The 57,671-nt window shown below is 47.2% G+C and carries 60 protein-coding genes (2 of these 60 running past the window's edge); all 60 read right to left on the bottom strand.

All coding sequences use genetic code 11. The features are described 5' to 3' along the window. Nucleotides 1-449, bottom strand: partial view of a 4-hydroxy-tetrahydrodipicolinate synthase gene (gene dapA / locus FB479_RS03410; protein WP_106653502.1) — the 5' portion only. It extends 418 nt beyond the left edge of the window; 449 of the gene's 867 nt are visible here — the first part of the coding sequence; its start codon is at nucleotides 447-449; its stop codon lies off the left edge, out of view. Nucleotides 450-504: 55 nt separating this feature from the next. After that, nucleotides 505-1,731 (bottom strand): aspartate kinase, encoded by a 1,227-nt coding sequence (gene dapG, locus FB479_RS03405; RefSeq protein ID WP_106653501.1) that lies wholly within the window; start codon nucleotides 1,729-1,731, stop codon nucleotides 505-507. An 11-nt stretch (nucleotides 1,732-1,742) separates the two neighbouring features. Then, entirely contained in the window at nucleotides 1,743-2,783 is a 1,041-nt protein-coding gene (locus FB479_RS03400) for an aspartate-semialdehyde dehydrogenase (RefSeq protein ID WP_142062409.1), read from the bottom strand. 57 nt (nucleotides 2,784-2,840) lie between these two features. Further along, nucleotides 2,841-3,437, bottom strand: a complete 597-nt coding sequence (locus FB479_RS03395; RefSeq protein ID WP_007719213.1) for a dipicolinate synthase subunit B — start codon at nucleotides 3,435-3,437, stop codon at nucleotides 2,841-2,843. Beyond that, nucleotides 3,434-4,336: a dipicolinate synthase subunit DpsA gene (gene dpsA, locus FB479_RS03390; protein ID WP_106653499.1), complete on the bottom strand. Its 903-nt coding sequence runs from the start codon at nucleotides 4,334-4,336 to the stop codon at nucleotides 3,434-3,436. Before dpsA ends, FB479_RS03395 begins: the two co-directional genes overlap by 4 nt. Before the next feature lie 137 nt (nucleotides 4,337-4,473). Continuing rightward, on the bottom strand, nucleotides 4,474-4,734 hold the full coding sequence (locus tag FB479_RS03385) for a YlmC/YmxH family sporulation protein (RefSeq protein WP_106653498.1): 261 nt from the start codon (nucleotides 4,732-4,734) through the stop codon (nucleotides 4,474-4,476). Between the two features lie 72 nt (nucleotides 4,735-4,806). Beyond that, nucleotides 4,807-6,060, bottom strand: coding sequence for a M16 family metallopeptidase (locus tag FB479_RS03380; RefSeq protein WP_142062406.1), 1,254 nt, complete (start codon nucleotides 6,058-6,060; stop codon nucleotides 4,807-4,809). Nucleotides 6,061-6,172: 112 nt separating this feature from the next. Continuing rightward, nucleotides 6,173-7,150: a polysaccharide deacetylase family protein gene (locus tag FB479_RS03375; RefSeq protein ID WP_142062403.1), complete on the bottom strand. Its 978-nt coding sequence runs from the start codon at nucleotides 7,148-7,150 to the stop codon at nucleotides 6,173-6,175. 146 nt (nucleotides 7,151-7,296) lie between these two features. Next, complete coding sequence (gene pnp / locus FB479_RS03370) at nucleotides 7,297-9,444, bottom strand: polyribonucleotide nucleotidyltransferase (RefSeq protein WP_142062398.1); 2,148 nt, start codon at nucleotides 9,442-9,444, stop codon at nucleotides 7,297-7,299. A 266-nt stretch (nucleotides 9,445-9,710) separates the two neighbouring features. Then, the gene (rpsO, locus tag FB479_RS03365) at nucleotides 9,711-9,980 is read right to left on the bottom strand and encodes a 30S ribosomal protein S15 (RefSeq protein WP_015891708.1); all 270 of its coding nucleotides are present in this window, start codon (nucleotides 9,978-9,980) and stop codon (nucleotides 9,711-9,713) included. A 133-nt stretch (nucleotides 9,981-10,113) separates the two neighbouring features. Next, nucleotides 10,114-11,055, bottom strand: a complete 942-nt coding sequence (locus tag FB479_RS03360) for a bifunctional riboflavin kinase/FAD synthetase (protein ID WP_142062395.1) — start codon at nucleotides 11,053-11,055, stop codon at nucleotides 10,114-10,116. Between the two features lie 3 nt (nucleotides 11,056-11,058). Continuing rightward, complete coding sequence (gene truB / locus FB479_RS03355; protein ID WP_106653493.1) at nucleotides 11,059-11,985, bottom strand: tRNA pseudouridine(55) synthase TruB; 927 nt, start codon at nucleotides 11,983-11,985, stop codon at nucleotides 11,059-11,061. Then, nucleotides 11,978-12,973, bottom strand: a complete 996-nt coding sequence (locus tag FB479_RS03350) for a DHH family phosphoesterase (RefSeq protein WP_142062392.1) — start codon at nucleotides 12,971-12,973, stop codon at nucleotides 11,978-11,980. The genes truB and FB479_RS03350 overlap by 8 nt, the downstream gene beginning before the upstream one ends. Beyond that, complete coding sequence (rbfA, locus tag FB479_RS03345; RefSeq protein ID WP_007719226.1) at nucleotides 12,963-13,328, bottom strand: 30S ribosome-binding factor RbfA; 366 nt, start codon at nucleotides 13,326-13,328, stop codon at nucleotides 12,963-12,965. The genes FB479_RS03350 and rbfA overlap by 11 nt, the downstream gene beginning before the upstream one ends. Before the next feature lie 26 nt (nucleotides 13,329-13,354). After that, nucleotides 13,355-13,636, bottom strand: a complete 282-nt coding sequence (locus FB479_RS03340; protein WP_106653491.1) for a DUF503 domain-containing protein — start codon at nucleotides 13,634-13,636, stop codon at nucleotides 13,355-13,357. Then, entirely contained in the window at nucleotides 13,636-16,215 is a 2,580-nt protein-coding gene (infB, locus tag FB479_RS03335) for a translation initiation factor IF-2 (RefSeq protein ID WP_142062389.1), read from the bottom strand. Before infB ends, FB479_RS03340 begins: the two co-directional genes overlap by 1 nt. 21 nt (nucleotides 16,216-16,236) lie before the next feature. Beyond that, a complete protein-coding gene (locus FB479_RS03330) occupies nucleotides 16,237-16,536 on the bottom strand; it encodes a YlxQ family RNA-binding protein (RefSeq protein ID WP_142062386.1) in 300 nt (99 codons plus the stop codon). After that, complete coding sequence (gene rnpM / locus FB479_RS03325; protein WP_017249292.1) at nucleotides 16,533-16,823, bottom strand: RNase P modulator RnpM; 291 nt, start codon at nucleotides 16,821-16,823, stop codon at nucleotides 16,533-16,535. Before rnpM ends, FB479_RS03330 begins: the two co-directional genes overlap by 4 nt. A 2-nt stretch (nucleotides 16,824-16,825) precedes the next feature. Then, on the bottom strand, nucleotides 16,826-17,917 hold the full coding sequence (nusA, locus tag FB479_RS03320) for a transcription termination factor NusA (protein ID WP_106653488.1): 1,092 nt from the start codon (nucleotides 17,915-17,917) through the stop codon (nucleotides 16,826-16,828). A 53-nt stretch (nucleotides 17,918-17,970) separates the two neighbouring features. Beyond that, nucleotides 17,971-18,429 carry a ribosome maturation factor RimP gene (gene rimP / locus FB479_RS03315; protein WP_106653487.1) on the bottom strand — a complete coding sequence of 153 codons (459 nt, stop codon included), beginning with the start codon at nucleotides 18,427-18,429 and terminating at the stop codon, nucleotides 17,971-17,973. Nucleotides 18,430-18,596: 167 nt separating this feature from the next. Beyond that, nucleotides 18,597-22,901, bottom strand: a complete 4,305-nt coding sequence (locus tag FB479_RS03310) for a PolC-type DNA polymerase III (protein WP_142062383.1) — start codon at nucleotides 22,899-22,901, stop codon at nucleotides 18,597-18,599. A 116-nt stretch (nucleotides 22,902-23,017) separates the two neighbouring features. Beyond that, nucleotides 23,018-24,763: a proline--tRNA ligase gene (locus FB479_RS03305; protein WP_142062945.1), complete on the bottom strand. Its 1,746-nt coding sequence runs from the start codon at nucleotides 24,761-24,763 to the stop codon at nucleotides 23,018-23,020. Between the two features lie 42 nt (nucleotides 24,764-24,805). After that, nucleotides 24,806-25,888 (bottom strand): flavodoxin-dependent (E)-4-hydroxy-3-methylbut-2-enyl-diphosphate synthase, encoded by a 1,083-nt coding sequence (ispG, locus tag FB479_RS03300; RefSeq protein WP_007719240.1) that lies wholly within the window; start codon nucleotides 25,886-25,888, stop codon nucleotides 24,806-24,808. A 55-nt stretch (nucleotides 25,889-25,943) separates the two neighbouring features. Further along, the gene (rseP, locus tag FB479_RS03295) at nucleotides 25,944-27,209 is read right to left on the bottom strand and encodes an RIP metalloprotease RseP (RefSeq protein ID WP_142062380.1); all 1,266 of its coding nucleotides are present in this window, start codon (nucleotides 27,207-27,209) and stop codon (nucleotides 25,944-25,946) included. Between the two features lie 43 nt (nucleotides 27,210-27,252). Next, nucleotides 27,253-28,401, bottom strand: coding sequence for a 1-deoxy-D-xylulose-5-phosphate reductoisomerase (locus FB479_RS03290; RefSeq protein WP_142062377.1), 1,149 nt, complete (start codon nucleotides 28,399-28,401; stop codon nucleotides 27,253-27,255). 40 nt (nucleotides 28,402-28,441) lie between these two features. After that, nucleotides 28,442-29,227, bottom strand: a complete 786-nt coding sequence (locus FB479_RS03285; RefSeq protein ID WP_106653483.1) for a phosphatidate cytidylyltransferase — start codon at nucleotides 29,225-29,227, stop codon at nucleotides 28,442-28,444. A gap of 17 nt (nucleotides 29,228-29,244) precedes the next feature. Further along, nucleotides 29,245-30,015 carry an undecaprenyl pyrophosphate synthase gene (locus FB479_RS03280; protein WP_048033430.1) on the bottom strand — a complete coding sequence of 257 codons (771 nt, stop codon included), beginning with the start codon at nucleotides 30,013-30,015 and terminating at the stop codon, nucleotides 29,245-29,247. Between the two features lie 66 nt (nucleotides 30,016-30,081). Beyond that, nucleotides 30,082-30,639, bottom strand: coding sequence for a ribosome recycling factor (frr, locus tag FB479_RS03275; protein WP_015891724.1), 558 nt, complete (start codon nucleotides 30,637-30,639; stop codon nucleotides 30,082-30,084). Nucleotides 30,640-30,641: 2 nt separating this feature from the next. Next, nucleotides 30,642-31,364 carry a UMP kinase gene (gene pyrH, locus FB479_RS03270; RefSeq protein WP_007719254.1) on the bottom strand — a complete coding sequence of 241 codons (723 nt, stop codon included), beginning with the start codon at nucleotides 31,362-31,364 and terminating at the stop codon, nucleotides 30,642-30,644. Between the two features lie 159 nt (nucleotides 31,365-31,523). Next, on the bottom strand, nucleotides 31,524-32,411 hold the full coding sequence (gene tsf / locus FB479_RS03265) for a translation elongation factor Ts (protein ID WP_106653481.1): 888 nt from the start codon (nucleotides 32,409-32,411) through the stop codon (nucleotides 31,524-31,526). Between the two features lie 137 nt (nucleotides 32,412-32,548). Beyond that, nucleotides 32,549-33,259 (bottom strand): 30S ribosomal protein S2, encoded by a 711-nt coding sequence (rpsB, locus tag FB479_RS03260; RefSeq protein WP_015891726.1) that lies wholly within the window; start codon nucleotides 33,257-33,259, stop codon nucleotides 32,549-32,551. A gap of 246 nt (nucleotides 33,260-33,505) precedes the next feature. After that, nucleotides 33,506-34,198, bottom strand: a complete 693-nt coding sequence (locus FB479_RS03255; RefSeq protein WP_142062374.1) for a DNA polymerase III subunit gamma/tau — start codon at nucleotides 34,196-34,198, stop codon at nucleotides 33,506-33,508. Further along, the gene (locus FB479_RS03250; protein ID WP_106653478.1) at nucleotides 34,173-34,697 is read right to left on the bottom strand and encodes a DUF6115 domain-containing protein; all 525 of its coding nucleotides are present in this window, start codon (nucleotides 34,695-34,697) and stop codon (nucleotides 34,173-34,175) included. Before FB479_RS03250 ends, FB479_RS03255 begins: the two co-directional genes overlap by 26 nt. A 23-nt stretch (nucleotides 34,698-34,720) precedes the next feature. Continuing rightward, on the bottom strand, nucleotides 34,721-35,059 hold the full coding sequence (locus FB479_RS03245) for a hypothetical protein (RefSeq protein WP_106653477.1): 339 nt from the start codon (nucleotides 35,057-35,059) through the stop codon (nucleotides 34,721-34,723). A 47-nt stretch (nucleotides 35,060-35,106) separates the two neighbouring features. Beyond that, a complete protein-coding gene (locus FB479_RS03240) occupies nucleotides 35,107-36,525 on the bottom strand; it encodes a flagellar assembly protein A (protein WP_106653476.1) in 1,419 nt (472 codons plus the stop codon). A 31-nt stretch (nucleotides 36,526-36,556) separates the two neighbouring features. Next, entirely contained in the window at nucleotides 36,557-37,345 is a 789-nt protein-coding gene (locus FB479_RS03235; protein WP_106653475.1) for a FliA/WhiG family RNA polymerase sigma factor, read from the bottom strand. 16 nt (nucleotides 37,346-37,361) lie between these two features. Continuing rightward, nucleotides 37,362-37,745 carry a hypothetical protein gene (locus tag FB479_RS03230; protein ID WP_142062371.1) on the bottom strand — a complete coding sequence of 128 codons (384 nt, stop codon included), beginning with the start codon at nucleotides 37,743-37,745 and terminating at the stop codon, nucleotides 37,362-37,364. Between the two features lie 3 nt (nucleotides 37,746-37,748). Next, entirely contained in the window at nucleotides 37,749-38,234 is a 486-nt protein-coding gene (locus FB479_RS03225) for a chemotaxis protein CheD (protein ID WP_106653474.1), read from the bottom strand. Then, the gene (locus FB479_RS03220) at nucleotides 38,221-38,847 is read right to left on the bottom strand and encodes a chemotaxis protein CheC (RefSeq protein WP_048033437.1); all 627 of its coding nucleotides are present in this window, start codon (nucleotides 38,845-38,847) and stop codon (nucleotides 38,221-38,223) included. The genes FB479_RS03225 and FB479_RS03220 overlap by 14 nt, the downstream gene beginning before the upstream one ends. Before the next feature lie 5 nt (nucleotides 38,848-38,852). Continuing rightward, on the bottom strand, nucleotides 38,853-39,329 hold the full coding sequence (locus FB479_RS03215; RefSeq protein ID WP_007719278.1) for a chemotaxis protein CheW: 477 nt from the start codon (nucleotides 39,327-39,329) through the stop codon (nucleotides 38,853-38,855). Between the two features lie 16 nt (nucleotides 39,330-39,345). Then, nucleotides 39,346-41,370: a chemotaxis protein CheA gene (locus tag FB479_RS03210; RefSeq protein WP_106653473.1), complete on the bottom strand. Its 2,025-nt coding sequence runs from the start codon at nucleotides 41,368-41,370 to the stop codon at nucleotides 39,346-39,348. 21 nt (nucleotides 41,371-41,391) lie between these two features. Then, nucleotides 41,392-42,507 carry a protein-glutamate methylesterase/protein-glutamine glutaminase gene (locus FB479_RS03205; protein WP_106653472.1) on the bottom strand — a complete coding sequence of 372 codons (1,116 nt, stop codon included), beginning with the start codon at nucleotides 42,505-42,507 and terminating at the stop codon, nucleotides 41,392-41,394. A 31-nt stretch (nucleotides 42,508-42,538) separates the two neighbouring features. Beyond that, entirely contained in the window at nucleotides 42,539-43,402 is an 864-nt protein-coding gene (locus tag FB479_RS03200) for a MinD/ParA family protein (RefSeq protein ID WP_106653471.1), read from the bottom strand. A 4-nt stretch (nucleotides 43,403-43,406) separates the two neighbouring features. Further along, nucleotides 43,407-44,753: a flagellar biosynthesis GTPase FlhF gene (gene flhF / locus FB479_RS03195; protein WP_142062368.1), complete on the bottom strand. Its 1,347-nt coding sequence runs from the start codon at nucleotides 44,751-44,753 to the stop codon at nucleotides 43,407-43,409. After that, nucleotides 44,750-46,792 carry a flagellar biosynthesis protein FlhA gene (gene flhA / locus FB479_RS03190; RefSeq protein ID WP_056488397.1) on the bottom strand — a complete coding sequence of 681 codons (2,043 nt, stop codon included), beginning with the start codon at nucleotides 46,790-46,792 and terminating at the stop codon, nucleotides 44,750-44,752. Before flhA ends, flhF begins: the two co-directional genes overlap by 4 nt. A gap of 18 nt (nucleotides 46,793-46,810) precedes the next feature. After that, nucleotides 46,811-47,908, bottom strand: a complete 1,098-nt coding sequence (gene flhB / locus FB479_RS03185; protein ID WP_106653468.1) for a flagellar biosynthesis protein FlhB — start codon at nucleotides 47,906-47,908, stop codon at nucleotides 46,811-46,813. Next, a complete protein-coding gene (fliR, locus tag FB479_RS03180) occupies nucleotides 47,905-48,687 on the bottom strand; it encodes a flagellar biosynthetic protein FliR (protein ID WP_106653467.1) in 783 nt (260 codons plus the stop codon). The genes flhB and fliR overlap by 4 nt, the downstream gene beginning before the upstream one ends. 3 nt (nucleotides 48,688-48,690) lie before the next feature. Further along, nucleotides 48,691-48,960 (bottom strand): flagellar biosynthesis protein FliQ, encoded by a 270-nt coding sequence (gene fliQ / locus FB479_RS03175; protein WP_106653466.1) that lies wholly within the window; start codon nucleotides 48,958-48,960, stop codon nucleotides 48,691-48,693. 30 nt (nucleotides 48,961-48,990) lie between these two features. After that, nucleotides 48,991-49,752: a flagellar type III secretion system pore protein FliP gene (gene fliP, locus FB479_RS03170; protein WP_106653465.1), complete on the bottom strand. Its 762-nt coding sequence runs from the start codon at nucleotides 49,750-49,752 to the stop codon at nucleotides 48,991-48,993. Next, nucleotides 49,749-50,429: a flagellar biosynthetic protein FliO gene (locus FB479_RS03165; protein WP_142062365.1), complete on the bottom strand. Its 681-nt coding sequence runs from the start codon at nucleotides 50,427-50,429 to the stop codon at nucleotides 49,749-49,751. The genes fliP and FB479_RS03165 overlap by 4 nt, the downstream gene beginning before the upstream one ends. After that, nucleotides 50,429-50,791, bottom strand: coding sequence for a response regulator (locus FB479_RS03160; protein ID WP_007719294.1), 363 nt, complete (start codon nucleotides 50,789-50,791; stop codon nucleotides 50,429-50,431). Before FB479_RS03160 ends, FB479_RS03165 begins: the two co-directional genes overlap by 1 nt. Before the next feature lie 36 nt (nucleotides 50,792-50,827). Then, the gene (gene fliY, locus FB479_RS03155) at nucleotides 50,828-52,189 is read right to left on the bottom strand and encodes a flagellar motor switch phosphatase FliY (protein WP_142062361.1); all 1,362 of its coding nucleotides are present in this window, start codon (nucleotides 52,187-52,189) and stop codon (nucleotides 50,828-50,830) included. Then, nucleotides 52,182-53,177: a flagellar motor switch protein FliM gene (gene fliM, locus FB479_RS03150; protein WP_017249321.1), complete on the bottom strand. Its 996-nt coding sequence runs from the start codon at nucleotides 53,175-53,177 to the stop codon at nucleotides 52,182-52,184. The genes fliY and fliM overlap by 8 nt, the downstream gene beginning before the upstream one ends. A 39-nt stretch (nucleotides 53,178-53,216) precedes the next feature. Beyond that, nucleotides 53,217-53,672, bottom strand: coding sequence for a flagellar basal body-associated FliL family protein (locus FB479_RS03145; RefSeq protein WP_007719300.1), 456 nt, complete (start codon nucleotides 53,670-53,672; stop codon nucleotides 53,217-53,219). A gap of 15 nt (nucleotides 53,673-53,687) precedes the next feature. Beyond that, nucleotides 53,688-53,909 (bottom strand): flagellar FlbD family protein, encoded by a 222-nt coding sequence (locus tag FB479_RS03140; RefSeq protein WP_142062358.1) that lies wholly within the window; start codon nucleotides 53,907-53,909, stop codon nucleotides 53,688-53,690. 70 nt (nucleotides 53,910-53,979) lie between these two features. After that, nucleotides 53,980-54,798, bottom strand: a complete 819-nt coding sequence (gene flgG, locus FB479_RS03135; protein ID WP_106653460.1) for a flagellar basal body rod protein FlgG — start codon at nucleotides 54,796-54,798, stop codon at nucleotides 53,980-53,982. Nucleotides 54,799-54,899: 101 nt separating this feature from the next. Continuing rightward, nucleotides 54,900-55,295: a TIGR02530 family flagellar biosynthesis protein gene (locus FB479_RS03130; protein WP_106653459.1), complete on the bottom strand. Its 396-nt coding sequence runs from the start codon at nucleotides 55,293-55,295 to the stop codon at nucleotides 54,900-54,902. A 24-nt stretch (nucleotides 55,296-55,319) separates the two neighbouring features. Next, complete coding sequence (locus FB479_RS03125; protein WP_142062355.1) at nucleotides 55,320-56,543, bottom strand: flagellar hook-length control protein FliK; 1,224 nt, start codon at nucleotides 56,541-56,543, stop codon at nucleotides 55,320-55,322. A 61-nt stretch (nucleotides 56,544-56,604) separates the two neighbouring features. After that, a complete protein-coding gene (locus FB479_RS03120; protein ID WP_106653457.1) occupies nucleotides 56,605-57,507 on the bottom strand; it encodes a MotE family protein in 903 nt (300 codons plus the stop codon). Nucleotides 57,508-57,518: 11 nt separating this feature from the next. Further along, nucleotides 57,519-57,671, bottom strand: the 3' end of a protein-coding gene (gene fliJ, locus FB479_RS03115; protein ID WP_142062352.1) for a flagellar export protein FliJ. The gene runs 294 nt beyond the window's last position; only the last 153 of its 447 coding nucleotides appear in the window; the start codon falls outside the window, past its right edge; the stop codon is at nucleotides 57,519-57,521.

Raw genomic sequence — 57,671 nt, 5'->3', positions numbered from 1 at the left:
GTCGTTTCGGCAGTCATATTGACTACGGATCTTCCTGGCACATTATACAGCATCACGGGCAGCTCGGTCGATTCCGACAATGCCTTGAAGTGTGCGTAAAGTCCTTCCTGTGATGGCTTGCTGTAATAAGGAGCAACGACCATGACAGCGTCTACGCCAATGGATTGTACAGCTTGGGTGAACTCGATGCTTGATGCTGTATCATTACTGCCTGTTCCCGCAATGATGTGGCATCTTCCTTTTGCATAGGAAACCACGTGACGGAAAAGATCGAGCTTCTCCGTACGGGATAAAGTCGGTGATTCACCCGTGGTACCACTCAGTACAATTCCAGTTGTGCCATTAGCAATCAAATGGTCAATCAGTCGCTCTGTTTTATCGTAATCGACCTGTAGCTGCTCATTAAAAGGCGTTACCATAGCGGTAACCAGTCGACCAAAACGTGCCACTACCTCTCCAACTCCTCTTATCGTGATCAGTAGGTATTTAAGTCAGGATATGCTCTTACATATGTTGAACATGCAGGTTGAACTGCTGATGAAGCGCACGAACAGCCTTCACCATATCCATTTCATGCACGAGTACCCAGATGGTTGTATGAGAGTCTGCCGATTGAAGAATTTGAATGTCTTCTTGGGTAAGTGCCTCCACGATTCTCGCCATCACGCCGGGTACGCCCGTCATTCCTGCACCAATCACGGACACTTTTGCGCAATGCGGCAAAAGCTGCGGCTCGTATCCCATTTCCGTTAACAGACGAGCAGCTTTTTCTCCCATTTCATCATGGACCGTGTAAGCAACACCCATTGGGTTCACATTGATGAAATCTACGCTGATGTTATTGGTTGCCATCGTTTTGAAGACTTGCAGCTGTGTATCGTAAGACCCTTCTTTGTTCGCGACCTTGATCTGAGTAATGTTTGGTACATGAGCAATTCCCATAACGACTCTGTCGTGTACAGTGTAGCCCATTTTCCCGATCTCCAGCATAGTCGTAACAAGTGTACCGGGGTCGTCCGAAAACGTAGAGCGAACACGAATCGGCACGTTTGCGTGCATCGCGATCTCCACCGCTCTAGGATGAATAACTTTTGCACCCAGGTGAGCCATGTTGCAAATCTCCGTGTAGGTCACCATGCCGAGCCGCTGCGCTTCTTCGACGATACGCGGGTCCGCCGTCATGATGCCTTCCACGTCGGTGAAAATATCCACCGTTTCAGCCTTCAAGGCGACACCGAGAGCGGTTGCAGTCGTATCGCTTCCGCCCCGTCCCAGTGTCGTAATTTCCCACTCGGCTGTGCGTCCCTGAAACCCTGGAACGATCACAACTTGACTTTCCTGCAAGTCCTGCAAAATGCGACCTGGATCGATCGACATAATTTGTGCATTCGTAAAGTCGTCGCTGGTCACTATATTTGCCTGACCGCCTGTCAAAATCGTAGCTTTAATTCCTCGTGCATTCAGCATGCTGCACATGACTGTTGCAGAAATGATTTCTCCGGTATGCATCAGCATATCCATTTCTCGACTTGGCAGTTGGTTCCCATTCGCACGAACCAACTGCAAAAGTGTATCGGTTGCGTATGGATCACCTTTGCGCCCCATCGCCGATACGACAACGACGAGGGCATAGCCCTCATCAATTGCTTTTTCCATATGGTAGATTGCCCGCATCCGGCAATCCTCCGTCGTCAAGGAAGAACCACCGAACTTCTGGACGAGAATCTTCACTAACCTCTCCCCTATACTCTTGCTTTTATGAGTTCTTCAGCGATTTGTACTGTATTCCATGCTGCACCCTTGAGAAGATTGTCAGAAACGATCCACATATGCAGTCCACGAGGATGATGGAGATCACGACGCACCCGGCCCACGAATACTTCCAGTTTGCCTGTTGCATCAGTAGCGAGTGGATACTGCTGTTCCTCCGGCGCATCTACTAACACGATACCAGGAGCGTTTTTCAGCAGGGCCTTTACTTCTGCCAGATCGTAATCCTGTTTCAGCTCTACATATACCGACTCGCTATGGCCGTAGACCACTGGAATACGTACGCAAGTAGCTGAAACAAGTACAGTGTCATCACCGAAGATTTTTTTGGTCTCATTGACCATTTTCATTTCTTCATAAGTAAAACCATTGTCGGTGAACACATCAATCTGCGGAATCGCGTTGTACGCAATCTGATGATGTACAGGCAATTTGCCTACGGGAAGTACGTTACACTGCGGTTCTTTACCTTCCAAAATGTCTCGACTCTGGTCGAGCAATTCATTGATCGCAGATTGACCTGCACCTGATACTGCCTGGTAAGTAGAAACGATAATTCTGTCTATACCAAAACGATCATACAGGGGTTTTAGAGCGGCAACCATCTGAATCGTAGAGCAATTCGGATTCGCAATGATTCCATTATGGGCGAGCGCAGCATCCATGTTTACTTCTGGCACAACGAGAGGAACATCTGGGTCCATCCGGAATGCGCTGGTATTGTCAATGACAACTGCACCATGACGCACTGCGTGATGAGCCAGTTCCTTACTGACCGATCCGCCAGCACTAAACAAGGCAAAATCAACCCCTGCAAAACTGTCTGGAGTCGCCTCTTCCAGCACAATTTCTTGTCCCTTGAACGTGACCGTTTTTCCTGCAGAACGTCCAGAAGCAAGCAGCTTAAGCTGTTTGATTGGGAAGTTGCGCTTTTCTAATAGTTGAATCATTTGCTGTCCGACTGCACCAGTCGCACCGACTACAGCAACATTGAAAGTCAGTTGGTTTGCCATCTCTTACTCTCCTCCTAATCGCGAAAAAGCAGGTTTATTGTTTTTTCTGTAGTCTTATTAGTAGTTAAATCTTTCGATGAGCAAGGGTTGCAATTGTCGTCCTTCCAAAGCTGCTTCGCATGTTTCCAAGAGGAGATCCATACGAGCTACAAGCGAGTTCGGTTTTTTATCCGGGGCATCCTGCCCGAACGGCACGAAATACATATTTTTCGCGGCCAATAGCTTGGCAATATTGGCTGCATTTAATCCCAGACCATCATTGGTGGAAATGGCAATCACAATGGGTCGCAGATTACGCATCGTCGCTTTAGCCGCCATCAGTACAGCACTATCCGTAATGGCATTCGCCAACCGACTCGTCGTACTGCCTGTGCAAGGCGCAATCAGCATGACATCCAACAACTTGGAAGGTCCCAACGGCTCAGCCTGAGGAATCGTCGAAATAAGCTCTTCCCCCGTCAGTTCCTTGATTTGTTGCTGCCAGCTTTGAGAAGTACCGAAGCGTGTATCTGTGGTCATAATCGTATTCGATACGATCGGTACTACCCGTGCCCCAGCATCCACAAATCGCTTAATTTGCGGCATCGTTTCCTCAAAGGTGCAATGCGATCCAGACAAACCAAATCCAATGGTCTTTCCCTGAAGCTTACTCATGTTGCATCCCCTCCTGGCGCTTTCCTTTGATCCGCAATAAGACGAGACAATGTTTGGGCTAAAATTTGTCCAGCGGTTTTCGGTGCAACGATTCCAGGCAATCCGGGAGCAAGAAGAGCTTTGATACCTCGTCTTTCAGCGTAACGAAAATCCGTTCCCCCTGGCTTGGAGGCAAGATCAAGAATAAACGCGGATTGAGGCATTTGAGCAATCACTTCTGCTGTGAGTAACAATTGCGGGATGGTATTAAAAATGAAATCAGCATTCGTAACCTGTTTCCTTACTTCGCTTATATGGAAGGGAGTCAATCCCATCTCATAAATGCGTGCCAAGTGTTCCTGACGCCTGGCCCCCACTCTTACGCGGGCTCCCAACGCATGCAATGCTCGAGCCATGGACAAACCTGTTCGGCCCAATCCCAAAACAATTGACTGTGATCCATGAATCGTAATATCCGTATGTTGAATCGCCATCATTAACGCTCCCTCTACAGTAGGGATAGAGTTATAGATAGCTACGTCATCACGATCCAAGAGCTCCACGAGAGGAAGCTGTGTGGAAGCCAACAGCTTTTTCAGATAAGGCTTTGCCATTCCCGTGTAAACCACGCAATGACTCGGCAGACTTGCCACATGTTCATCTAGCAACTGCAGTTGTTTGGAGCAGAAAATACTTTCCACGTATCCTTGGTCATCGGTCCCTACGATGGGTAGGATGAGGGCGTCCACGTCTTTCAACACATCGCATGTTAATGGTTTCTTCGTTGCCCCTGTAAAATTACTTTCCAGGTTGTCGAAGCCAACTAACGTGACGCTAGCATCCAGTTGTATGCACCGCTTGATGACTTCCAACTGGCGAGCGTCTCCGCCGATGAAGGCAACATGTATGCCCGTTAGCATGCTGCGTTCCCCTTTCCACACATTTTACTGCATTAAATGATCGGAACGCAAAGGTTTTCCTTTTGGAAAAGTTGACGGAAATCCATGCGGTCTACCCCCATCCTATTCCGCTCCTGCTACTTCGGTGACAGTAGCGCCTACTTTTGGGAAGCCTGTGCCTCAGGCGTTTGAAGCTGGATGATGACCATATCTGGCCCAATTTTTACGATGGAGCTCCATGGGATCACGAGGTCCTCTCGCTTCTTGCCGAATCCAAAGAAACTACCTCCTGGCAAGATGATGGATTGAATTGTACCGTTTTCGGGATGGATGACTAAATCGGAATCACTGATAACTCCCATTTTCTCCCCGTTGTCCAGTCCGATAATCTCCTTCCCACCCAACTCGCTTAAGCGCATGGAGAAGCCCCCTTTGTCCTTTCATTTACTGTTGATATACGCAAAAAAATCCGGGCTATGCCGGATTTTTGCTTACAGTAAAATATCGTTCTTCACGTTTTCAGGGAAGCCGTCGAGTGGACTCACCATTGCCATAGACATCTTGGAACGGAACAGCTGCTGCGCCACAGCCAAAACAGATTCATGGGAAACACGGTCAATTTTGGCAATGATCTCGTCTAGACTAAGGTGTCGGCCCAGCAAGAGTTCATTTTTGCCAAGTCGACTCATTCGGCTATTCGTACTTTCCAAGCTGAGCATCAGGCTGCCTTTCAGCTGCTCTTTTCCTTTGTTCAGCTCTTTGTCAGTAATTCCATGATCAGCGACATCGCGCAGGACGTGCGAGACGATATCAAATACCTGTCCCACTTGCTCTGGTGCCGTTCCTGTATAAACTTGGAATGTACCCGCTTCTTTATAGGACGAATGATAGGAATAAACAGAGTATGCCAAGCCGCGCTCTTCTCGAATTTCTTGGAACAGGCGCGAGCTCATGCTGCCACCCAACACGTTGTTTAGCAAAATCAACGAGTATACTTCGGGATGCCCTACCTTAAACCCAGGTAAAGACAGGCACAAATGCGCTTGCTCTGTTGCCTTATGATGCGCGATAACATTCCCAGCAAAGTCAGGAGTAGACAAGGTCGGCATACTGCCTGGACGCGAGAAAGTCTGAAAGCGCTTTTGAATGTCTTCAATCAAACTGTCTTCAAAATTACCCGCTACCGTAATCACCGTATTCGTTGGCAGGTAGTGCTGATCAATATAAGCGAGCAAATCGTCACGCTTCAAGCTGCGCAGAACATCTTCTGTACCCAAAATCGAATAGCCTAGAGGGTGTGTGCTGTACGAAGCGCGTGCAATCAAATCATGCACCAAATCATCTGGCGTGTCTTCATACATGCTAATCTCTTCAATGACGACGTTCTTTTCCTTTTCCAACTCAGCTGCATCAAAAACTGAGTTGAAATACATATCGGAAAGAACATCGAGAGCGATTGGAGCATGTTGGTCGAGCACCCTTGCGTAATAGCAGGTATACTCCTTCGAAGTAAAGGCGTTCACGTTCCCGCCAATCTCATCAAAGGTTTCCGCAATTTCCTTTGCAGAACGAGTTGTTGTGCCTTTGAAAAACATATGCTCGAGAAAATGGGAAATCCCGTTGTTTTTCTCGTTTTCATATTTCGAACCAGTCCCTACCCAGATGCCTAAGGCAACAGAGCGAACGGACGGAATCCGTTCCGTCACGATTCGAAGACCGTTATCACACGTATGACGTTGTATCACGTAAATCCTCCTCGGTTGTTCATCTGTCTCTACCCGAAACCTCGGGGAATTTCTTGTAAACACGTCTAACTATAGCAAACTTCCTTTGTCTCCACAATAAATGAACATGTATTTACGGTGACGGGAGTCTACGGCTCGATATGACCTCCGAGACTGTCGTCGGCTGTAGCCCCTTCTTTTTCGCGATTGTCAGCAGTTGATCCAAACTGGCCTCGGAAGTAGAAGTAGGATGCATGAGTACGAGGACACCATTCCCCATTTTACGGCTTATTTTATTGATCACAGAAGCAGGCGATGGTTTCTGCCAGTCTACCGTATCTGCCGTCCATAGAATCGTCTTCATTTGATAAGAAGACTGCGCGATTTGTACAACGCGCTGGTTAAAAGCACCAGATGGCGGTGCAAACAGGGAAGGCTTTACTTCCAGCGTTTTAAAAATAACATCTTGTGTACGACTTATCTCTTGATGAATCCTCTGTGTTCCCAGTATGTTCATATCGGGGTGGGAATACGCATGATTACCAATCTCATGGCCACGTGCCATGATCTTTTTAGCTTCATCTGGGTAGCGTTTTACCCAAGAGCCATCCAGAAAGAAAGTCGTCTTTACCTTATGTTTATCGAGTGTATTGAGCATCGAATCGAGATACTCATTTCCCCAAGCCACATTGATCATGAAAGAAATCGCTGGTTTATTCGGATTTCCTCGATAGATGGGATGGGCTCCCAATTGCTCAAGCGAAACCGTTGGAGGTACTTCCTTGTATACCAGCAAATCTGGACTGTTCACACCTGCAGCCAGCATTTTATTAATTGATTCTTCTACATCCACTACACGGCCATTATAGCCGGGAATCGCCTTCCACGTCTGATCGACGACGGCATCTATCGGCTGTTCCTCTCTTCCCTCTTTCCACTTTTCAATCTGCGCCCGTAAACGCGCTTTTTCGTTATCATTACTATTTCCATTCACTACTTGGACATTTTTTATCGTACTCATGTAATGATGAATAGGCTGATAATTCAAGAGAACGATCAGCGCTGCTCCATATACAACTATGAACAAAAGTCTCCTGGTCCTATTCTTCATTAGGGCGTCGCCCTCCTCCATCGATCGTACGAGTCTCTCTTGTCCAATGTATGAGAGGAAGGAACGACTTAGACATCATCTGGCACACAAAAGAAAAAAGCTTCCGTACACGAATTTCTTCGAGTGACGAAGCCTTTTGTTTTTCTTTATTCTGCTTTTGTTGGTGTTTCATCAGCTTGTGCCGCAGCAGCTTGCTCTTTCAAAACTGCTTTGCGAGAGAGATTCACACGACCTTGGTCGTCAATCTCGGTCACTTTCACTTGTACTTTATCACCAACTGCGACAACATCTTCTGTTTTGGCTACACGCTCTTCAGCCAGTTGAGAGATGTGGCACAAGCCCTCTTTACCTGCGAACAACTCGATGAACGCACCGTACTTCTCTACGCGTTTTACTGTTCCCAGGTACACCTGACCAACAGCTACTTCACGAACCAAATCTTCAATGATTTGTTTCGCGCGCAGATTCGCTTCGTGGTTGATGGAAGCGATGAAGACTCGTCCATCTTGTTCGATGTCGATTTTTACGCCGGTTTCTTCGATAATCTTATTGATGACACGACCTTGTGGACCGATTACATCGCGAATTTTCTCCGGATTGATCGTCATGGTCATGATTTTCGGTGCATAAGGAGACAGTTCTTTACGCGGTTCGGAAATTGTGCTCATCATATGGTTCAGGATGTGCAAACGACCTACACGCGCTTGTTCCAGGGCCAGCTCTAAAATCTCACGGTTGATACCGGAAATTTTAATGTCCATTTGGATAGCTGTTACACCAGCCTCAGTACCCGCTACTTTGAAATCCATGTCACCCAAATGATCTTCCATACCTTGAATATCAGTCAGGATCGAGAAAGATTTCTCATCTTTGCTCATGATCAAGCCCATCGCAATACCTGCTACCGGTGCTTTGATTGGAACACCTGCATCCATCAAAGCAAGTACGCTCGCGCAAATCGACGCTTGCGACGTGGAACCGTTGGACTCAATTACTTCGGATACGAGACGAATCGTGTATGGGAACTCTGTCTCAGATGGAATGATCGGCTCGATTGCACGCTCACCCAACGCACCATGTCCGATTTCACGACGCCCTGGAGGACGCAACGGACGTGCTTCACCCACGCTATACGGCGGGAAGTTGTAGTGGTGCATGAAACGTTTCGATTCTTCCAGACCAAGTCCATCGAGAATTTGAACATCTCCCAGCGCACCCAATGTGCAAACGCTTAGTGCTTGTGTTTGACCACGGGTAAACATAGCGGAGCCATGTGTACGGGAAAGAATGTTTGTCTCACTGGACAGTGGACGGATTTCGTTCAGAGCTCGTCCATCAGGGCGAACTTTCTCGTCAGTAATCAGACGGCGAACCTCATCCTTGACAATATTGCCAAGTACTTCGCTAATCATCTTTTCCTGCTCTGGATATGCCTCAGGGTCCTTGGCTGCAAAATGCTCTTTGGTTTCTGCCTTGATATCGTCAATAGCATCGTAGCGCGCTTGTTTTTCTTCGATGCGAACAGCTTCTTTCAGGCGAGCTTCCGCATATGCACGCACAGCTTGATCGATTTCAGGATCAACCTCATGCAAGATGACTTCCATCTTTTGCTTGCCGATTTCAGACACGATCTTGTTCTGGAATTCTACCAGTTGCTTAATCACGTCATGGCCAGCCATGATCGCTTCGAGCATTACTGCTTCCGGTACTTGGTTCGCAGCTGCTTCCACCATGTTAATCGCTTTGTGCGTACCTGCGACAGTCAGGTGAATATCGCTTTTCTCCGCTTGAGCGACAGTAGGGTTAATGACGAACTGACCGTCAATTCGTCCTACGATTACTCCTGCAATCGGACCTTCAAAAGGAATCTCCGAAACGCATAGCGCTGCGGAAGTACCGATCATCGCAGCAATTTCAGGTGAGCAGTCTTGATCCACAGACAGAACAGTATTTACGATTTGTACATCGTTACGGAATCCTTCTGCAAAAAGAGGGCGGACAGGACGGTCAATCAAGCGGCTAGCCAAAATAGCCTTTTCGCTCGGACGTCCTTCTCTTTTAATAAAGCCGCCAGGAATTTTCCCAACCGCATAGAGACGCTCCTCATAGTTGACAGTCAGCGGAAAGAAGTCAAGTGGTTTTGGCTCCTTCGAGACTGTAACTGCAGACAGGATTGCTGTATCGCCGTAACGAACCAAGACCGAACCATGCGCCTGTTTAGCCATTTTGCCAAATTCCAGGGTCAGTTTTCGGCCTGCCAGTTCGAAGTCATATGTACGGTATTGTTGCTCCATGATGCTAGCAGTCCTCCTTCACAACAATGTGCATTTCACACTTTGTTTTCTACCTGTATGTATTATTTCCTGCCATGATAAAAATTAAATGGGTACCTTTGGCAGTCGTTCTAGATAATAAAAAAAGCTTCTTTTGTGAAGCTAATGCAAGCAAGCAAATTGTTTCCAGCTTTTTATTCGTTTCGGATGGGCTTAGCGTATTGCTACGCTAAACCCTCCTACACGATAGAAAAAGCGGGAAGAACCCGCTTTTTACAAAACGCTGATTAGCGGCGCAGACCCAGGCGGTCTACAACCGAACGATAGCGTTGAACATCTGCTTCACGCAGGTATGTCAACAGGTTACGACGTTGACCAACCATTTTCAAGAGACCACGACGGCTGTGGTGATCTTTCTTGTGCGTACGCAAGTGTCCGTTCAGATTGTTAATGTTTTCGGTCAAGATAGCGATTTGCACTTCCGGTGAACCGGTGTCGTTCTCATGAGTACGGAACTCTTGAATCAGTTGAGTTTTACGTTCTTGAGTCAATGCCATCATGACTCACCTCCTCATTTTTTATACCGTTCGCCGAGTCTGCCGTCGGTGAGAATCGGACAGCCAAGCTACGGTTATCTGTACAACGTTTTGAATTATAGCATACCATTTTGTGAAAAGCAAAGAGAATCCTTTACGAGATTCCCTCTGCGAATTTTTGCTTCGCCGTTTGTACATCTCGTCCAATTTGCGCGATGAGTGCATCGACTCCAGCAAATTTCTGTTCTTCCCGAATGTAGAACAGGAACTCTACTTCTACTTCTTTGTCATAAATTTCACCAGAGAACTCAAAAATGTGCACTTCTAGTGACTTTTCTTTTTTCTCCAGTTCAAATGTAGGTTTGATCCCTACGTTCATGACACCATAGTAGCTTTGTTCATCCACGGTAAAGCGAACACCGTAAACACCATTCTTTCCGATCAAATACGGCTGATTCACTTGGACGTTCGCTGTAGGAAAACCAATGGTTCGACCGCGTTTGTCGCCATGCACGACTGTTCCGCGCACTTTGTAGGGGCGGCCTAACAAATGGCGAACCTGCTCAACATCCCCATGATGAAGATATTCACGGATGATTGTACTGCTCACTTTTTCACCCAAGCGATTTACCGGACCCACGATGTCGAGCCCATAGCGACCTTTGCTCATTTCTTGCAAGGTATGGGCAGTACCCATCCCGCGATAACCAAAGGTGTAGTCGAAGCCAACGACAATATGGCGGCATTCCAAAGGGAGAAGGCATTCCGAGATGAAATCTTCTGGATAAATAGCCGCAAAGCTAATATCGAACTTCATCACATATGTAGTGTCTACGCCCAGCTTTTCGAATTGCTCGAGCTTGTCTGCAAGTGGTGTCAAATAGCGGGTATAACCGCTTTGCCCCAATACTTCTCGAGGATGCGGATCAAAGGTCACTACCGTACTTTGCCATCCGTTTGCTTTCGCTGTATCAATCGCCTTTTGGATTACACGGCGATGCCCAATATGTACACCATCAAAGTACCCCAGTGCAATCGCACAAGGATTCGCTTGCAGGTCAGACGGAAACGGGTATGTCAGGTAGATCGTTTTCACGGATTACACCTCGGCTGGAAAGACTTTTTCTGGTTTGGCGAAAAGTCCTTTGTCTCCACGGCATACACGATGGATGCCAAGTAATTCTTCCCCCGCAAACAAGCAAATCAAACTTCCTTCCTCCGCAGTGACGCCCGGAAGCGCAGTCGCAAGTCCATTACGAACTGCTTTGATCCGTTCTGGCTTGACCTGAAACGATGGTAAGAACGAGATTGCCTGAGGGATGGAGACCAAGTGGCGGGAAATGTCCTCCCCGTTTGCTGCCTGTTCCTCAATTTGCTCGAGGGGAATTGCCTCTTGCTCCTGGAACGGGCCACTTTTTATTCGCCGCAACAGCTTCATATGGGCAGGATAACCCAGAGCGCGTCCGAGGTCAACACATAAGGTACGCATGTATGTGCCTTTGGAGCACGTGCACGTAAATGCAACATCGACAGTGTCCCCATCCACGCTAATCTTATGAAGTGTCAGCTCATACAACGTTACTTTCCGTGCCTGCCGCTCGATCACGGTGCCTTCACGAGCCAGGTCGTACAGCCGCTTGCCGTTTACCTTTACCGCAGAGAACATCGGAGGTACCTGCTCCATTTCACCCAAAAAGGATTCGAACAGCGCTTGAATACGCTCCATTGTAATCGATGCTGCATCTACTCTGGCTTGCTCCACCACTTCTCCGGAAGCATCTTCCGTCGTGGTAGTTGAGCCGAGGCGCATGACTACTTCATAGCGCTTAGGCAACTCTTGCAAATATTCAACTAGCCTCGTTGCGTGTCCCACACAAATGGGGAGTACACCAGTCACATCTGGATCCAGTGTACCCGTATGCCCCACTTTTTTCGTTCCATACAATCGACGAATACGTGCTACACAATCATGGGAAGTCATACCAGCTGGCTTATCGATAACCAGCACGCCGTTCACGTTACTCATCGAATTTCACTCCTACTGCATCGTCCAGCACAGTCCATACTTTTTGCTGTACTTCTGAAAGTGGTCCTTTAATCGTGCATCCCGCTGCTTTTGCGTGTCCACCGCCACCGAGCTGCTTAGCAATGACAGCTACGTCAACCCGATCGCGAGCGCGCATGCTCACCTTGACCACTCCCAGTTCCGCTTCCACAAAAGAAACGCCGACCTCGACTCCTTCAATGTTGCGGCAGTAATTCACCAATCCACCAGCATCTTCTCGCTCAGCACTGACTTCGGCAAAATCTGCGGCTGAAACAGTGATGGAGGCAACCTGATTTTGATGGGACAGTTGCAAGGTTTGGAGAGCACGTCGCAAAACTTTCACATGGGCAAAAGTGATTTCCTCCAAGCAGCGCTCTGCTACGTCTCCTGGCTTCACGCCGTATCCGAGTAATCGAGCAGCGATTTCCATAACGCGCGGCGATGTATTGGAATAGCGGAAACCGCCTGTATCCGTCAGAAGACCGGTGTAGATGCACAGCGCAAGCTCTTCATTGAAAGAAACCCCTGCTGCTTCTGCAACATCAAACAAAATCTCTGCTGTTGCGGCTGCATCCGGACGAACCACATTTACCGTTCCAAAATGATCGTTGGTTGGATGGTGATCGATATTCAGCAAAGCAGCGCCAGACGCAAATAAAGACCGTACATCGCCCATCCGCGACTCATCCGCGCAGTCTACAGCGATTACGGCCCCGAACGTGTCGTTCAGTGGTTGTTTGCGCAGGTTATAAAGACGGTCAAACCGCGGCAAGAAGTTAAACTTGATCGGTGTTTCCCCTTCATTTACAACCACATACTCTTTTCCCAACTGCTCTAGCATGAGCACGACTCCCAAAGCAGATCCTGTAGCATCTCCATCAGGACTTACATGAGAGAGAACCAGGAAGCGGTCGTGCTCCTGCATAAACCGCGCCGCTTCCTGTACTGCCATTTGATTAGGATTCATCCTGTTTCTCTCCTTCTGTGGAGATTTCCCGCAGGATTGATTCAATTTTGCTGCCGTAGTCAATGGACTCGTCCAGCTTGAATACAAAATCAGGAATGTGACGTAGCTTTACGCGTTTCCCGATCTCCGTACGCAAATAACCTTTTGCTTTTGTCAAACCTGCAAGAGAAGCTTTACGCTCTTCCTCACTGCCAAAAATGCTGACAAAAACCTTTGCCAATTGCAAGTCACTGCTTACCTCTACATCTGTTACCGTTACGAAACCGACACGAGGATCTTTGAGTCCACGCTGCAATACAAGGCTCAATTCTTTTTTGATTTCTTCGCCTACGCGGCTGATTCGTGTTTTATTCATCGATTTTCACCTCCGCTGACTGCTCGTTACTCGTAGTATTCCGTATCCACGCGAATCAACTCTACCTCTGGATGGTTTTCCACGAATCGAATGACAGCCTGCATTTCTTGTTGTAAAAAAGAGATCTCATTAGCAACGGCAGCGATACCCAACACGGTACGCTGCCATTGCTCGAGATAAGCCACCTCTGCCGCGGAGACATGAAATCGGCTCCGCAGCTTGCCGATCAGACTTTTGACGATGGCCCGTTTTTCTTTCAGGTTTTGGCTAGCGGGCAGAAACAGTTCAATCTGCACACCTGCAATCATTATTGTTTCACTTCAACCATGACGAATGCTTCGATTACGTCGCCGATTTTGAGGTCATTGAAGCGTTCCAAAGTCAGACCGCACTCATAGCCAGCTGCAACGTCTTTCGCATCATCTTTGAAGCGCTTGAGAGTATCGAGCTTACCTTCATAAATTACAATGCCTTCACGGATCAAACGAGCACCAGCATCGCGGCTCAATTTACCTTCAGTCACATAGCAACCTGCAATGTTTCCGACTTTGGATACTTTGAACACTTCACGAATCTCAGCTTGACCGATAATATTTTCTTTGAAGACTGGATCAAGCATACCTTTGAGAGCAGACTCGATCTCTTCGATTACAGTGTAGATAACACGGTGCAGGCGAATGTCGATTTTCTCTTGTTCAGCCATGCTGCGTGCATTCGGTTCAGGACGTACGTTGAAACCAATGACGATAGCATTCGAAGCATTTGCCAAAGTAACATCGGATTCTGTAATCGCACCAACACCTGTGTGAATGATCTTCACACGAGTTCCGTTGACATCGATTTTCTCCAAAGAACCACGCAGCGCTTCCACAGAACCGTGTACGTCTGCTTTTACAATCAGGTTCAGTTCTTTGATGTCGCCTTCTTGGATGTGTTGGAACAGATCATCCAAAGAAACGCGGGAACTCTCACGACGCTCGGATTCACGTTGCTTGGAAGCACGTGCTTCCCCGATCGCGCGGGCTTTCTTCTCGTCTTCAAAGACACGGAACTGGTCGCCTGCTTGTGGAACATCATTCAGACCCGTGATTTCTACTGGCGTAGATGGACCAGCTTCTTTCAGACGGCGTCCTTTGTCATTCACCATCGCACGTACACGTCCAAAAGCGGAACCGACAACGATAGGATCACCTACACGGAGAGTACCTTGTTGAACCAGGATGGTTGCAACTGGACCACGTCCCTTGTCTAGCTCAGCTTCGACAACGGTACCGCGGGCAAGTTTGTCTGGGTTGGCTTTCAGTTCTTGTACTTCGGATACGAGCAAGATGTACTCGAGCAGTTCTTCGATACCTGTACGCTGTTTAGCGGACAATGGGGAGAAGATCGTATCGCCGCCCCACTCTTCGGCAACCAGCTCATACTCGGTCAACTCTTGCTTGATACGGTCAATATTTGCTTCCGGTTTGTCAACCTTGTTGACCGCAACGATGATAGGCACATTTGCCGCTTTCGCATGGCTGATCGCCTCAATGGTTTGCGGCATGACACCGTCATCTGCTGCAACAACCAGAATGGTGATATCTGTGATTTGCGCACCGCGTGCACGCATCGTTGTGAACGCCGCGTGACCTGGTGTATCGAGGAAAGTAATTTTCTTTCCTTTGATCTCAACTTGGTAGGCACCGATATGCTGTGTAATTCCGCCTGCTTCTCCCGCTACTACGTTTGTAGAGCGAATCGCGTCCAGCAAAGTTGTTTTCCCGTGGTCAACGTGACCCATGATGGTAACAACTGGCGGGCGCTCCAGCAGGCTTTCTGGTGCATCTACTTCTTCCAGCGTTTCGAAGTTAGTCTCATCGATGATGATTTTTTCTTCGACTTCAATACCGTAATCCGTGCAAATGAGTTCAATGGCATCGCGATCGAGGTATTGGTTAATCGTTGCCATGATCCCCAAGTTAAACAACTTTTTGATTACTTCTGCAGGTTCTTTGCGGAGCTTAACAGCCAATTCGTTTACAGTCAAAGACTCTGTAAATGTGATCTTTGTTGGTGGGTCAAAAACAGGACGCGGTGCCTTTTGACCACCACGCGAATTATTGCCACGGCGGTTGTTGTTGCGGTTATTACCACCACCACGGAACGGCTGACTTTTTTTATTATCTTCAAAAGTCTTTTGTGTTTGTGGTCCCTTTTTGATTTTCTCACGTTTTTCCGTACCCACGTTTGAAGGAAGTTTCACTTTGTCTTCAAACTCTTCACCAGTACGTCCCTCTGTTTGATTAGCAGCAGGTTGAGTGGTAGACGCAACTTTCTGAGCTGGACGCTGTTGGTTTTGCGGTCGTTGCTGATTGTTCTGTGGTCTTTGTTGGCCTTGACCTTGTGGTCGTTGCTGGTTACCTTGTGGCTTGCGGTCATTCGACTTTGCGGGTTGACTTCTCATATTGTTTGGTTTTCTCTCCTGATTCTTCCCCTGATTTTTTCCATGCTGAGGACTATTTTGATCGGAATTGCTACCTCCACTGTTGATAGCTGGACGATTGGTGTTTGAGGTGCTTCCTCCACGATCGTGATTTGGTCTGTCATTTCTAACAGTTTGAGCTTGCCCCGCTTGCTGCTGGGGTTTGATCTGTTGTCCTCTGGAGTCGTTGGGGCGTCGTTGATCGTCCGTTTGTTTGGGTCTTGCATCACTAGGTGTATTCCGCGTTTCCGGTTTGGCACCAGATCGCAATTTGGCCATGTGATCCTCGATCCTTTTGATCGTCCCTTCTTCCATGATACTCATATGATTTGCTACTTCTATATTCAATCGTTTTAGCAAATTGAGGATTTCCTTGCTGCTCATGTTGTGCTGTTTGGCATACTCATACACACGTGTCTTCAAATATACTTCACCCTTTCTAAGTTAGGTGAGCAGACGCTGAATGCTTTCGGCCAATTTCCCATCGGTTACCGCCACGGTAACGCGCCCATCTTTTCCGATTGCGTGTCCCAATGAATGTCGGTCGCCAGTGGTTACACATGAGACACCGTAATAGGAACATTTATCCTTTACTTTCTTGGCGGTATTGTCTGATGCATCTGATGCGAGCAATACCAGGCGGGCCTGCCCATTACGAATAGCGGTAATGACCAGTTCCTCTCCGGTAATGATCTTTCTCGCACGCATCGCCAATCCGAGTAGTTGTGCTGCTTTTGGGGTCATTTTCCCATCATCTCCAGCCATTTCTCACGGAAAGCATCATACTTTTCTTGGGAGATGGACATATTGAGGGCACGTTCCAGCACTTTTTTCCATTTTCCCGATGCGAACGCATCCGGCTTCAGACAGCTTTCCTGCCGACACACATAGGTACCGCGTCCCGCCGCCCTTCCAGTAAGATCAATGACGATCTCTTCTTCTGGCGTCCGGACGACGCGGACTAATTCCTTTTTCGGAAACATTCCTTGGCAAACAATGCACTTACGCAACGGGATCTTTTTTTGCTTCATGATTATTCGTTGTCCGTCCCTTCATCGCTCTCTACTTCTTTCGGATAAGCGATGCCTTCTTGGTCGGCTTGGGACTCGCTCTTGATATCGATTTTCCAGCCAGTCAGCTTGGCTGCCAGACGTGCGTTTTGACCACGCTTACCAATCGCCAGAGACAATTGATAATCGGGAACGATTACACGTGTAACCTTTTCCGTGACGTTGACCTCAACATGCAGAACCTTCGCAGGGCTGAGTGCGTTGGCTACGTACTCGGCAGGATCTTCAGACCAACGGACAATGTCGATCTTCTCGCCTTTCAGCTCTGTAACGATCGTTTGGACACGCATGCCCTTTGGACCCACACATGCTCCAACTGGATCTACATCGGCGTTGATCGAATGAACAGCGATCTTCGAACGATCACCTGCTTCACGCGCTACAGACTTGATTTCAACCACACCGTCATATATTTCTGGCACTTCTAATTCAAAGAGGCGCTTCAAGAGCCCCGGGTGAGTACGGGAAACGACGATTTGCGGTCCTTTAGTGGTTTTCTCTACTTTGATGATGTATGCCTTCACACGATCTTGTGATTTAAAATCTTCGGATGGCATTTTTTCGGTGATCGGCATAACAGCTTCCGCCTTACCCAGATCAATGTAATAATTGCGAGCGTCCATACGTTGAACGACGCCAGTTACGATATCGTCTTCACGCTCAATAAACTCGCTGTAGATCAAACCGCGCTCCGCTTCGCGAATGCGCTGCGTAACCACTTGCTTCGCTGTCTGAGCGGCAATACGACCGAAATCACGAGGCGTTACCTCGATTTCTACGATGTCCTCCAGACGGAAGTTAGGATCGATTTCTTGTGCTGCTTCTTGAGAGATCTCGAGGCGCGGATCTAAAACCTCTTCGACTACGCTCTTCCGCGCAAACACACGCACCATACCTGAATGACGATTTACATCCACCCGCACATTTTGGGCCGAGTTGAAGTTACGTTTGTATCCAGAGATAAGAGCCGCTTCGATGGCCTCGATCAGTACGTCTTTGGTGATGCCTTTCTCTCTCTCAATGGCTTCTAAAGCCTCGATAAAATCGCCGTTCATGACTTTCGTTGCCTCCTCCTTTACTTACCACGGGCTAACACTGGCCGCGACAACTAAAAAATAATTGCCATTCTAGCCGTGTCAATTTGCTCTTGGGAAATTACATACGTTTTCTTTGCTTCTTTTACTGTCAGCTTGCCATCCTCATAGGATATCAGTTCGCCTTCGAACGTGGTTGCACCTTCTATTGGCTCTTTTGTTGTGATATGCACATTTCTGCCGACAGCTTTCGTGAAATCCTTATCCTTGCGCAATGGGCGCTCAGCACCCGGCGAAGATACTTCTAAAAAGTATGCCGTAGGGATGGGATCTACTTCGTCTAGTTTTTCGCTCAGCTTCTCGCTGACAAGGCGGCAGTCATCAATGTCGATGTTGCCAGTTTCATTGTCGATAAACACGCGCAGAAACCAGTTGCTGCCTTCCTTTTTGTACTCGATGTCAACCAGCTCCAGGCCCACTTCTTCAACAATGGGCGTGACGAGTTCAGTGACGATGCTCGTTACCTTGCTCAAGCAAGTACCTCCTTCTCATTTGAACCATGAGGTGTAGCCAGAAAGAAAGAGTGGGTTTCCCCACTCTCGATCAGCCATGCGTATAAAACCAGTATTTCCAAAAAAATTATAGCATAACAGCCCTCCGCTGACAACCTTTGGATGACTGTGAGCCTTGACCGCACGCCTTAGAACAAGGATAGCTGGTTGGATTCTGGCAATCCTTTCAAAGCACCTTGCTCATCCAAGAACTCCAAAATGGTCTTGGATATACGGGATCGGGATAGGAGGTCCTCCTTGGACAAAAACTCCCCTTGCTCTCTCGCTTGCACGATACTGATCGCTGCATTCGTCCCTAAACCAGGCAGGGCGTTGAATGGAGCGATGAGAGAATCCCCTTCGATCAAGAAGCGAGTAGCGTCCGATTTGTACAAATCAACGTTGGCAAAACGGAAGCCACGTTCTACCATCTCCAGCGCCATCTCCAAGACAGTCAGCAATGCTTTTTCTTTTGGCTGTGCATCGTGTCCCTTGCCCTCGATCTCTTCAATCTTTTGCTTGATCGCCGCTGAGCCTTTAACCATCAGTGGAATATCAAAGTCATCTGCGCGAACAGTGAAATACGTCGCGTAAAACTCCAATGGGCGATGAACCTTGAAGTATGCGATCCGTACAGCCATCATGACGTAGGCAGTCGCATGCGCTTTCGGGAACATGTACTTGATTCGCTGGCACGACTGAATATACCATTCTGGCACGTTGTTATTGCGCATTTCTTCCTGATCATCCTCAGGAACCCCTTTACCCTTACGCACGGACTCCATGATCTTAAAGGCACGAGATGGCTCTAGCCCTTTATAGATCAAGTACACCATGATATCGTCACGACAACCAATTACATCTGGCAGCTTGCAGGTACCGTTGCGGATCAAGTCCTGAGCGTTGTTCAACCAAACGTCCGTACCGTGAGAGAGTCCAGAAATCTGAACAAGCTCGGCAAACGTAGTCGGTTTGGTGTCTTCTAACATCTGACGTACGAATTTGGTTCCGAACTCAGGAATGCCCAATGTCCCCATGTTCGTACCGATTTGCTCAGGTGTAACCCCCAAGGCTTCCGTCGAACTGAAGATGGACATCGTCTTTTTATCATCCAGTGGAATCGTCTTCGGGTCCATTCCCGTCAAGTCTTGCAGCATACGAATGACGGTCGGATCGTCGTGTCCCAGAATATCGAGTTTTAGCAAGTTGTCATGAATGGAGTGGAAGTCGAAATGGGTTGTGCGCCATTCTGACTCATTATCATCAGCCGGGAACTGAATCGGACAAAAGTCTTCAATCTCCATGTAGTCAGGTACTACGATAATTCCGCCCGGATGCTGCCCTGTCGTTCTTTTTACACCTGTGCAGCCGTTCACGATCCGGGATATCTCCGCATTTCGCAACGTCATGCCTCGTTCGTCAGCATATTTGCGCACGTAGCCATACGCTGTTTTTTCCGCAACCGTACCAATCGTTCCTGCACGATATACGTAGTCCGCTCCAAACAGCTCCTGTGTGTACTTATGTGCACGCGGCTGATAATCACCAGAGAAGTTCAAGTCAATATCAGGTACCTTGTCTCCTTTAAAGCCGAGGAACGTTTCGAACGGGATGTCTTGCCCATCCTTGGCATACATGGTTCCGCATTGCGGGCAAGCTTTATCCTCCAGGTCAAATCCAGAGGCGATTGAACCATCTGTAATGAACTCGCTATGCTTACAATTTGGGCAACGATAATGAGGCGGCAGTGGATTAACCTCTGTAATCTCCGACATGGTCGCTACAAAGGAAGAGCCTACAGACCCACGTGAACCTACCAGATAACCGTCTTTCAACGACTTTGTTACCAAACGCTGTGAAATCAAATAAATCACACCGAAACCGTGCTTGATGATACTGTTCAATTCTTTTTCCAAGCGATGCTCGACCAGCTCAGGCAACGGATCGCCATACAAGGACTTCGCCTTATCGTAGCACATTTGACGCAGCTCATCGTCCGCCCCTTCAATGATCGGCGTGTACAGCTTGTCTGGAATCGGACTAATATCCTCAATCATATCCGCGATAGCATTTGTGTTCGTCACTACAATTTCTTTTGCGGTCTCTTCTCCCAAAAAGGAGAACGCCTCCAGCATCTCATCCGTTGTATGAAAGTAAAGCGGCGGCTGGTTGCCTGCGGTTGGATCACCTTTTGACAATAAGAAAACATCGCGGAAGATCTCATCCTGGGGATTCAGAAAGTGCACATCCCCTGTAGCTACGACCAGCTTGCCGAGCTCTTTTCCCATTTCGACGATCTTTTCATGATAGCCTTTCATCGTCTCCAGCGAAGGAATTTCTTCATTACGCAACAGGGGTGAGTAATGAGCAACCGGCTGTAATTCCAAAAAGTCGTAAAAAGCAGCAACTTCCTTCAATTCTTCAGGTGACTTACCGCGGAGAATCGATTGCATGAGTTCTCCGTCTTTGCACGCCGTACCAATTAGCAAGCCTTCGCGGTATTTGGTCAGCTGGCTTCGCTGAATTCGTGGCCAACGGAAGAATGTTTCCACATGGGAACGACTTACAAGCTTGTACAGGTTTTTGAGGCCTTCTTTATTTTGCACCAGAATCGTCGCATGGAATGGTCGTCCACTCTTGTAATCCGCCTCTTCGTTGCTTTTTTCATTCAACTCCGCCAGCGATTTGATTTCCGCTTCTTTAATGTCCTTTAGCATTTGCTGGAACACGTGAGCCAATGCCACGGTATCGTCCAACGCACGGTGAGCATTGATGAGCTCGACGTTGAACTTTTTCGCTAATGATCCCAAACGATAATTGCGCATTCCTTTGTACATCAAGCGCGCCAACGGCAGTGTATCTAAAAATGGATTGCTCCATGGCTCCATGCCAATCCTTTTAGCGCATGCATTAATAAACGCTTTGTCAAACTCTGCGTTGTGCGCGACCAGGATGGCGTCACCTGTAAAATCCTTGAACTTGCGGAGCACCACATCGAGTGTGTCTTGCCCACGGAGCATTTCGTTGGTAATCCCCGTGATCTCAGTTGTCTTTGGCCCAATTTCCAATTGCGGGTCGATCAGCTCCGTCCATTGGTCGACAATTTCCGAGCCCTTCATTTTGACAGCAGCGATCTCGATGATTGTATGCTCTGACGCGTTTAACCCCGTCGTTTCCGTATCAAACACAACATATTCCGTATTTTCATCAATGGAAAGATTATTGTCTGCTTGCAGGTTGTAAACGATATCGATACCATCCTCGACTACGTACGCTTCCATACCGAGAATGCATTTGATATTGTTCTTTTTGGCGATGGAATACGCCTCTGGAAAAGCCTGCACGACACCATGGTCAGTGACAGCAATTGCTTTATGCCCCCACTTTGCTGCCGTCGAGACCAGTGATTTTACAGATGCAACAGCATCCAGCGCACTCATCGGCGTATGGCAATGGAGCTCGACCCGTTTTTCATCCGCTTGATCTTTGCGAATGACCTGCTCAATCTGGTTCAAATCATTGGCATTCATAACTAGATCGCGTACAAATGTGTCATGCTGTACACTTCCCCGCACTTTCACCCACATGCCGTCTTTCAGCAATTCAAGCATTTTCACGTCTTCTTTATCGCGGGAGAACATCTTCACCGTGAGAGAATCCGTATAGTCTGAAACGTTGAACGTGAGCAAATGACGTCCACTGCGAAGCTCTTTTACTTCTACGTTAAATACGGTTCCTTGGATGACGATACGCCGTTCCTCATCTTGAATTTCGCAAATCGGGATCGGTGCATCTTTGATTTCATACCCCATCATGAGCGTAGTGACAGCCTCAGCTTTATCAGACGATTTGTTCTCTTGTTGAACAGAAGTCATCACAACTTCGACGAGAGCGCGCTCTTCCTCTTTCCGTTGCTCCTCAAAGGCCTTATACGCGTCATCGCTTTCTTCCCCATGGAAAGTAAAGCGCATCGAACAATCGGTAGCTTTCTGGAAAGAAGCCAAAAGCTCATTATCCGCTCGTTTTCGCTTGGCAACCTCAACGGACATCTCCGTTGGCAAGTACACCTTGACTTCCTGTTGGTCGACTTGCTTACGGGCTTGACGCATCGTAACTGCCAAGGAGTTCAGAGTTGGCTCCAGACCCGCCAGCAAGACATCCCAATACTCTTCGACTACGTGATCGAGAGACGGCTTTTGCAGATAGCGAAATCGGGTATCTACTTTGGCTAGATGTGAAAATGTATGCGTCAATCGCTTGGTAAAAGCTGCATAAACATCCGCAGGTATCATTCTCGGGAGGGCAAAGTGAAAAACCCATTCTTTGTTTTGCTTATACAGCTCTAGCTTTTCAATCTGAGCATCAAGAAAAAATCGCTCCACCCATTCGTCAGGAACTTCCATTTGCTTGACCAATAGGGAGAAGCGATGTTTTTGCTCTTGTAAACGGTCCACGGTTTTCCCACCTTCCCTATAAGTGAGCGTTCAAACAAGAAAAAGAGGCACTCCCCGTTAATCCAGGGGAGTACCCCATAAAAATTCGACAAAATCCTTCTTATTCCTGCATGCAACTAGTTACCGAACAGGGCAGCTCCGGTATGGTCAACACGAGATAAGAGGCCTTTCACTTCATGAACCAATTGATCCAGCTTCACATCATGTGTTTCACCATTTTTGCGAATACGCACTTCAACTGTTCCTTCTTGTGCTGCTTTATCGGAGACGGTAATACGCAGAGGCAATCCAATCAAATCAGCGTCTTTAAACTTTACACCAGCACGCTCAGGACGATCGTCAAACAAAACTTCTACGCCAGCCTTGCGCAATGCTTCTGTAATTTGTTCACTGACTTGACGTTGCTCTTCTACTTTAACATTGACCGGAATCACATGCACATGGAAAGGTGCAACAGATACTGGCCAAATGATACCATTTTCATCATTGTTCTGCTCGATCACTGCCGCAATTGTGCGAGATACACCGATTCCGTAGCAGCCCATGATCATCGGTTGACTGCGACCGTTCTCATCCAAGTACGTAGCACCCATCGCTGTGGAGTATTTCGTACCCAGCTTGAATACGTGACCGACTTCTACACCACGTGCAAACTTGATAACACCACCTGACCGAGGGCATTCGTCGCCTTCTGTGATGTTGCGCAAGTCAGCGTATCGGGAAACAGTAAAATCACGGCCAGCAACTACGTGTGTCAGATGATAGTCTGTTTCATTGGCACCGACGACACCATCATAAACATCTTGAACAAAATTGTCCGCGATGATTTCCACTTTTTCAGGATCAATGCCAACTGGGCCAACAAAACCTGCAGGTGCCCCTGTTACCGAAACGATATCCGCTTCAGAAGCCAGTCCAACGATCGTCGCATCATACAAGTTTTTCAGCTTCACTTCATTGATCTCATGATCACCACGCACCAGCACCATAACCAGCTTGTCGTCTACGCGATAAATGAGGCTCTTGATGATTTGCTTTGCTTCGATTTGCAGTGCTTGTACCAATTGGTCGATCGTTTTCATGCCAGGCGTATGCAATTTTTCTCGAGCTGGCGCTTCTGTTGCCGGCTTCGCAGATGGCTTGTACACGACTTCTGCCTTTTCCAAGTTGGCCGCATAATCGCCTTCTTCAGAATAAGCAATCGTGTCTTCCCCAATGTCGCACAACGCCATGAATTCGTATGTGCCTTTTCCGCCGATTGCACCTGCATCCGCTTCTACCGCACGGAAGTTCAAGCCTACACGGGTAAAGATGTTCGTGTACGCATCGTACATCGCCTGGAAGTTGCGATCCAGACCTTCCTGTGACGTATCAAAAGAATAAGCATCCTTCATAATAAACTCGCGGCAACGAATCAAACCGAAGCGCGGACGAACTTCATCACGGAACTTGGTTTGAATTTGATAAAGGTTGATCGGGAGTTTTTTGTAAGAGTTAATCTCATCACGCACGAGACTCGTAATGACTTCTTCGTGGGTTGGACCCAAGGCAAAAGGACGATCATGACGATCACGCAGGCGAACGAGCTCGGGACCGTATACATCCCAGCGACCCGTTTGATGCCACAGCTCAGCTGGTTGCATCGCTGGCATCAACAGCTCTTGTCCCCCAGCATTGTTCATTTCTTCACGCACAATCGCTTGGATTTTGTGTAGGGAACGGAGCGCCAGGGGCAGGTACGTATAAATACCGGAAGCCAGTTGGCGGGCCATACCAGCGCGGAGCAGCAGCTTGTGGCTGGCAATCTCCGCGTCGGATGGCACTTCCCGCAGGGTAGGAATCAACATTTGACTTTGCTTCAACACGTGCGTGTCCTCCTTATGCCTTATCAGCAATCACATGCATTACCCTACAGTTGTAGGTTTTTGCTCGTTTACTATTTCGTTAATTTCTTTCATCAGCTCTTCAAACAACTCGGTTTCTTTTACTTTCCGAACAATTTCACCATTACGGAAAATCAAGCCCTCGCCATTTCCGCCCGCAACGCCTACATCTGCTTCACGAGCTTCACCAGGGCCATTTACCGCGCAACCCATTACCGCTACTTTTAACGGTACTTTCAGTGTAGAAATAGCATCCTCGACTTTTGTTGCCAATCCGATCAAATCAATTGCGCATCGACCGCAAGATGGGCATGCAATGACCACTGGATCGTTGTTCACGATATCCAAGCTGCGAAGGATTTGTTTCGCTACTTTAATTTCTTCAACAGGATCAGCCGTCAGGGATACGCGGATGGTGTCACCGATTCCCATCGACAATACCGTTCCGATTCCTACTGAAGACTTAATGCTGCCGGAGAACTGTGTACCTGCTTCTGTTACACCAACATGCAGCGGATAGTTGCGTTTCTGTGCCATCAACGAATAGGTTTGGATCATCGTTGGAACATCGGAAGACTTCAAGGAAATGACGATGTTATCGTAATTCAAGTCTTCCAGAATTTGAACGTGGTCTATTGCACTTTCTACGATCGCTTCCGGAGAAGGGTAACCGTATTTTTCCAAAAGCCTTCTCTCTACTGAACCGGAGTTGACCCCGATACGGATCGGAACATTGCGCTCGCGGCACGCTTCCACTACGCGTTGCGTTTTTTCTTTCGATCCGATGTTGCCTGGGTTGATCCGAATTTTATCAATCCCGCTCTCCAGTGCAATCAATGCCAGCTTGTGGTCGAAATGAATGTCGGCAACAAGCGGCAACGGGGAGCGTTCTTTAATTTTTTTGATGGCACGTGCTGCATCTTCATTGATGACGGCCAAGCGAACAATTTGGCAACCGACATCGTGCAGTCTCTGAATCTCGGCCAGAGTTTTTTCTACATCACGTGTGTCTGCTGTCGTCATCGACTGGATGACTACGCTTTTTTGGCCCCCGATTTGCACTCCACCTACAAAAACCGGTTTCGTCTCCTCGCGCTTGAACATTTTGCACCATCCTTTTACGTATGTCTGTTTTTCTTTCTATCGTGTTAGTACGTGTTTAGGAGAACAATCGTTGCAGATCATTCCAAGTCACTACCAAAATCAGCAACATCAAAAAGGCAAAGCCCAAGAAATGAACCATTCCTTCTTTATGCGGGTCAACAGGTCGACCACGCAGCGCCTCTACTCCCAAGAATGCGAGACGTCCGCCATCCAGGGCTGGCAGTGGCAACAGATTGAACAACCCAAGGTTAATGCTCAAAGCCGCGGACCACTTCAACAGAACCGCCATACCTTGTTGGGCAACCTCTCCAGTCATCTTAAAAATGCCAACTGGACCACTCAAGTCCTTTAGCCCGTATTCTCCAGTTATAAGCATACCTAAGCTCTTCAAGATCATCACTGTAAACTCGTATGTGGAGGTCGCCCCGTATTTCAAAACCTCTCCTGGGGAAAACGTGAGTGCGTAGGTAACCATGATTTTGCCCACGTTGTTTTCATCTTTCTCTACTTTAACTGGCACAGTCATCCGCTGGCCATTGCGCTCGTACTCAAAGGTTAATTGTTGATCCGGCGCTTTGCTAATCTTCTCTACAACATCTTTCCACGAGGATACAGGCTGACCTTGAATCGCGATCACCTTATCACCTGGCAATAATCCAGCTTGAGCTGCAGGTCCTCCCGGAATTACATTCCCCAGATAGCTGCCATTCGGTACGCCGTACAAGAAGCCGATCACGATAAACAAAACAAACGCCAGCAAAAAGTTGGCTGCAGGTCCTGCAAAAATCGCCCAAAAACGTTGTGATACGGTCTTGCCTTTGAATTGTCTGTTCAGAGGGGCAATCTGTACTTCTTGTCCATCCTTGACCAGATGAGCCTGTGGATGAACAGCAAACGTCTTCTGCTCTCCATCCAGTTCAAGCACGATATTTAAATTTTGCTCCAAATCAAATTGTACCACCGTACCGGTGATCGCACGAGCAGAACCAGAACTTGGCCCATCGAGCAAAATATGTGTGACCTTTCCTAACGCATCCCGCTCCACGCTTACTTCCATGTGCGGTTTCAACATATCCATCTCCGGGTCTTCCCCCGCCATGCGAACAAGTCCACCGATGGGTAACAGGCGTAAGGTGTATTCCGTTTCTCCCCGCTTCACGCGAAAAATTTTTGGCCCCATTCCCAGTGCAAATTCACGACATAAGATCCCTGCCCTCTTGGCCAGAAGGAAGTGTCCTAGTTCGTGCACAAAGACAAGTACCCCAAATACAACTACAATCGCGAGAATTGATTCAACGGAATCCAGGTTGGGCAAAGGCAAGTGAACAGCCACCTTTCTGTCAAGTATCTAACACTCATATTCCTTAGATGGAGACGAGCGCGTAAGAACGTGCCCAATCATCAGCTGCAAAAATATCCGCAAGCTCTGGGCTCGCTACACCAGCGTGAGCTTCGCAAGTTTTTCGGACGACCTTTTCGATGTCTAAAAAACTAATGGCTCCCTTCAAGAACCTATCAACTGCGACCTCATTGGCTGCATTCAGTACTGCCGTATGCGTACCACCTGCTATACCGCACTCATACGCTAATTTTAACAGAGGATAACGCTCATAATCCATGGCTGCAAAATGAAGCGTGGCGATCTTGACCAAATCAAGTGGTTCCGTAGGCAGTTTTTTTCTGATGGGATAGCTCATGGCGTACTGAATCGGAACCTTCATATCCGGCGTACCGAGTTGGGCCATGACGGCTCTGTCTTTGTATTCTACCATAGAGTGTATGATACTTTCATAATGCAATACGCATTCGATCTTCTCATAAGGTAAATCAAACAGCCAATGAGCCTCGATCACTTCAAAACCTTTGTTCATCATGGTAGCAGAATCGATGGTAATTTTTGCACCCATGCTCCAATTCGGATGAGCCAATGCCTGCTCTACTGTCACTTGCTGTAGGTCCTCGCGAGAGAGGTGACGGAAGGAACCTCCTGAAGCGGTCAAAATAACTCGCGCCACATCTTCCTTGCGCTCGCCTTGCAGACATTGGTAGACAGCTGAATGCTCGCTGTCTACTGGAATAATCGATACGCCTTTTTCTTTCGCTCGTTTCATGACGACAGGGCCAGCGCTCACCAGTGTCTCTTTGTTGGCCAGTCCAATTGTTTTTCCCGCCTCAATCGCAGCGAGTGTAGGTGCGACCCCTACACTGCCGACAACAGCGGTCATAACGAAATTGGCAGCTTCATGACGGGCAACCAGTTCCAATCCTTCCGCACCGTAAACGATTTCTGGTTGAGACTTGCCCGCCAATCTATCTCGCAGTTCAACGGCAGCCTTCTCATTTCCTACAGAAACGAGCTCGGGCTTGAATTTTTCCACCTGGCGTGTCAATAGATCGACGTTTGTTCCAGCAGCCATAGCCACCACCGAAAAATCCTCAGGATGCTGATCTACGACTTCCAGCGTGCTCGTTCCAACTGACCCCGTTGAACCTAAGAGCGCTATTTTTTTCACGGATTTCACCCTCTATATCTCTTTCTATATGCAAAAGGTTTTAGACAATACCTAATAGATGTAGAACCGGAAAGACGAGCAAAAAACTATCAAAGCGATCCAAAACGCCCCCGTGACCCGGAATGAGCTGTCCTGAATCTTTTACATGGAAATGTCTCTTGAAAGCCGACTCAACCAAATCACCCAATTGACCGACGATCCCCGCAACAAGTGCGATGGTCAAAGCCTGATCAATCGCAAAATGTCCAAAGCTTGCATTGATGGAAAGAACAATCAAGACAGAAGCCACGAGACCTCCTAAGGCCCCTTCCACCGTCTTGTTTGGACTTATTTCTGGCCACAACTTACGCTTGCCTATTGCTTTTCCGACAAAATAGGCGCCCGAATCAGTCGACCAGATTCCCATAATGACCATGACCGTAAGCATAAATCCTTCAGGTAGGTTTCGGGTAGCGGCCATATAAGTAAAACCGTAGCCTATGTATAACGCCCCCACCAACGTAAGGGCGACGTGTTCAATGTGAAACTGATTTTTCCGTAAAACGGAGTAAATCAACAAGAGCAGGATGACGGGCAGCATCAGATCCGGCATGCTGATACTGAGCCAATCCGAAAATAATAGAGACGGCCACAAAATGCTTAACATCAATACATATCCGAGCAATCCTGCCAAATAAAATGACTGAATGCCAGCCATTCTCATAAATTCAAAATAGCCAATGACAGCCAGTAAAAACACCAGTAGCGAGTACCAAGCTCCACCAGCATACATCAAAAATAGAAAAGCAGCCCCACCAATCAGGCCTGTTATTATACGTTGCTTCAACTGATTCCACCTCTCGGCTATACCGCCCCGTAGCGACGAGCTCGGCCTTGGTATTCCACGATTGCCTGATAAAAATGTTCACGGGTAAAATCAGGCCATAGCACGTCCGTAAACCATAATTCTGTATACGCTAATTGCCACAGCATAAAGTTACTCAAGCGAATCTCTCCACTTGTGCGAATCAAGAGGTCTGGATCGGGAATTTCGCTTGTATACAGGTAGCTCGATATCAATTCCTCAGTCAGTTGCTCTGGTTGAAGCTCACCTGCTTTTACTTGTGCTGCCATTACTGAAAATGCTTTTGCAAGTTCATCTCGCCCGCCGTAATTCAGGGCAAAATTCAATTGAAGACCGCTATTGTCCTTCGTTTTCTCTTCTGCTTCCAGCAGTGCTTTCAGCGTATGAGAAGGCAGCTCGTTTTTACTGCCCAGCATGCGTATGCGGACACCACGTTCTATTAATTCATCCAATTCTGTCGACAAAAATTCCTGCGGAAGTTTCATGAGAAAATCCACTTCATCGCGTGGACGCTTCCAGTTTTCGGTAGAGAATGCGTACATGGTCATATAACGAACGCCAATCTCGTCTGCAGCCTTGACGACTTCTTTTACTGCTTTCATTCCTGCACGGTGCCCGGCAACCCGGGGTAAACTGCGCTTGTTGGCCCAACGACCGTTACCATCCATAATAATCGCCACATGTTCCGGAATTTTACCGGAACGATCCAACTCGGCTGGCTCCGATTGCTTTTCTTTGCGGCCCCATTTGCGCGCCAGATGTTCTAACATAAAGTGTTCCCCCGTAATGAGAGATATAGACGTACATCCCCCTCAAACGAGGGGGATTACCATTACCTATACTTCCAAAATGTCTTTCTCTTTGTCCTTAACAATCTTGTCAACTTCGGCGATGAATTTATCCGTCGTTTTTTGTATGGTTTCCTGATGACGACGAGAATCGTCCTCAGAAATGGTAGCAGCTTTTTCAAGCTTTTTGATTTCATCGTTTGCATCGCGACGGATGTTACGAATCGCTACCTTTGCTTCTTCTCCACCTTTACCTGCCAACTTCACGAGCTCTTTACGACGCTCTTCTGTCAGTGGAGGAATGATCAGGCGGATAATCACGCCATCGTTGGATGGAGAAATTCCCAAATCCGATTGTTGCAGCGCACGGTCAATTTCTTTGAGCGCCGTTTTATCCCAAGGCTGGATAGTCAGCATACGCGGCTCTGGTACGCTGATGTTTGCCAATTGGCTAATCGGCGTTGGAGTGCCGTAGTAGTCTACTGTAACACGATCCAGCATCGCTGGGTTCGCACGACCTGCACGCAGGCTGGACAGATCTCTTTTCAAAGCATTGATCGCTTTATTCATGCGATCTTCCATGTCATTTAGCACAGTTTGTGGCATAATTATTCCCCTTTCACTAGAGTACCGATTTTGTCGCCCATTACTGCCCGACGAATATTGCCTTCTTCAGAAATGTTAAAGACGATCAACGGAATACTGTTATCCATGCACAAGCTGGACGCTGTTGAATCCATGACACCTAAACCTTTATTCAGCACTTCCAGGAATGTCAACTGGTCGTACTTCTTAGCGTTCGGGTCAAGGCTTGGGTCTGCAGAGTACACACCGTCTACCTTGTTTTTCGCCATCAGGATTACTTCAGCTTCAATCTCAGCTGCACGCAGAGCAGCTGTCGTATCCGTTGAAAAGTAAGGGTTACCAGTACCGGCAGCGAAGATGACCACACGCATTTTTTCCAAATGACGAATGGCACGACGGCGTATGTATGGTTCTGCTACCTGTCTCATCTCAATCGAGGTTTGAACACGAGTCGGGACGTTCACTTTTTCTAACCCATCCTGCAAGGCGAGTGAGTTCATAATTGTGGCCAGCATCCCCATGTAATCGGCTGTTGCCCGATCCATTCCTTTAGAGCTGCCGGAAAGTCCGCGCCAGATGTTACCTCCTCCGACGACTACTGCGACTTGTACACCCAATTCTACGATTTCCTTGATCTGGTTAGCGACGGAGAAAATAACCTTTGGGTCAATACCATACCCTAAGTCCCCCGCCAAAGCTTCCCCACTCAACTTTAACACAACCCGTTTATAGGCAGGAAGTGGCATGTGAAACGGCCTCCATTCATGAATCATTCTCTGTGCCCAGTCTTCATTCCTTCTAATTGGGAACAGGTACACACTGCTATTTACATGCAGAGAGTTTCACACAAAGTGAAACTCTCGCTTTGAAAATAGGGAACACGAAGGTGTTCCCTATAACCTTTATTATTGCTTATTAACTTGAGCCATTACTTCAGCTGCGAAGTCTTCTTGTTTCTTCTCGATACCTTCGCCTACTTGGAAGCGAGCGAAACCTTTCAAGGTAGCACCTGCTTCTTTCAGCAGAACAGCTACTTTCTTGTCAGTATCTTTTACGAATGGTTGCTCAACCAGTACGTATTCTTCGAAGAATTTGGAGAGGCGGCCTTCTACCATTTTCTCAACGATGTTAGCAGGTTTGCCTTCAGCCAGTGCTTGGTTTTTCAGAACTTCACGCTCACGTTCGATCTCATCAGCGGAAACTTCTTCACGGTTAGCAAAACGCGGGTTGGACGCTGCTGCGTGCATGCCCAGGTCTCTTGCGAGTGTTTCGTCTTGTGTGCCTTCCAAAGTTACCAGAACGCCAATGCGGCCACCCATGTGCAGGTAAGCACCGAATACGCCAGCGTCAGATTTCTCAGAGAGTGCAAAACGACGGAAGGAGATGTTTTCTCCGATTGTCGCGATTTTCTCATTGATTACATGAGCCAGAGTCTCGCCAGCACCTTTGAATGGTTGCTCCAGAGCTTCTTCAACTGTTGCAGGACGTTGGGAAACAACGTGCTCAGCAATGTCTTTTACGAGCGTTTGGAACTCAGGGTTTTTCGCTACGAAGTCAGTTTCGCAGTTTACTTCTACAACTGCTGCAACGTTTCCAGCTACTGCCGTTCCAGTCAAACCTTCTGCTGCGATACGACCAGATTTTTTCGCTGCTTTCGCGATACCGCGCTCACGGAGCAAGTCAATTGCTTTTTCCATGTCGCCTGCTGTTTCTTCCAGCGCGCGTTTGCAATCCATCATACCTGCGCCTGTACGCTCGCGCAGTTCTTTAACCGCTTGTGCACTAATTGCCATTGAGTGAAACCTCCTCGAAAAGTTACGATCCTATTATAATCGAAAAGCAAGTCACCTGTTAACCTTGGTGACGCTATTCAGCAAAAAAGGATGGACGGGGGTTCTGACACCCTCAGTCCACCCTTTAACACACATGCTTACGCAGTTGTTGTTGCTTGTTGCTCTGTACCTTGGTTTCCTTCCAGGAGAGCGTCTGCCATTTTAGCAGTGAGCAATTTCACAGCGCGAATTGCGTCATCGTTACCTGGGATCACATAATCGATTTCATCTGGATCGCAGTTAGTATCTACGATCGCTACGATTGGGATACCCAATTTACGAGCTTCTGCTACAGCGATGCGCTCTTTACGAGGATCGATGACAAACAGAGCGTCAGGCAGTTTATCCATGTGAGCGATACCGCCCAAGAATTTTTCCAGACGATCCATTTCTTTGCGCAGAACGATAACTTCTTTCTTAGGCAATACTGCGAAAGTACCATCGTTTTCCATACGCTTCAGCTCAGCCAAGCGAGCTGTACGTTTTTTGATGGTTGTGAAGTTTGTCAGAGTACCACCCAACCAACGTTGGTTGATGAAGTAGTGACCTGTGCGTTCTGCTTCTTCTTTAACGGATTCTTGTGCTTGTTTCTTCGTACCAACGAAGAGGATTTTTCCGCCATCTTGAGCGAGTTCACGTACGAAGTTGTACGCTTCCTCTACTTTCTTAACGGTTTTTTGCAGGTCGATAATGTAGATTCCGTTACGTTCGGTGAAGATATAGCGAGCCATTTTCGGGTTCCAACGACGAGTTTGGTGACCGAAGTGTACACCAGCCTCGAGCAATTGTTTCATCGAAATTACTGCCATATTTCACACCTCCTTCAAAAATGGTTTTTGTGATGCTACCTCCGCCTCACCGCATGTTCCAAGCAATTCTGCCATAGGCAGCACCGTTGCCGGAATTGGTGGACGTGCGATTTCAACACCGTAAATGAATATATCATATGGGAGTTTCAATTGCAACAAACGAATTCCATTTATTTCGTAAAAAAAAGTTTTGACCCTTTTGGCAGACGACAAACGGACACATTTCGTTACATTGAAAAAAACCGCCTATTTTTTAGGCGGCGTTGTTATCAACTTGACGATGTCTGCTTCCTTAGAGGCGGTCGACACTTCATAGGTACCGACACGAATGCGATTTAGCTTGTCACTCGCACGTAGCTGGGCCACAAATTGATTGTCGGCAGGAAGGATTCCTTCCTTTACTAGGATCTGCGCTACATCCTCTGCAGTTGCTTTGTAAGGAACAGTAAAAGATACCTTCTTATCTGCTACAGGTGCTTCCACTGTCGGAGCTTTAGGTGCCACCGTATTGGGTGGTGTTGGTGTCTGCGTATTTGGTACTGTTGGGGTAGCCTGGCCATCTTTACTCACTGGATTGGTTGGCGGAATCACCTTTTGCTCTGAAGCTGCAGGTGTTCCAGGCTGAACAGCTGGCGTCTGCGGTTGCTTTGTCACAGGCGCCACTGTTTGACCTACCTTTGGTGTTACTGGCGCCTTAGGCACTCCAGGAGCTGGCTGTACGTTCACTTTCTTTTCTTCCTGCCACTGTTTGTATTCTTCTGCTGTAAGAACGACCATTTCCAGCTCTTGTGCAGCTGCTTTCATTTGATCTACAGTCATAGCTGGGGCCTGCGCAGTCTGTTTAGGCGCTAACATTCCGATAATGGAGGTAGCCACAATCAGTCCTGCTCCAAATCCAAATAATAGCTCTTGTTTACGCATCGGCAAGACCTCGCTCATGCCTGTCAGCCAAGGAAAAGATCAAATCGATTTCCCCTCTGCCGGCACCGAGTCGTTTTGCGATCTCATCCCGAGACAAACCTTCTTTATTCAGCTCAAAGGCACGGCGATAACGTTCACGCAGTGCCAGCATATCCAACTCTTGAACTTGAGGTGTTGGTTCTATCCTATTCGTATCCTTCGAAGCCTCTTGCTTGTGACTTTCACTCTTTTGCCATTGTTCTTCCATATTGTCTAATCGCTTGCGCAAACTAGCGATATCCTCGAGAAGATCCGCTCTCATTTCCTGCCATTCTGCAGCAAGAAGATTGGTTTCTTGCTTTACCTGTTTTTGAAGACGCTGCACGCTTTTTTCGAGCTCGTCCTTGTCCGTCGTGCGTTGTGTCGGTAATGAGGAAAAGGAGTCAACAGGCTGCTTCTTTTTAATAACAAAAGCAAGAAGCATGCTGATCATTCCTGCTCCAATCAGGATGGGATACACTACGTCCATGTTGTCCACCTTTATTTCTGGCTTGACTTCATTTATAAAGAAATATCTATAATACGTCCACGCAATGGATCTCTCATGAGATCAGCATTCGTAGATACACCTTCGCTTGATTCGGACAATTGACTCCCAGTGGATTCTTTTTTGTCCTGTTGTTCATGCTGTCCTTGCTGTTTTTCTCTTTCACGTATCTGGTTCTTTTCTGATTGCTCAATATCGCTCGGGCGCTGGCGCATCTGTTCATCCAGGTCTCTTCGCTGATCAATCATTGATTGTTGTTCATGCATGGTTCGTTGTTGCTGATGCTCCTGAATTCGGCTGACTTCTAGCGTGCGTGGTATTGCCACCTGCAATTCAACCGCTTTCAAACTCATATGGCCCCAACTCCCTTTTTCGCACTTAAGTATGTAAGCATCCTGGATCAGATAAGAGTTGCTGTACTAATTTCACCGTCTAGCACAATAAAGCGCGTTCTGGCATACTCGTGCTTGATAAAGTGCACCAGCTTTCCAAACGTCATTTTGATTCCTGGATACATTACATGATATGCCTCAATAGCTGCTGGGCCTTCCCCTTTCAGCTCGAGTTCAATATCATTTCTGCGTGCTTCCAATTCCTTGCTTTCTTTTTCCAGAACCAAACGAGTATTGGTTAGCTTGATTTGCATGAGACGTTTATCTGCTGGAAGTTCTTTGCTGACTTGGAGGATCTGATTAATAACGCCTAAACCTTGATCTGTTTTGCGTAAATTTTCATACACATTTTGCAGTTCTTTTTGAATGTTCGCCAGTTCTTGTCTTAATTCGGGTTTTACTCCTACTTCGAGTATCGTAGGAGTGGCACTGCTGTTCCCAAATACTCGTGCCGCAATCTTTTCCCCAGCCTGCAGCACGCCGCCAATGATGAAGCCTTTTGACCCTTTGCAAATGATTTGCTTGCCGGCTCTTACGGTTGAGAACATAATGCTTTGTGAAACAATGACTTGATTGCCAGCCGTTACATTGGCGTTTTGGATAAAGGACGTCCGGATATCTTTCCCCGCAACAATGCAGCCTTTGTCCTGGGCAACAATCCCGCTTTTGATTTCAATGGAGCCTTCCGCGTACAACTCGGCCCCTTCTACACTGCCAAGTACGCGGATATCTCCTGATGACTTTACGCGAAAGCCATTCAATACGTTCCCGCGAATGACCACCGTTCCCACAAAATCAATATTGCCAACACCAAAATCAACATCCCCGTTTACTTCAAATACGGGAAACACGTTCATTTTTGCCTGTTCCGTAAAGGAGACTTGTCCGTCAATAGCGGCGTATAGCATCGTCCGCTCTTGATTGAGCACAACATTTTTCCCAGGCTTTATGTTTATTTCCTTGCCGGCTTTGGGAGCGATGGGCTCTCCGGTAACTGCTGTGCCTGGTTGTCCCTGGCTTGCTGATATTTTACGCGCCAAGAGTTGTCCTTTTGCTACATTAGGGATTGTCGTGACATTATAAAAATCAACCCGGCCATCCTCTAGCTCTACTGGACCTTCCCCTTCATTAATAGAAGCCAAATAGGGGTACTCGATAGTCGCATCGGTTCCGCCCACAGGTGCAATCCCTTGAGCAACCTTTACTTTCGCGTTTGCATACTTCGCGGGAAAGGTACACAAGTTCTGCACTACATCATCGAGAATTCCATACTTCACATTGCTTGCCTGTAATGCTTTGTATACGTCTGTTTCCAAGACGACAATTTCGTCGATATCTTGTTCGTCCACACGTAATAGTACCTCAGCCTCCAATTTATCAGCTGAAATTCTTACTTCTATTTTATATTTCCCGATCCCTTCCATCATTCTACCCCTCTCAAGCTTGGGTAATGTCCCCTTACATCAATTGCGATTTCCATCTGGACAACGCAGAACGAAGTCGGAAAAGAGCTTTGGAGTGCAACTGGGATATTCTTGAAGGTGACAAGCTCATGATTTCCGCAATTTCTGATAAGGTCATTTCTTCAAAATAAAACAAGGAGACAACCAGTCGTTCCTTTTCAGGCAATTTGTCGATCACCGTTACAAGAACCTCTTTTAAGCTGGATACTTCTGCCACATTTTCAGGGCGTGGTGTGAGCTCGTCGATGATATACGAATGTCTTGCTGTTTTTTGCTCGTCTTCATCCCCTACTGCCTCATCGATAGAAACCATGCTGGCGAGTGAGGTTTCCAAGAAAACCTGTTGAAGCTCCTTTTTGCTTATTCCCAGATAATCAGACACTTCTTGATCGGTTGGCATTCGCAGCATTTGCTGTTCCAAGGTGGTGTATGCTTCTTCGATTTTTTTGGCCTTGTCTCGAACAGTACGAGGGATCCAGTCGTTCTCGCGTAGTCCATCGATCATTGCACCACGAATCCGCCACATGGCGTACGTCTCAAATTGGAGACCCCGGGTATGATCGAATTTAGCCAAAGCGTCCAATAGCCCAAAGCGCCCATAACTAATCAAGTCATCCTTGTCCACATTTGCTGGCAGATTAATTGCCAACCGATTTGCCACCTTATCTACCAGTGGCAAAAACCGCGTGACCAAGTCAACCTCCGCCTCGCGACTTCCCTCTTGCTTCCACATGACCCATTTATCGAACTCTTTTGCTTTTTCTTGACTGGTTAGCCGTGCCACGAATAGTCACCAACCTTTACTCATCTGATAAGCGCCTAACGACCTCTGCAACGGTGGCTGGATCTTCAGTAGGATGAATCCTTTCCATCTTGTTGATTGAGAGTGGTGCAAATGTTTGATCTTCCTGTTCGAATTGATGTCCAATTTCCAGAACGACCCCACCTTCTGCTAGAGGAGAGCTTGTCCCCTCTAGCGTGTCCGTAACCATTGGTGGAGTAGATGACTGTATGAACGTTGCGAGCAGCCAACGAATTGGAAATGCAGCGAGGAAGAATAGGACAAATGCGATACCTGCTCTCTCCAGTGATACAAGCCAGACATTACTCGCCACAGCCGTACCCAGCGTTACAAGAAATGCGAGCATCCCTAATCCAAAATTAATCCAAATGGTTCCTAACATTTGTTATACTTCCTTCACACCTTGATTTACGGTCCTGATTTGAAGAATGCCGTTTGTGGCATCTAACTCTATTGTCCGACCGCAGTTTCCCCCTGTATCTTCTGCCACGATCTTTATACGAGCATCCTTCAATGCAAGTTTGCACGCCTCTACATTTCGAGGCCCAATCCGCATGGTGTCATTATTCCCTAAAAATGCGAACATTTGTGCACCGCCAGCCAATTTCGCAACCGTGTGTCTGGTCTCCGCACCAGCCTTCACCATCAACTGAATCAGATGGGGGATTGCTGTATCCGCATACTTGCCTATCGTTAGCTCCCCGCCTTTAGCCAAAGACGATTCAGGGAGCATAACATGTGCCATACCTGCAATTTTATGGATATGATCGTAGAGCACTACCCCTACGCAAGAACCTAAACCGGTAGTACGCAGCTTGCTCGGCGGCTTTGCCACACCGAGATCCGCCATCCCTATCTTAATAATCTCCATCGAACGGAACCCCTAATGAACGAAATAGTATTGGGAGCGATTCAGGATCAGGAATTAAGAAAAAGTTCCCTTTTACTTGATCATTGCCTTCGAAAAAAGCGGTGTCAATCGTGAGGGCAAAGTCACCCGCTTGACCCAACGCTATTAATCCATAACTTAGAATAGCTCCAGCCATATCCACAGCGAGTGCAGGTACGGACGGCTGTAAATTTAATTGTGTAAAATCAGCTAACGATGATAAATAAGAACCTGTTAAGATGTTGCCAATCTCATGCAGCGCCGAGATCTCCAGCTCTTCCCACTCGTACACATCTTTATTAATTCCTGTAATTTGTTCGAGCAGATGCTTGGCAGAATCCAAATCAAGGATGAAAAACATGTTCCCTGGACAATCGCCTTCAACCCGGAGGAACACGGTCACTACTACAGTTTCCGCTCCTCCTACACAATCTGCAACTTCGTCGAAGGGGATAATCTTGACTTGTGGAACTTTCATATCGATTTCTTTTTGTATGAGCTTGGAGAGAGCCGTGGCAGCGTGACCAGCACCGATGTTCCCGATTTCCCGTAAAACGTCAAATTGGAAATCCCCAAACTTCGTAAAATCGCCCATTTTACTTACCCCTCAATTGCGTCCAACTGCTTGATTTCCTCTGTGCTCAATACTTTATCGAGGTTTAAGAGGATTAACAGTCGTTTATCCAGCTTCGCGACTCCTCGCAAATAAGCAGCCTCCACTCCTCCTACAACCTCTGGAGGCGGTTCAATCGCATCAACTGGTATATCGATAACATCATTAGCAGCATCTACAATGAGACCCACTTCCAATTCACCTACGGCCACGATAATGATTCGAGTTGCTTCGGAATAGACGCTTTCTTCGAGACTAAAACGATTGCGCAGGTCAATAATCGGTGTCACAACGCCACGCAGATTAATAACCCCTTTGACGAAACTAGGCGTTCGCGGAACTCTTGTGATGTGCTCCAGTTTTTCAATGGATTTAACCTGATGAACCTCTACGCCATACTCTTCGTCCTTCAATCGAAAGACAATCACTTTGACTTCGCTAATGACTTCTTTTTGATCGAGCATGTGGCTGCCCCTCCTTCTACTTAATCAGCGAGTTACAATCTATGATGAGCGCGACCTGACCGTCTCCCAGGATCGTTGCACCTGAAATGGCAAATACATTAACCAGATATTTGCCGAGAGATTTTAGAACAATCTCTTGTTGACCGATGAACGAATCGACGACAAGGCCTGCCATTTTCTCACCTTTACGTACGATGACGACTGCCACTTCATCTTCCATCGTTTCCCCATTATCAGGCACTTGGAAAATGTCCTGCAGCGAAACGAGCGGCACTACACGTCCCCGGAAGTCGATCACTTTTTGGCGGTGAGCCATCATGATTTGATCTTTTTTAAATACAGCCGTCTCAATGATGGAGCTGAGTGGGACAGCGTACTTCTCATCTTTCACTTGTACCAGCATCGCGGAAATGATAGAGAGCGTAAGTGGCAATTGAATGAGGAAAGTCGTGCCCTGGCCGCGTACAGAATCTACGCTGACACTGCCGCCCAACGATTCAATTTTGGACTTAACGACATCCAGACCAACACCACGACCGGAAATATCAGAAACAACTTCCGCTGTACTAAAACCTGCTGCAAATAGCAACTCGTGGATTTGCTTGTCGCTCATGCTATCTGCAGTAGCAGGATTGACAATCCCTCTCTCAAGCGCTTTTTTGAGAACCTTATCTTTATTGATTCCAGCTCCGTCATCTTTTACTTCTATAAATACATGGTTCCCACTGTGGAAAGCGCGGAGCTCGATTTTTCCTTCCTCTGGCTTACCCGCCTTTTTCCGATCTGCTGGAGACTCAATTCCGTGGTCAAGCGAGTTACGCAGCAAGTGATTGAGTGGGTCGCCGATTTCGTCGATGACGGTACGGTCCAATTCTGTCTCCGCACCGATAATCTCCAGATTCACTTTTTTATTCAGATCTTTTTGTAGATCACGAATCATACGTGGGAAACGATTGAATACTTGCTCCACCGGAACCATGCGCATGGTCAGAATGATGTTTTGCAAATCGCCACTAATCCGACTCATGTGCTCCACGGTTTCCTGCAGTTCGTTCTTTCCAATCTCCCGTGCCAACTGCTCCAGACGGCCGCGGTCAATGACTAATTCGCTAAACAGATTCATCAAGATATCCAAACGTTCGATATCCACACGAATTGTTTTTCCACCAGCCGTCGCCTTCTTCACTGGTGCTTGAGGAGCTTCTGCTGCTCCTTTCTCAGCTGGTGCTGGTGCCTGTTGCACTACGGGAGCAGGTGGAGCTTCACTCTTCAATTGAATGTTTTCGATTGTCACATCTTGGATTTCCGAAATGTTAAGAATCGTAGTACGTACTTTTTCAATCGATTGCTCCGTCACATATGCGATTTCAAACGATTGTTCAAATCGCTCATTCTCAATATCTTCAACAGCTGGCTTCGTTTTGATCACTTCACCCATGGATTCCAACTGATCAAAAACCATGTAAGAGCGGGCAGCCTTGAGCAAGCAGTTTTCATTCAATGTCACTTTGATCCACAAAACGTTGTTTCCGAGCTCCTGAGACTGCTTCAAGACCATCATTGCATAATCATCGAGCTCATGATCTTCAGCTGGTGTACTTTCCTCTTGCGGTGCTTCCACTTCCATCGTAGCAACTGCTACTTCCTGCTCGGCTGAGAAGTCTCCCGCAACAATCGCCCGGAGTTTCTTTACAATAGCGGATACATCTGCTGAACCGTCTCCACCTTCTGTGATATCGATTACCATGCCTTCAATCAAATCTACGCTCTGAAAAATAGCGTCCATGATGTCACTGGTAATCGTTAACTTCTGATTGCGAATCAGGTCAAGTACATTTTCCGCTTCGTGAGTCAAACTCGCCATGTCTTCAAAGCCCATGGTCGCCGACATACCCTTCAATGTATGTGCGGAACGAAAAATCTCTTTGACGTGGCCAATATTACCCGGATCACTTTCCAAGAGTAACAAATTGGCGTTGATTGCCTGTAGGTGTTCCTTTGACTCCTCAATAAACATGTCCAAATACTGATTCATATCCATAGGTGATCCACCTCCCAAAAATCAGTGCAAGAGCTTGCACAACAGCTCTGGAATCTTTTCCAATGGGGCCACGTTGTCTGCCAAGCCTGCTTGAATCGCTGCTCGTGGCATTCCGTATACGACACAACTCGACTCATCTTCAACAATACTTGTGACACGGCCAAGCTCCTTCATAAGCTTTAGTCCTTTAGTCCCATCATTTCCCATGCCTGTCATGATGATTGCCCATTTGTCTACATTTGTCAATTGACTGACTGATTCAAACAGAATATCGACAGACGGTCTGTGACCGCCTCGTGGCTCCTCTTGATGCAAATAGGCCTGCAGTCTCCCATTTACTTGACGAACTTCGAAATGGAAGCCTCCTGGAGCGATGTACGCTGTACCATTTTCCAAATACTCACCATCGACAACCTCGGTTACTCGAATTTGGCATAACGAGTCTAGTCGATTTGCTAACGATTTTGTGAAACCTGCTGGCATATGCTGAACGATGGCAATTGGTGCCGGAAAGTTCGCCGGAATTGCAGTCAGTACACTCTGCAATGCTTTAGGACCACCCGTGGAAGTCCCCAGAACCACCAGTCTTGCCTTTCCGCCCACTTGTGACCGCATCACGGCAGGCGGGCTCGGTATTTTCGTACGTATTACTGGAGATGCCGGTGTAACCGGTGCAGGTTTTGATTCGGAAGATACCGGTTTGACTACGCGAGGGATCTGCTTTCTCAAACGTACTTTCGACGCTGCCGCAGCCTTCACGCGCTCGATAAGACGATCGCCCACTTTGTGAATGTCGAGAGAAATTGGACCAGAAGGCTTCGTTACAAAGTCAAACGCTCCTAGTTCCAACGCATGAATTGTAGCTTCGGCCCCTTCTTTTGTCAGGCTGCTCAACATGACGATCGGAACCGGGCACTCATTCATCAGCTTTTCCAGTGCGTCCAAACCGTTCATGACCGGCATTTCAATGTCGAGTGTGAGGACATCCGGCGCCAGTTCTTTACATTTTTCTATACATTCGAGTCCATTCTTGGCTCGATCAATCACTTCAATCTCAGGATCAGTAGATAAAATGTCCGAAATCACTTTACGCATGAATGCTGAATCGTCCGTGACGAGAACCCGGATTTTGCTCATTCGAATGTCGCTCCCTTCCTACATTTATGTCTCATCGTATGAAGTGCCTCAACCTCGCAAGAAAACCTTTGAGACCACTGACAGAAGTATCTGAAGTATCCGGACGATCCAAATACCGTTCTACCAGATTTCGTATGCTTCTCGCGGCTTGCGATTGTGGATATGTAAGTAGAAAAGGACGCTGCAGTTTAACAGCTTTTGAAACGTAAGGATCATCAGAAACATATCCAAGCGACTGAATATCCATATTCAAAAAGCGTTTGGAAACCATCGCAAGCTTGTCCGCCGTCATTTTCCCTTCTCTCTCCGACGACGCTCTATTAATCACCAAGCGAATAGAGACAGCGGGATTACGTGCGTGTAGCATCTTGATGACTGCATATGCATCCGTTATCGCTGGTGGTTCGGGGGTGGTAACGAGGATGACCTCGTCTGAGGAGAGCATGAATCGCATGGATTCTTTTGAAAAACCTGCTCCCGTATCAAAAATGATAGTGTCGGCATAGCCTTGCAGCGGGTCCAGATGCGAGAATAAGCGATCTAGCTTCTCATCATCTAACTGCATAATCTGCGTAAATCCAGAACCACCCGCGATGAACTCTAAGCCTCCTGGCCCGTGCTCGATAATGTCCCAAACAGTCGTATCTGGCTCTAACAAATGAAACAGATGCTTTTTTGGGGTAATTCCCATTAATACATCCAGATTTGCCAGACCCAGATCCAAGTCAAACAAAACCGCTTTATGACCCTTCTCAATCAAACCAAGTCCAAAATTCAAGCTGAAATTGGACTTGCCGACACCACCTTTTCCACTCGTCACTGTCACCAGTCTAGTTGGTCGTGACTTCTTGTTTTGTAGCATCCGCTCACGGAGTTGCTCTGCTTGGTCACGCATCTGTTTACTCTCCCATAATCATCGTTGAAACCAGCTCGGGTGTAGCTACAACGATATCATCTGGTACATTTTGACCTGTCGTTACATAGGAGAGTTGTAGATTCATCTCCTGACAAACATTCAGCATTGTGCCAAAGCTGTTCGTTTCATCCGCTTTTGTAAAAATGACTTGCTTCACTGGAACTTCCGCAAAATTTTGGACGATCGCTTTCATATCGTTGAATTTGGAGCTCAAGCTAAGTACTAGGTAGTTCACGCTGTCTTTTCCATGCTCCAACAATTCACGAATGCCTTCCACGTACTCATCGTTGCGAAAATTTCGTCCAGCGGTATCGACAAAAATGAGTTCACAATCACTTAAGCGTTCCATCGCTGCCGCCATTTCTTTCGGAGAAAAGACAACCTCCAGCGGGACATTCAAAATGTTTGCGTACGTCTTCAATTGTTCTACAGCCGCCATTCGATACGTATCAGCCGTGATAAAGCCGATTTTTCGTTTTTCTTTCAACATGCTGTTCGCCGCAAGCTTCGCAATGGTCGTTGTTTTTCCAACCCCCGTCGGACCGAAAAAGAAAGCATACCGTACGTTCTTACCCAACTTTGGTGAAGATACTGTATATGGCTCGATCATGGAAGTGACAATTGATCGGCATACCGCAAACGCTTCTTCCTCCGTCCACTTTTCACCCGGTTGCGACATTTCCATTACTTTTCGAATGATTTCCGCTGTTAACTCTTCAGTCACTTCTTGCTTCAATAACTGTGCACGAATAGACTGTATCGCCGGAGGAAGTTGTTCACTTAAGTCATGCACTAACAGCTTTTGAAACATTTGACGCATATCTCGCATTTCAGTGGCAATCGCGTCATGATTGCTCGCGTGTAACACTCTTTCTTGGGAGGTCGTGACAGGAGCATGCTGCTCAGCTAGCTCACCTTGCTTTTGCACATCTCTCGTATCTGAGATCTCTTCTTTTGGAGGCGCCGCAACCGCGGTTTGTGTCATCGCGACTACGAGCTGCTCTCTACCTGTTGATTCAACTTGTTGATTCTCCGATGCTTTTGTCACAGGCGGTCTTCGATACGCTTGAGCAGCCGTGTACGTACCCGTCTGCGATTTGGGCAAAACGTTGTTGGTTCGATGTTCAGCTGCTACTGTGGGATTTTCTCGCTCGGATGCCTTTTCATCGACAGCAGCGATTACTTCGATTCGTTGTTTGCCAAACATCCCGAACAATCCACCTGTTTTGATCGGCTTGGAATTAAGAATCACTGCATCCATTCCTAAGTCCGTCCTGATTTTTCCCATTGCTTCTGGCATCGAATCGACAATGTAACGTTTTACCCTCACGAAATGTTCACCATCCCTACGCTTTGCACTTCAACATGTGGTTCGAGCTCGCTGTACGACAAAACGGGAACGTCTGGCATCATGCGATCTACTAATTGACGCAAGTACATTCGGACCGCTGGTGAAGAAAGAATGATCGGCTGTTGACCCGAGTTGATCATTTTGCTCACTTCAGTCGACATGTTTTGGAAAATTCGCTGAGACGTTTCCGGATCCATCGCCAGATAGCTTCCTTGCTCAGACTGTTCCACACGTTCAGAGATTGCTTTTTCCAATCCTGCTCCAGCTGTAAGCACGCGAAGTGGTTGTCCTGGCTCCGTAAATTGGAGTGTAATCTGTCTCGCCATCGCTTGTCTCACATATTCTGTCAGTACATCTGGATCTTTTGTATACAAGGCATGATCCGCAAGTGCTTCGAGAATGACGTGGAGATTTCGAACAGACACTTTTTCACGCAACAGCTTTTGCAATACTTTTTGTACGTCCCCAATGGCCAGCAGACTTGGAATCAGCTCGTCTACGAGAACTGGTGCTGTCTCCCGTACATTGTCGATCAGGGCCCTTGTTTCCTGGCGACCTAACAATTCGTGGGCATGTCGCTTGATGACCTCTGTCAGATGTGTAGCCACAACAGATGGCGGATCGACAACTGTATAGCCAGACAGCTCAGCAATCTCCTTATTCTCTTCTGTTACCCATAATGCAGGCAATCCAAACGCAGGTTCTACGGTTTCTATCCCAACAATGGAATCATCTTCGATCCCTGGGCTCATCGCCAGATAATGATCTAACATGATTTCCCCTTTTGCGACCTGGTTGCCTTTTATTTTGATCATGTATTCATTCGGTCGAAGCTGGATGTTGTCACGTATACGAATGACCGGTACAACGATCCCCATCTCGAGTGCGATTTGTCTTCGAATCATAATAACCCGATCTAGCAAATCTCCTCCCTGCTTCACATCGGCAAGCGGGATTAAGCCATAACCGAACTCGAATTCGATCGGATCGACCTGTAACAGGTTTACGACGCTTTCTGGACTGCGTACTTCTTCCATTTGCTGCTCTTCCACCTTATCGGCGGATTCTTGAATTTGCATCTTTTGGTTCTTCTCCATTTTCCAAGCAGCAAATGCCATTATCCCGCATACCGGAAGTACAGGCAGAATTCCAATCGGTGTAAAGAGCCCCAGCAAAAGCATGCATCCGGCTACGATATAGAGAAGACGCGGAAAGCTGAACATTTGCTTGACGATGTCTTCTCCCAAACCTTCACCAGAAGTGGAACGCGTTACAATAATACCTGCTGCGGTCGAGATTAAGAGCGCTGGGATCTGGCTCACCAGTGCGTCACCGACAGACATGGTAGTGAATCGAGAGGCAGACTCGGCAAAGCTCATATCGTGAATGAGCATCCCGATGATAAAACCACCAATAATATTTACGATAAAAATGATAATACCCGCGATGGCGTCCCCTTTTACGAATTTGCTGGCACCATCCATTGCTCCATAAAAGTCAGCTTCGTTCTCAATCTTTTTTCTTCGGACACGTGCATCTGCTTCTGTGATCATTCCTGCATTCAGATCCGCGTCGATACTCATCTGTTTACCAGGCATCGCGTCGAGCGTAAAACGTGCTGCTACCTCAGCTACACGCTCAGAACCTTTGGTGATTACGATAAACTGAATGATGATCAAGATCAGAAACACGACGAAACCGACAACTTGATTACCTCCGACTACAAAGCTACCGAACGTTTCAATAACTTTACCGCCTTCACCGTGCGATAAAATGTTTCTCGTCGTCGACACGTTCAAGGCTAGTCGAAAAAGGGTTGTAATAAGCAAAACCGTCGGAAAGATCGAGAATTCCAAAGTTTCTTTTGTATACATCGACACAAGCAAGATGGTCAATGCAAGGGAGATATTCAAAATCAACAGCAAATCTAGTAGCGCTGAAGGAAGTGGGATTACCATCATGACAACAATGCTTATGACAAAAAGGATCGTACCAACTTCTTTAAATTTGAATCCCACTGGTTATCCTCCTTCCATTTATTTCACTTTCCCTTGCAGCTTGTAGACGTACGCGAGAACTTCCGCGACCGCTTTAAACATCTCTTCGGGAATTTGTTGCCCAACTTCAACTTGACTATAGAGAGCCCGGGCCAAGGGCTTGTTTTCCATGGTAACGATACGATGCTTTTTCGCTACTTCCCTTATTTTTAATGCTAGATAGTCTTGCCCTTTGGCGATTACCGTCGGTGCGCTCATCGCACTTGCGTCATAGCGAACGGCAACAGCAAAGTGAGTCGGGTTCGTAATAATGACATCCGCTTTGGGAAGCTCCTGCATCATACGGCGAATGGCCATGCTTCTTTGCCGTTCACGAATCTTCCCTTTAATGAGCGGATCACCTTCCGCTTGCTTATGCTCGTCCTTGAGATCCTGCTTGGACATCCGCAGATTCTTTTCATGCTCATAACGCTGATAGGCGTAGTCCAGAATCGCGAGAATGAAAAGCAATAACCCGAGATAGATTCCCAGCTTTGTCACCTCTTCGGCAGTAAACGATAGGACTGCTCCGATAGACAATAAGGAAAGCTGTACAACTTGTTCCTTTGCACTCCACAAAATGACGTACGCGACATATATGCCTGCACTTATTTTTAATAAAGATTTCAGTAGCTCTACGAGCGAGCGTAAGGAAAAAATTCGCTTTGCCCCTTTAATTGGATCGATCTTTTCCAGTTTCATTTGAAGGGGTTCTGTACTAATTAGCCAGCCTACCTGCATGTAGTTCACCGCAAATGCGACAAGAAAACTCAAGCCTAGGATAGGTCCTACAATTTTTATCGCTTCAAATACAAGCTGCATCACGATGACTTTTAAATTTTCTTCATTTACTTGCCATGTGGTGTATGTAATCAATGATTCCCGCATCAAATCTTGAAATATGCCTAGCATGGTAGAGCCAAGCATCATTAACAGAAAGAAAAATGCTGTCAAAGATAGGGCTGGGGAAAGATCCTGACTTTTCGCGACTTGCCCTTTTTTTCGTGCGTCTTGCTTTTTCTTGGGCGTAGCTTTTTCTGTCTTTTCCCCATTAAAAAATTGAAGATCTATTTGATAAGAAAGCCTCAATTGATTCATGGTGATCCTCCGAGCGATTTCATCATTTCTGCAAGTGCCCGGAACATATTCCCAAACAATCCGTTCAGGGTCAGCAAGAACGCAGGCATCACCACGATAAGAAGTAAAAAGCCTGCAAGCAGTTTTATGGGCAAACCCACCACAAAGATATTAAACTGCGGGACAGATTTGGCGATAATACCAAGAGAGAGATCAACCAGAAACAATGCAACGACGATCGGTGCCGCAATCATAAACGCACTCATAAACATCGTTTGAAAGGTTTTTACTGCTGTCATCATGACGTTTTCGCTTCCGAAAGCCGCCCACATGATGTCCACCGGTATAACCTGGTAACTGCTTATCACACCTCGTATCAGCATGTGATGCCCGTCAATACTGAAAAAGTACAGGACAGCGAGAATATTTTTGAAGTTACCTGTCACCGGGATATATGCACCCGTTTTGGGGTCAATCACGTTTGCCATTGCGAGACCCATCTGCATGTCCATCAGTCCGCCGGCAACCTGAATGGCGATAAACATCATTTCACATATGTAACCAAGAATGACACCAACAAGCGCTTCCTTCATGACATACAGAATAAAAGTCAAATCCATCGGAATCTCGCCTTGTACCGGCAAGGATTGAAAACTGATGACGGCAATGATAAACGCGAGGCCGATTTTAAACTGATTCGGTACGCCACGAATGGAAAAGAACGGAGCCGTTACAAAAAAGGCACTCATTCGGACAAAAACAAGCAAGAATACGGGCAGATACATCAGAAAAAGATTCATATGCTACCCAACAAAACGATGAAGGTTACCGAAGATCCCCATCGTAAAATCAAGCAGTACCCGAAGCATCCATGGGCCGACAGCCAATATCACGACAAATACGGCCACGATCTTTGGAATGAAAGCGAGTGTCTGCTCCTGAATTTGTGTCGTTGCCTGAAAGACACTGACCATCAAACCGACCAGTAAGGCGACCCCAAGTGCGGGTGCCGAAATCAGCAGGATGGTATAAACAGAGCTTTGGGCAATCTGCATAAGTAATTCTTGTGTCATGCTCTACCTCCTGAGGCATTCGGAATGTCGCTAAAAACTGGTCAAAAGTGATTTCACTATGAGATACCAACCATCCACCATGATGAACAATAAAATCTTAAACGGCAATGAAATCATAACCGGCGGTAACATCATCATCCCCATCCCCATCAAAATACTGGAGACGATCATATCAATTACGAGAAAAGGAATGAATATCATAAAGCCGATCTGAAAAGCCGTCTTCAATTCACTAATGGCAAAAGCAGGTACGAGAGCATTCAACGGAATATCTTGGATCGATTTTGGTCGTTCGGCTTTTGTGTATTCCAGAAAAAGTGCTAAATCTTTTTCACGCGTCTGCTTTGCCATAAATTCCTTAAAGGGGATGACCGCTTTGTCCAATGCCTGCTGCTGCGTTAGCTTTCCTTGCATAAATGGCTGTACGGCTGTTTCGTTTACTTGTCCGAGTGTCGGAGCCATAATGAAAAATGTCATAAACAACGCAAGGGCAATCAATACCTGGTTCGGTGGCATTTGTTGAGTTGCCAACGCATTTCGAACAAAAGACAACACAATGACAATTCGCGCAAAACTGGTCATTAAAAGCAAAATCGCTGGAGCTACAGATAGTACTGTCAAAATCAGTAACAGCTGAATGGCCGTCGATGTCTCCTGCGGTGTTCCTGTTCCGCCGCCTATCTTCAAATCAATGCTCGGAACAAGCGGTGTTCCCGCTGGCGCCGCCATGACCATATCAGGTACGGATAGCAACACTGCGACAAGCATCAGCACCTGCAAAAAATATTTCATTTTTGGTCCCCTCTGTCCTGAGCTTGCTCTTTCTTCCAATGTTCTGTATGGTCTGGACGATTTTTCAAGTCGTTCCATTGACCCTGCAACAGATCTTGAAAGCTTTTGCCGTCCATATCAGAAGAAAACAAGATTTCTTCTTCTGCCTGCTTTTTCTTACCGAACGGGAGCCATTCTAGCGAGAATGGGCTTTTCATCGGTTTGATCTCTGCGTCAGCCAAGATCAAATCTACCTCTTCACCCGGTTCGATCCTACGAAGCAATTGAACGTTTTCTCCCACTCCCACGATGTACAATGACTCACCGATCATAACAACCTGAAGTGTTTTGCCATTGCCTAGCGCAGTGGCGCTAATCACTTTAATTGGTCCATGACTCTGAGCCCCTTGACGTCGACCAAGAAAACGGAGCAATAAAAAGATTAATACTGCAATAAAGCCTAGCGAAAAGATGACTTGAACTAGATACCCGATCATACTTCCTGTTCCGCTGCCCGGAATGGCCGCCGGCTGTTCACTGCCGGCGGGCGCATTGCTAGTTGGCACTTTTCCCTGGTTGTACGCATCCGCTACTGAACCTTCCGCAAAAGCGGTACTCGCCAGGGAGGAGACGAAAAGCAACAGGATCAGACTGAAGGCTAAAATGAGTCTTGCCCCTGCATTCCGGATCATCATCATTAGCTCATTGTCTTTTTGATCGCTTCCAGAACGCGATCCGCCTGGAATGGTTTTACGATGAAGTCTTTTGCGCCCGCCTGGATCGCATCGATTACCATCGCTTGTTGTCCCATCGCGGAGCACATGATCACACGCGCGTTAGGATCCAACTTTTTAATTTCTTTCAATGCAGAAATTCCATCCATCTCTGGCATGGTAATATCCATGGTTACGAGATCAGGTCCCAATTCTTTGTACTTTTCAACTGCTTGTGCACCGTCACTTGCTTCCCCTACGACGCTGTACCCGTTTTTCGAAAGAATTTCCTTGATCATCATACGCATGAACGCTGCATCGTCGACGATTAAAACTTTGTTAGACATGAATAGCTCCTCCCTAATGCTTCCCTCTTGATTGGATTATTGTAATTTTTGAACACGATCTATCTGACTGATGATGTCTGTAACACGAACCCCAAAGTTCTCATCAATGACGACAACCTCGCCCTTGGCAATTAATTTGTTGTTCACCAAAATGTCTACATGCTCACCTGCCAGCTTGTCCAACTGTATAATCGATCCAGCGGACAAGTCAAGGATTTCTCTAATAAGCTTTTTCGTGCGGCCTAACTCAACTGTGACTTGCAATGGAATGTCGTGAAGCAAGTTTAAGTTCTGTATGTCTCCTGTATACATAGGAGCACCTCCAAGCGGAGCAAATTGTGCTGGTACTACATTCGCCTGACTTGCTGCAGGACCTCCGAAATGCTGTGGTGTTGGCGGAGCCATTGGAGGCTGCTGATACATACCTGGGTACGGAGCGTAGCCTGGTGGCATCATTTGTTGTCCATACGCGTCAGGATACATCGGCGGCTGTCCTGGGTAGCCCATTGGCTGAGCGTAACCCGGTGGTTGCTGATACATCGGCTGTTGCTGTGGTGGCGGCGCTACAGGCGGTACGTGGCTCTGTGGTTGCTCTTGCACACTTGGCTGGATAGAAGGAGCCGACAGACTCATAGCAGGCAGAGAAGGCATCTCTATCTCATCTATGAGGGCCGCCACTGCTGCTTCATCCTCTGAACCTCCCACTAGTCTATCAATCATCTTTTTCGCAAAGGAAAGCGGGAGAAGCTGCATAATATTTGAATCGATAAGTTCGCCTTGCTCTCCTACCTTTAAGCGGAAAGATACTTTCACTAGAGGACTGTCATCATCAGAGAAGCTGTCCCCACCCTTGCCTTGCGCCAGATCCATTACGTCGATGCCTGGTGGCGTAATATTAATGAACTGGTTGAAAATCGTCGACATGGACGTAGCAGCGGAACCCATCATCTGATTCATTGCTTCCTGAACCGCGCTGATATGAAGCTCAGACATTTCAGTGTTCGCCGGTCTGCCGTCTCCGCCCATCATCAGATCCGCGATAACTGCAGCATCTTCCATGCGAATGACTAACAGGTTAATTCCTTTGAAACCATCTGTATATTCCACGTGGACTGCCACGTGAGGAATCGGAAATTCGCTTTCCAATTCATCGACATTGACTACCGAAACAGTAGGGGTTGTAATATCTACTTTTTGACTTAACAAAGTAGATAACGCAGTAGCTGCGCTCCCAAAGGAGATGTTACCAATTTCTCCGAGTGCATCCTGTTCAAACGGGGACAGAAAATCGGCAACATCCTGGGTCACTGCCGACACAGCTTCCTCTTCGTCCTCAACCAAGTTGTTCGCACGTAACAGCGCGTCAATCTCGTCTTGAGAAAGCATATCTCTACTCATTTTGTTCCTCCCCCTCCTCTATGACTTCATCAATCTGTACAGCGACTCTTCCTTTAAGTGTTCCTGGCTGACCCAAGAACTTTAAGTGGTCGCCTACTTTAATTTTCAACTTATTGTCGATCGATTGATCTAATTGAATGACATCGCCTTTTTGTAGCTGCAGGAAATCTCCTACTGTAATCGTAGCTGTTCCCATTTCAGCAACAATCGGCAATTTTGCAACTTTTACTCGCTCTTCTACACGGAGACGCTCTTCTTCATCCCGCGTTTTCTTTTGTTTGGAGAACCAGTATTGTCCAGACAGCTTTGTCATGATTGGTTCCAGTACCACGTGAGGCAAACAGAGATTGATCATTCCCGTTGTATCGCCGATTTTGGTACTAAAGGAGATTACCACGACAATCTCGTTAGGTGAGACGATCTGCATGAACTGTGGATTCATCTCCAAGCCTTCCTGGTACGGATCTAGCTCAATGATTTGCTTCCATGCCTCGTGGAAAGTATCCAGCGCTTTGCCGAATACGCGTTCCATCACCGTTGTTTCAATTTCCGTAAGGGCGCCCATCTTTTCCGGAATCGCCCCCTGTCCTCCCAGAAGTCGATCCAGCATGGTATAGGCGATGTTTGGATTCACTTCCAAAACCATTCGTCCTTCCAGCGGAGGAGCTTCAAAGATGTTCAAGATGGTCATCTTGGGAATAGAACGTATAAATTCGTCATACGGCAATTGATCGACGGAGGCAACCGTAATTTGCACGAAGGTACGGAGCTGAGCTGAAAAATACGTAGTCAACAGCCTCGCGTAGTTTTCATGGATTCGCGTTAAACCACGGATCTGATCTTTTGAGAACCGCAGGGCGCGTTTGAAATCATATACCTTGACTTTACGCTCAGTTTCTTCCTTTTTCAGCTCGTTGGCATCCATTTCGCCCGAAGATAGGGCGGCCAACAGCGCATCAATCTCACTCTGTGAGAGAACCTCGGCCATATGTCGTCACCTCCTTGCTATGTATACCATAATCGCTTCCTATGACAAGACGCGTTTGGTTGTCACTACTTGAACAATCTTACCTTCTTGCATCAGGGAGCTGATTTCATTCATGATTTTTGCTTCCAGCTTGTTCACACCTTCAGTTCCTTTTATGTCTTCTGGTGTCAACCCCGCCAATGTTTTAATAATCACCTGATTGACTTGCGGCAAACGCTGCTCCAACTCTGTTTTGGCATCAGCACTGTCCGCCGTAATGCTAAAGCGTACAATCATGTAATTATTTGTTAGCAAGTTCGTAGTAATTTCGCCCGTGTCAACGGAGAACTCTTTCATTTCCTCTGCCGTGAGCGGCTTCACTTCTTGCTCTTCCGTCGTGGCTGTTTGCGCAGCCGGAGAGAGATACGTTTGCCAGAGAACGAACGAGATCACTCCCAGTAGCGATATCGCGATGATAATGATTAGAGCCATGTTAAACAATCGATTTTGAAACATCGCTAATGCCTCCCGCTATTCATTTGAATCACCCGGCATTTTCGGTACAGATGCTGCCGGAGGAACATTATGATAAAAAGCCTGAACACGTTCAGCGATGGATTCCACCGAATCCTTCACGATGTACTTTCTGTCGTTGAACAGCGTGATTACGCTATCCGGAGTTGCTTCAACAGTTTCAATGTGAGTGATGTTCAGATAAAATGTAGTGCCGTTAAACCGCGTTAACTTAATCATTGGCTGCTCCTTTCCGGATCAAGCTGGGGAAGGCTTAGAACACATCCCCAGCTATTTCCGTTAAACGAAATTATCGTTTCAGGTTCACCAGTTCTTCCAGTACGGTGTCAGATGTCGTGATGATCCGAGAGTTTGCTTGGAAACCGCGTTGTGCCACGATCATTTCTGTAAATTCTTCAGAAAGGTCAACGTTGGACATTTCCAGTTGTCCCGCGATAATGCTGATTCGTGCATCTGCTGGAGTAGCAGGAGTCATTGGATCATCATCACGTGCACCGGCGTTCACTGTGTTTTCGTAGAGGTTGTTGCCGATCTTCTTCAAACCACCTGGGTTGTTGAAGGTCATGACGCCAATGGTATTGTCCGAAGCAAGTGCTCCAGTATCATCCACAGTGGTAATTACGCCATCCTTGCCAATGGAGTAAGAAACAATTCCATCTGCTTGGTTGATTTGGATTGGAGCCGGGTCAGTGTTCATCAGCTTCATTCCTTGAGAGTTCACCAAGAAACCTTGGGCATCACGAGTGAAGTTCCCAGCACGCGTGTAATAGATAGTTGCCCCATCATCCGGACTGACCATGAAAAACGCGTCCCCTTCGATGGAAAGGTCTGTCGGCAGGTTCGTTGTCATTGGGCTACCAGCAGAGAAAACCGTATCAATCGAAGCAATGGAAGAACCAAGGCCGATTTGCGTCGGGTTTGTACCGCCTTTCCCACCATCTGTAGGAGCACCGGCCCCTTGTACGTTTTGGCTCAAAATATCTTGAAACATCACACGCCCCTTTTTAAAGCCAACTGTGTTTACGTTCGCAATATTGTTACCAATAACGTCCAATTTCGTTTGAAATCCACGCAAGCCTGAAATACCTGAATACATAGATCGAAGCATACTAACTTCCCCCTTTACCTTCTCATTTACAGCGGCTACCTCTGTCAGTCGGTAGCCGAATGGGCTTCCTCAAAAGGAGGTCCAGCCCAGTAAACAGCCACCTACACGAAAATGGCACTGTCAATGTTAGTAAATACGTTGTCCTTCATGCTGCCATCGTCCACGGCGGTAATAATTTTCCGATTTACGATGCTCACGACGTAGGCCACATTATCCATCATAACGAGAGACTCTCTGGCGCCTTTGGCTGCTGCTTTTTGCACAGCGGATTCCAAACGCTCCATCTGCTGTCTTTCTAGCGTAATGCCCCGCTCCTGCAAGCGATTGACGGCATGCTGGCTAAAGCTAAGTGGTTGAGTCTTGGTTGCAGCGCCAATCGATTCCGTCAAATACTCCTGAAATAGCTTGTTGTTTCCTGGAGCAGTTTGGGTAGTAGCTTTTGCGACGTGATTCGTTTTCGGAGGAAAATAGGGTTGCCCCACACGAAAATGGTTCATGGCGCTTCCTCCTTATATCCAATCCTAGACGATGTCGTCAATGCCGCGAGCCGTTTCCCGCAATCGATTCCATAGCACTTCTGTCGATTCATTACTGTCTACCAGGGCATCGAGAGCAAATTCTTGCTCGTCTTTATCTTGCTGTTGTCGATTCTCTTGTTGCTGTCGCGCTTGTTCACGCTGCTGTTGGAAGTTAAAAGCTGTATCCTGCTGCTGGTTTACCTCCAAGCGATCAACCTGCAAGCCTTGTTGTGTCAACGCAGCTCGAAGCTGCGGAAGCTGATTGTCCAGCATTTCCTTTCCAGCCTGTGTTTCAGCATGGAACTGTGCTGTAATCACGCCATTTTGGGAAGTAATCGTTACATCTACTTGGCCCAAAGATTGTGGATTCAGAATCAGCCTTGCCTCATGTACGCCATTGTGTTGCGTCAACTGCATTTTGGACACGAAAAGCTGCGTGACTTGCTGTGTCAATTGATTGGCGTTCACATGATGAGTTGGAACCGACTGTTGCTGAAAGGTCTGTACAGATTGTGTCTGCGCATTAGATGAAGCAATAATCGGCGTCTGACCATTTCCATTCAACATGCCCTCTTGTGCATTGCCCTCTTGATTCAAAAGGCCGCTTTGAAGGGTAGACTGTACTGTCTGGGACTGAATCCCTGCCTCTAGCTTGTAAGCCGAGAGACCTTGGTTCAACCGCAGTGGAGAAATCGTTTTAAACGTGTCCTGCTGGGTTGTGTTCATGTTTGCTATCACATCGGATCGCAAGTTCAGTCCACTTCGTTTTGACTCCTCAGCATTTCCTTTTTGATTCTTCAGGGATTCGAGAAGAGCTGCCAGCTTGTCCAGTTCGTTTGGCGTCGCTTCCCCTTTTTTCAGGTTAGCTAGAATCTGCTTCAAATCCTCACTTACTTGACCAGCATTTCCTTGTGCTTTACCCAAGAGTTGTTCAATTGCAGTTGCAAATTTTTCTTGGGCGTCAGGCGGTAATTCATCTTGCGTAGTTTGACCAGAATTAAGCAGTTGGGCAAATAATGCCATGAGATCAGCTAATGCTAGCATTTCCTCATCACTTAAACCCTCTGGTGCCACCATAGTCTCTTCTGCGGTCCCCACCTGATCCAACACCTGCATCAATTGCATGGAAAACATTTGACCTAAACCAGTTCCTCCCGCATTTGCTACAGGTGTCGCTGTAACAGATCCTGCTGATCCTACGGCAGGAGTCAAATTGGCCACATTCATCTCGTTCACCTCCTCTTTTTGAATTGTTGCTTATAGGAACGAAAACAGATGATTGCTCAATCTATTTTCGAAGCAACTCTGTCGTAATGCGAGCCGCCAGATTGTCTTTTTCTTTCTTGTCGTCATTGGCGATCACTGAGAGAGTTTGTGCCCGTTTATCCGCAGGCAAATCTTTCATTAAAGCAATGGCTTGCCCCTTGTTAGTATTCATGAGTGAACGAATGATAGCAGCAGCATCCGCTGGCGGCAATTGAGTAAATGTGTTCTTTAGATCCTCATTCGATTCAGACCCATCACGTGTATTGCTGAGCGCCTTTGTAAGAACATCTACACGTTGTTGTAGAGCAGCAATGTCATCATCTTTGTTCACTACTGAATCTTTTAACAAGATGGAAATATCCGCGGCTTTCTTCGGTTCCATCTTGGCCAAAATGTCGGCTTGTTGGGCAGGTTTCATTTTGGTCATGACCGCCACTGACTCTTCCAGCTTGAGATTTCCAATGATGGCTGCCGCATTTTTTGGCGACATGGTTGTATAAACTTTTGCCAAATCAGCAAACTGCTTCTGACGTTCTTCCTCAGTCGCACGTTTGTCTTCCATTGCCTTGTTTACATCATCAAGCTGTTTTTCCAGCGCCGCAATGGTAGCGTCTTTCCTTGCTGACTCTTCTTGTAAAGTGGCAATCTGCTGCTGGTTTTTTGCTTGATCTTGCTGTAGGGTTGCCACTTGTTTGTCCATGTCAGGTTGTTCTTTTGAGTCGGGAGTTGCTGCATAGTCGTCCGGGACTAATTTTTCCACGTACGGTATGGAGTTTGCCCAGTGGAGAACAGTCCCTAACACGTTTACTCCGAGCAAGCTCAGGAGCACACCGCCAAGGAGGCTGGCAAACAGTGCAGGAATGACAATCATATAAAAGAACCATTCCCACCTGCCGTATTCCCGTTCTTCTTGGATTTCTTCCATTTGGACCTCCCTCAGTAGCTTCGGCGAAGATAGAGCTGCGTACCGATCTCATCCAACTCTTTTTGCTCTCTTTGCTTCTGGTTGTCCAGAAATTGGTGGAGCGACTTTTCCCGAAGGCGTTGCCATAGTTGGGACTCTTTCATACGTTCCGTCAATCGTGACTG

Origin of the sequence: Brevibacillus sp. AG162, assembly GCF_006715575.1 — a bacterium.
Classification (GTDB): domain Bacteria; phylum Bacillota; class Bacilli; order Brevibacillales; family Brevibacillaceae; genus Brevibacillus; species Brevibacillus brevis.
The sequence above is the reverse complement of the archived record's forward strand: the minus strand, read 5'-3'. Positions and strand labels throughout refer to the sequence as shown.

Coding starts and splice junctions, on each gene's coding strand:
- FB479_RS03400 (WP_142062409.1), bottom strand. CDS start 2,783: ATGGCAAACCAACTGACTTTCAATGTTGCTGTAGTCGGTGCGACTGGT.
- FB479_RS03395 (WP_007719213.1), bottom strand. CDS start 3,437: ATGAGTAAGCTTCAGGGAAAGACCATTGGATTTGGTTTGTCTGGATCG.
- dpsA (WP_106653499.1), bottom strand. CDS start 4,336: ATGCTAACGGGCATACATGTTGCCTTCATCGGCGGAGACGCTCGCCAG.
- FB479_RS03385 (WP_106653498.1), bottom strand. CDS start 4,734: ATGCGCTTAAGCGAGTTGGGTGGGAAGGAGATTATCGGACTGGACAAC.
- FB479_RS03375 (WP_142062403.1), bottom strand. CDS start 7,150: ATGAAGAATAGGACCAGGAGACTTTTGTTCATAGTTGTATATGGAGCA.
- pnp (WP_142062398.1), bottom strand. CDS start 9,444: ATGGAGCAACAATACCGTACATATGACTTCGAACTGGCAGGCCGAAAA.
- rpsO (WP_015891708.1), bottom strand. CDS start 9,980: ATGGCATTGACTCAAGAACGTAAAACTCAACTGATTCAAGAGTTCCGT.
- truB (WP_106653493.1), bottom strand. CDS start 11,985: ATGAGTAACGTGAACGGCGTGCTGGTTATCGATAAGCCAGCTGGTATG.
- FB479_RS03350 (WP_142062392.1), bottom strand. CDS start 12,973: ATGAATCCTAATCAAATGGCAGTACAGGAAGCGGCGCGGTTTATGCAG.
- rbfA (WP_007719226.1), bottom strand. CDS start 13,328: ATGAATAAAACACGAATCAGCCGCGTAGGCGAAGAAATCAAAAAAGAA.
- FB479_RS03340 (WP_106653491.1), bottom strand. CDS start 13,636: ATGATTGCAGGTGTGCAGATTGAACTGTTTCTGCCCGCTAGCCAAAAC.
- FB479_RS03330 (WP_142062386.1), bottom strand. CDS start 16,536: ATGACCCCAAAAGCAGCACAACTACTCGGATTGGCGATGCGTGCGAGA.
- rnpM (WP_017249292.1), bottom strand. CDS start 16,823: ATGAAGCAAAAAAAGATCCCGTTGCGTAAGTGCATTGTTTGCCAAGGA.
- nusA (WP_106653488.1), bottom strand. CDS start 17,917: ATGAACGGCGATTTTATCGAGGCTTTAGAAGCCATTGAGAGAGAGAAA.
- ispG (WP_007719240.1), bottom strand. CDS start 25,888: ATGTTCAAGCGCGAGGAGACGAAACCGGTTTTTGTAGGTGGAGTGCAA.
- FB479_RS03280 (WP_048033430.1), bottom strand. CDS start 30,015: ATGTTAGAACATCTGGCGCGCAAATGGGGCCGCAAAGAAAAGCAATCG.
- frr (WP_015891724.1), bottom strand. CDS start 30,639: ATGCCACAAACTGTGCTAAATGACATGGAAGATCGCATGAATAAAGCG.
- pyrH (WP_007719254.1), bottom strand. CDS start 31,364: ATGCCACTTCCTGCCTATAAACGGGTTGTGTTAAAGTTGAGTGGGGAA.
- tsf (WP_106653481.1), bottom strand. CDS start 32,411: ATGGCAATTAGTGCACAAGCGGTTAAAGAACTGCGCGAGCGTACAGGC.
- rpsB (WP_015891726.1), bottom strand. CDS start 33,259: ATGGCAGTAATTTCGATGAAACAATTGCTCGAGGCTGGTGTACACTTC.
- FB479_RS03255 (WP_142062374.1), bottom strand. CDS start 34,198: ATGAGCGAGGTCTTGCCGATGCGTAAACAAGAGCTATTATTTGGATTT.
- FB479_RS03245 (WP_106653477.1), bottom strand. CDS start 35,059: ATGAGTTTGAAAGCGGTTGAATTGCAGGTGGCAATACCACGCACGCTA.
- FB479_RS03240 (WP_106653476.1), bottom strand. CDS start 36,525: ATGATGGAAGGGATCGGGAAATATAAAATAGAAGTAAGAATTTCAGCT.
- FB479_RS03230 (WP_142062371.1), bottom strand. CDS start 37,745: ATGTTAGGAACCATTTGGATTAATTTTGGATTAGGGATGCTCGCATTT.
- FB479_RS03225 (WP_106653474.1), bottom strand. CDS start 38,234: ATGGAGATTATTAAGATAGGGATGGCGGATCTCGGTGTGGCAAAGCCG.
- FB479_RS03220 (WP_048033437.1), bottom strand. CDS start 38,847: ATGGGCGATTTTACGAAGTTTGGGGATTTCCAATTTGACGTTTTACGG.
- FB479_RS03215 (WP_007719278.1), bottom strand. CDS start 39,329: ATGCTCGATCAAAAAGAAGTCATTAGCGAAGTCAAAGTGATTGTCTTT.
- FB479_RS03210 (WP_106653473.1), bottom strand. CDS start 41,370: ATGGATATGAATCAGTATTTGGACATGTTTATTGAGGAGTCAAAGGAA.
- FB479_RS03205 (WP_106653472.1), bottom strand. CDS start 42,507: ATGAGCAAAATCCGGGTTCTCGTCACGGACGATTCAGCATTCATGCGT.
- FB479_RS03200 (WP_106653471.1), bottom strand. CDS start 43,402: ATGCGTGACCAAGCAGAGCAACTCCGTGAGCGGATGCTACAAAACAAG.
- flhB (WP_106653468.1), bottom strand. CDS start 47,908: ATGAATCAATTGAGGCTTTCTTATCAAATAGATCTTCAATTTTTTAAT.
- fliR (WP_106653467.1), bottom strand. CDS start 48,687: ATGAATCTTTTTCTGATGTATCTGCCCGTATTCTTGCTTGTTTTTGTC.
- fliQ (WP_106653466.1), bottom strand. CDS start 48,960: ATGACACAAGAATTACTTATGCAGATTGCCCAAAGCTCTGTTTATACC.
- fliP (WP_106653465.1), bottom strand. CDS start 49,752: ATGAAATATTTTTTGCAGGTGCTGATGCTTGTCGCAGTGTTGCTATCC.
- FB479_RS03165 (WP_142062365.1), bottom strand. CDS start 50,429: ATGATGATGATCCGGAATGCAGGGGCAAGACTCATTTTAGCCTTCAGT.
- FB479_RS03160 (WP_007719294.1), bottom strand. CDS start 50,791: ATGTCTAACAAAGTTTTAATCGTCGACGATGCAGCGTTCATGCGTATG.
- fliY (WP_142062361.1), bottom strand. CDS start 52,189: ATGAGTAGAGATATGCTTTCTCAAGACGAGATTGACGCGCTGTTACGT.
- fliM (WP_017249321.1), bottom strand. CDS start 53,177: ATGGCCGAGGTTCTCTCACAGAGTGAGATTGATGCGCTGTTGGCCGCC.
- FB479_RS03145 (WP_007719300.1), bottom strand. CDS start 53,672: ATGTTTCAAAATCGATTGTTTAACATGGCTCTAATCATTATCATCGCG.
- FB479_RS03140 (WP_142062358.1), bottom strand. CDS start 53,909: ATGATTAAGTTAACGCGGTTTAACGGCACTACATTTTATCTGAACATC.
- flgG (WP_106653460.1), bottom strand. CDS start 54,798: ATGCTTCGATCTATGTATTCAGGTATTTCAGGCTTGCGTGGATTTCAA.
- FB479_RS03130 (WP_106653459.1), bottom strand. CDS start 55,295: ATGAACCATTTTCGTGTGGGGCAACCCTATTTTCCTCCGAAAACGAAT.
- FB479_RS03125 (WP_142062355.1), bottom strand. CDS start 56,543: ATGAATGTGGCCAATTTGACTCCTGCCGTAGGATCAGCAGGATCTGTT.
- FB479_RS03120 (WP_106653457.1), bottom strand. CDS start 57,507: ATGGAAGAAATCCAAGAAGAACGGGAATACGGCAGGTGGGAATGGTTC.